The organism is Faecalicatena sp., from assembly GCF_058819085.1.
Window position 1 is genome coordinate 1 of record NZ_JBZUUL010000046.1, and the last position, 50,198, is coordinate 50,198.

Here is a 50,198-nt window from a genome sequence, read left to right on the forward strand (position 1 = left end):
CTGCGCGTGGGAGCTTGCTCACTAAGCGCAGCTTCTATAAATATTGCCATTCGGCGTTTAGCCAAAGCGAGATGGAGCGGCTCTGCCGCGCAATCGAACTTGCAGGGCGGAATAATTGTTATTCTGAAGTTTTTTTATAAATGATTGTGTTTTTTTATTTTCTTTGCTATGATAAATTTATTCGAGTTGATGGTTCATGCCATCTTGGTGCATTAGGGGTAATGTACCTTTATTCTGTTTCATTTTTAATTTATCTTGCAGTATCTGCAATGATTCAATACTTTGTTAATGTATACATTTTAGAAAGAAAGGTGATTTTATGACCTTATAATTATATGATAAATGATTGAATTTCTATTGACACAACTTTTATATCTCTATGTTCTTATGAAATCTAGTGAAAACCGCTATTTTTCTTAGACTGATTATGTTAAAATGAAAGGTAAGAAACGTATGACAAATAATATATTATATCGGTTCAAAAATTGGGGTCGAAAGTATCGGATCAACCGTAAGTATAAGGATCAACTCTTCCGGCTGATTTTCAATAACAAGCAGGATCTTCTGGCATTGTATAATGCAGTCCATTCAACAAACTATACGGATTCAGATGATCTGATCATCACTACGATCAATGATGCTGTTTATCTGGGTATGAAGAATGACCTTTCATTTCTCATTGCCAATGTCCTGAATCTCTATGAGCATCAAAGTACCCTGAATCCAAATATGCCGCTCCGGGGGCTCTTCTATTTCTCGGATGTGTTGAGATCTTATATTGAGTCGAACCGACTCAACATTTACAGTAAAACATTGGTCTCACTCCCGGCACCTGTTTATCTTATTTTTTATAATGGAATTGATGATGCTCCTGACGAGATGGAATACCGGCTTTCCGATGCTTTTCATGATCTTCCGGATGGATTTCTACCAGCTCTGGAATGCCGTGCAAGAATGCTGAATATTAATCTTGGACATAATAAGATTTTAATGGGACGATGTCAAAAGCTGAATGAATATGCATGTTTTATCGCACGGATCCGTGGTTTTCTGGATAGAAAGTATCCATTAGAAGACGCAGTAAACAGGGCTGTGGATGAATGCATCGAAGAAGGGATCCTGGCTGATATTCTTAGGAAGAACCGAAGTGAGGTGATTAATATGATCTTGACAGATTACGATGAAAAACTTCATATGCAGACAGTTCGAAAAGAAGGGTATGAGGATGGATTCAAATCTGGAGATGCCCATCGCCTTAAAATACAAATCCAGAAAAAACTTCAAAAAGGCTATACAGTTCCCCAGATTGCTGACCTCCTGGAAGAGGATCCGTCTACAATAGATCAGTTAATTGAGGAATTAAAACAATCTGATAAATAGTATCAAAAACACCTGCCGTGAGGTATATCTGCTTATGAAATGCATCTCGCTTCCGGCACCTGTTTATCTTATTTTTTATAACGGGATTGACGATGCTCCCGATGAAATGAAGTACCGGCTTTCCGATGCTTTTCACGATCTTCCTGATGGATTTCTGCCAGCTCTGGAATGCCGTGCAAGAATGCTGAATATTAATCTTGGACATAATAAAATTTTAATGAGACGATGTCAAAAGCTGAATGAATATGCATGTTTTATCGCACGGATCCGCGGTTTTCTGGATAGGAAGTATCCATTGGAAGATGCTGTAAACCGGGCTGTGGATGAATGCATTGAGGAAGGGATCCTGGCTGATATTCTTAGGAAGAACCGAAGTGAGGTGATTGATATGATCTTGACAGATTACGATGAAAAACTTCATATGCAGACAGTTCGAAAAGAAGGGTATGAGGATGGATTCAAAGATGGATTAGAGGATGGATTCCAGTCCGGAGATACTCATCGTCTCAAAATACTGATCCAGAAGAAACTTCAAAAAGGTTATACGATTCCCCAGATTGCCGAGCTCCTGGAAGAGGATCCATCTACAATAAAGCAGTTAATTGAGGAATTGAAATAATCTGATAAATAGCATTAAAACACCTGCCGGAAGGAAGACGCATCTCATAAGCGACCATACCTCCCGGCAGGTGTTTTCTATACTTCTTTTATTTCATTTTCTTTAAATTTGCTATCATATCCACGATAGAATATCCGTAATTATCAGCCGTTGCCCAGCCATATCCCTCCGGGTTTTCCTGCTGCCCCAGCCATTCTACATAGGGTGCGCAGCCTTTGGTCACATATTCATACCGCTCATCTACACAGGCCTGCTCCAGCGCATCCGCTGTTGCATATGCCTTCAGATGCTGGATCTGCGCACGAATCCCGGTGCGCACATCCGGGTAAGAATTCCCTGCCACACCGCCCCCGGTTGTTCCAAGCCCCGCAAAGTTAAACTGTTCTATGGAAGAATCTCCTCCATACTGCAGCCAACCGGTTTCCTTCATGGTCTGAACAAATGCCACCTCCGGCCGTACTCCTTCCGCCACAGCTTCGTCATAATACATCTGGCAGAATGTCTCAATACTGTCTGCTCCGCCTTTGCTAAGGGCGTCAGCCGGATATTTTTCTCCGCTGGACTTAAAATACTCCACCATCTGGTCCACCGTCACAGAACTTTTCCCCATGATCGGGTACTGGCCCTTGGCAATCACTTCCTCGGCACCATCTCCTTCTGGCTGATCCGCTTTCTCTGGCTTCTCCTTTTCCGAAGTGTCCTCTGACTGTGCCGCTTCGTTCTCTGCTGCAGCTTTTTTAAGTGCCTCTTTATCTGCTGCAGCTTTTGGAACCGCCTCTTTATCTGCTGCATTCACCGTATCGGCCTTCATGTTCTTCCTATCAAATGCACCTTTATTTCCTGCAATTCCTACCGCAGCTACCAGCACCACAGCCAGCACGATCTCCAGCCATATCTTTAATTTTTCCTTATTAAAAACATTGAAATCCATCTAACCACCCTTGTGTCACCATTCACAGCCACCGTCTCAGCATGCACAGAACCAGCCGGAAATCGGGTCCTCAATTTCTCTCCGGCTGTGAATCGTATTATCCTTGTCCAAAGTTTACGTTCCTACTACTTTACAATATATGCTGCAAAAATGCAAGTATGCAGGAAGCTATAGCTTTTTACAAATTTATTGAAAAAATGCAGCCATAGACGCTCTAACGGGCTGTGCTGACAGACTCGTTTCAATGCTTCTCTTTACATGATTTCCTCTTGATAATCAACGTGAAAACCTTCCAATTCCCAATAGACCACTTCCGCTTCTCCCTGTTTCACGCAAAAATCACTCATCCCGTCCTCTGTATAAAAACGTGTAGTAAACACTTCTTCTCCGCCATTTAGATAGATTTCCAGACAGGAAGTATCCGCCAGTATCCTGATGTGCCGGCAGGATTCCAGGTATACGCTTCGTTTTCGTCTTCCATATCCGAGGTCCATTTCCTCGTCAAACGCAAGGGTAAACAACCTGTCAGCTTTCTGATATGCAAGTGTGATCCCATCACTGATCACGATTTTGACATCCTCACTTAAGACCTCAATTTCCGCATCATACATCTGTCTTCTCACAGAAGACTTCCCCTTTTCCAGTGTATGTCTGACGCCGCGCAGATTTTCCAGTTCTGCGGCAGGATACTGCATCACCTTTCCGTCTTTCAAAAACACCTCCCGCATAACAGTCAAGGCGTTCTGCCAGCCCTGCTCCACTGTAGGATTACTCTGCCCCGGCTCATCCGGCATCCCGACCCATCCGATCAGGAGCCGTCTTCCCTTGTCATCCTGAAAAGTCTGCGGCGCATAAAAATCGAACCCGCGGTCCCATTCTTTAAAATGTACCAACCGATGCTCTCTCTCGAAAGATCCCTCCACTTCAAAGTAACCCGCCTGATAAATGTTTTGATAATCAATTCCTCTCTGCTCCACTCCCTGAGGAGAAATACTGAGAATTTTTTTATCCCCCAGCATAAAAGCATCCGGGCACTCCCACATATATCCGAAGTTCTCTTCCGATTTAAGGATATTCACCAGCTCCCATGCTTTTAGATCAGAGCTTCTATATAAAAGCACCTCCCCGATGTCATTCTTCGTCCTTGCACCCAGGAACATGTAACAGTTCCCATCTTCTATCCCTATGCTCTCTCCTGTCACCACCTTTGGGTCCCTGATATGGCAGGACAGATGAGACGGATAATCCGAATTGGTCATCAGGCATTCTTTTTCCCCGAATGTAATTCCATCCTCACTGCTGACTAAAATTGTGTTTCCCTGACGGCCCTCGTAAATATAATCATAATCTCCGGTCAATTTTACATTCCCCGTATAGTAAAGGTTCATCTTCCCGTCCTTGACAAGAGCCGATCCCGAGTACACACCATGACTTTCAAATGCCTCCTTGGGAGAAAGTGCAATCCCCTCAAATTTCCAGTTGATGAGGTCCGGGCTGGTATAGTGCCCCCAATATTTCGTTCCGCCATTCGGGTCATCCGGCGTATACTGGAAAAACACATGATACACGCCCCGAAACTGACACAGCCCGTTCGGATCATTCAGCCACCCCCGTGGCGGCATTAAATGTAGCCCCAGCCTCCATTTATCATTCCAATTCATCTCTGTCATCCATTCCATCCTCGTTTCCCAATTATAGATTCCCCTGTCTCAAATATGGCTCAGCTTATTTGCAGTGAAGTACGCATCATGCTCTGCATGATACAATACATCCGCCCGCTTCGCTTCGCACGCTCTCCAATTATCTCTGTTTGATCTGGACTTCCTGATACTGTCCTGGATTCGTGATAATAATCGGGCTGACCGTCTCAAGTCCTGCTGCCTTGATCTGCTCCATATCAAATTCAGCAAGCAGCTGTCCCTCTTCCACGGCATCTCCCGTCTCTACATGAACGTTGAAGGGTTCCCCATTGAGAGTGACTGTATCAATTCCCACATGGATCAGCACCTCCACTCCATCCTTCGTCTCAAGTCCGATCGCATGTTTTGTATCAAATACGGCTGCCACTGTACAGTCAAACGGTGCATATACTTTTCCCTCTGCCGGTCTGACGCCGACGCCTCCTCCCAGCACACCAGATGCAAAAGTTTCATCCGGTACCTCTTCAAGCGGGATCACTTTCCCGTTGATCGGGCAGGTAAAAATCAGCTCCTTAGCACTATTTGAAAGATTCTTTTCCTCTTTAACAGTATCGTCTTCCACTATCTCCTCAGCCTCTACCGATGCCACTTCCTGTGTATCTTCCTTAAATCCCAGTATTCCGGTCAGCACGAATGCCACACCGAATGCGATCGCCATGGCGATGACATAATGCAGAGGGCTGTGCAGGTGCAGAAGAATTCCAAAAATACCTGTCACCCCTGTTCCTGTTGCTCCCAGATTCACGATAGATGCATATAAAGCTCCGCATGCACCGCCGATAGATGCCGCAATAAATGGTTTTACAAGACGTAAATTCACGCCAAAGATCGCCGGCTCCGTAATTCCCATACATGCACTAAGCGCTGACGGAAGAGCTACTGACTTCATCTTCTGGTTCTTGCTCTTAAATGCAACTGCCAGTGCAGCGCCGCCCTGTGCCACATTTGCCGCTGATGCCAGAGGCAGCCAGAAGGTCAGTCCATACTTAGCAAGCTGTCCGATATCAATGACGGTATACATATGATGGATTCCTGATACAACTGTTGTTGCATACGCGCCGCCCATAATAAAGCTTCCGATTCCAAACGGAAGTGTCAGAAGCTTCTGAATTCCATTCAAAAGTCCATTCTCAACAAATACGAACACCGGGCCGATTGCCGCGAGTGTCAGATATCCGGTCACAAAAACGCTGACCAGCGGTGTCACAAACAGATCAAACATCGGCGGTACGATCTTATGCAGCTTTTTCTCGATGATACTTAAGACAAAGACCGCAATGATAACAGGAATCACATGCCCCTGATAACCAACCATGTCGATCTTCCAAAGTCCGAAGAATACCTCCTGTGTCTTCTGCACACCTTCTGTGGCAACGGTCCAGGCATTCTGCAGATTCGGATGGATCATGATCATACCGATAACCGCCCCAAGAAATGGATTCGCTCCGAATACCTTTGCCGCACTAAACGCGATCAGGATAGGCAGGAATACATATGCCACATTGCTGAACAACACTGCAAACTGATAAATGGAGCCGTCTGTATTAATGCTCAGGAAACCATTATTGACCATAAAGTTTAAGGCTTCCATGATCCCCATCAGAAAACCGCTGGCAACGATAGCCGGGATAATCGGAACGAAAATATCGCCAATGGTCTTAATGACCCTCTGGAACGGATTCGCTTTCTTAGCTGCCTCCCTTTTCACATCCTCTTTGCTGGCTTCTGATATCCCCCCGATCTTGATGAATTCGTCATATACCTTATTCACTGTCCCGGTTCCAAGAATGATCTGCATCTGCCCTGATGCAAAGAACACTCCCTTCACTGCATCGATATTCTCTACCCCTTTGCTGTTACACTTGTCATTGTCTGCAATGACAAGACGCAGCCTTGTTGCACAATGTGCTGCTGAAATAAGGTTTTCCTTCCCACCCACATTCTCCAGGATCTGTCTGGCAATTGAATTGTAGTCCATAGTGTCCTCCTTTATGATATCGTTATCACTTGTTTTGTTCATATATCTTTTGATCTGCTCTAAATACATGTGTTTTATATATGAAATCGTTTTCACTTTATGTTTCTATTTTATCACTTTTTCTCTGTCTGTAAATAGGAAGAAGCAACAAAAATACAGCACATTTTTTGTTACTAATCAACAAATCAATAACACAGCATCTCCATCATGCAAAAAACAGAAGGTCTTCCATAGATACTATTGTCTATGAAAACCTTCTGTTTCATTCAGTTTCTTTTGTTCCGGCATTAAACGCTTTCAGCCTCAACTACCTCATACCCCAGCTGAATCTGCCGGGCAACACAATTCTTATCCTCGATCATCTCCAGCAGCATATTTGCCGCCTCGATCCCACTTGTCTTATAGAAAAGATGAGCCGTCGTCAGTTTAGGTGTCACGACCCGGGACATTCGATTATGCCCGATGCCAACGATCGCAATATCCTCGGGAATCCGTTTTCCCTCCTCTTTTAAACAAGTCAGCGCCCCTACTGCCAGAGTATCTGTGGCACAAAATACAGCATCCAGCTCCGCATTTTGCTTTAACAGCATTTTCATACAGTCATAGCCGGCATCCATTGTAAACCCGGCTGTCACGACCATCTTTGGCTCCACCGCTTTTTTCTGTTCCCTCATGGCATCCCGATAGCCTTGTGTCCTGCTCTTCCCTGCTGCCTCATCACTCTGTGTCACCGCAATATGCCCGATGTGCTGTTTCCCGCTCTTTAAAAGCAGCTCCGTCATTGCCTTAGCAGCCCCATAATCATCATGATATACACACGCAAAGCTGTCAAACTTCTGGCTGATTACCACCACCGGGATCTCCATCTTCTTAAGCGCATCCTGATGTGCCTTATCATAAACAGACGCGGAAAATAAGATCCCATCCACCGGATTATTCTGCAGAAGATTCAGGTATTCTATCTCCTTCTTCGGATCATTCTCCGTACTCACCAGCAGCATCTGATACCCTTCCTTAGATAACACCGAGCTGATCCCATCCGCCACCCGGGCGATCGACTCCGAACTGATCTTAGGAAGGATCACCCCGATCACCTTGGACTTCTTTGTCCGCAGAATCTGAGCCTGTTTAGAAGGCTGGTACCCCGTTTTATCGATCACCGCCTTGATCCGTTTCCTCTTATCCTCACTAATATACCCGTCATTCAAATATCTCGAAACTGCAGAGACCGAAACCCCCGCCATCTTCGCAATCTCTGTAATTGTCATAACTAACCCTCTTCTCCATCCTTCGAAAGTAAACGAAAAGTCATCCCTATATTATCCAATTGTAGCATCAACCACCTTCTGATTCAAGCGGCATTTTGGGGAATGAACATACTTGGATTTATAAAGAAAAAGGGACGCCAGCCGGGAGACTTGAGGGTGCAGAGGACAGGGAGCTTTTTCGGATGCTGGCCGCTTGCTAAGAATCACACTGATAAATGCAGTATGTCATAAAGTATTCCAATGTGACCGCTGGCGGGTCTATTTGCAAAGAAGTAATATTCAGAATATTTCCATTTATCGGGATTATAGATCAACACTCTGCCAGTGCAATCACTAAATATGAAAGAAAAATCGAGAGATTTCATATGTGTTGCAGGTAATATTTCTTTCTCAATTTCAATAACATATTTAGATCGTATAAAATTACTTTCTAACGTATATATCAAAGGGATACCTGTCTTTATATTTTGCCATCCAAATGAATTTAGTATATTGTCGTAAAAACCATTAAAAATAAACTTATTCATACCAGCACTATCTTTCCACAAATATAAAGGTGAATACTGATTGTGGTTACCTTCCCCCTCACTCTTACTTTCAGTTATAAGATAAGCCTTAAATAATAAATCCTGAAAGCCATCTGTTTTGTGCCCATTAGCAGCAACTCTTTTTCTGATATTATTCATATCATAATTTTCTGGCAATAGAATTTTATATTGCATTGCAATCATTTGTCACTCCCTCTTTCCGAAACAGTTTAAGTTTTGTTTCCAATATAATTATACATTCTCTCTTTATGAGTGTATAATAGTTGTTGATGATAATTGCTATCATTTTAAATGATGGAGGTGTTGATTGTGGAAAGTTTGGAATTAAGGATATTTAAAGAAGTTGCCTACGCAAAATCTATTACCAAAGCTGCTGAGAATATGGGATATGTACAATCAAATATTACTGCTCATATCAAAAAACTTGAAGCCGAATTAAACACAACTCTTTTTATGCGTAACAATAAAGGAGTAGCACTGACTCATGACGGGGAGAGATTATTATTTCAGGCAGAAAAGATAATCTCTTTATTAGACGGAACTTCCCTTTCCTTTAAAAACAGCGCAGACTCTTTAAAAATCGGCGCTACACAAACAGTAGCAGGTTATCTCCTGCCTCAATGTTTAATGAAATATAAAAATAAATTTCCAAATGTATCTATATCAGTTCATACACTTAATCAAAATATTTTAAGCTCACAATTAGGGAATGGACAACTAGATTGTATTATAACTAATAGTTCAGAAGATTTTATACAGGGAAAACAAATTTTTCAATATCCAGAAAGTTTATTACTTATTGCCCCCGCCTCATGTCAATACCTGGATGAAGTAATAAGATCCCCTATTATAACTAACGATATTGAATCTTGCCCATACAGAAAAGTTCTTCTGAATTGGTGGTATTTACATCAATCCGTTTTGCCAGAAATAATAGAACTAGACACTGTAGAAGCAATCCTTAATTTGGTTTCTAACGGTGGAGGTATTTCTTTGTTGCCTAAAAATGTTCTATGCGGCAGACAGGATATTAGAACTTTTGTTATTGAAGAGTTGCAGTCTACATCAATTCATATGTGGATTGCAAAGGATAAACAGCCCTCTGAATACACTGTACTGAAAAATATTCTGGAAGAAGAATTAAAATACAGCATGTAAATCATATACAAATATGATGCAGGAATTTCGTTATGTCATCTTACAACTTTGCAGGCAGACAATCAAGGTGTGTGTTATCGATATCCTTAACTATGTGAAACTCCTGCCTTCCCCCCTGATGCGCCCAGCGACGCAGAATGTAGCCCGGCTCTGCTCTGGGGGGATCTGTGTATGGCTTTTCAGATGTCTTAGAACGCGTTTAGAGACAGTTAACGAAAAAGCGGAAAAAACAGAGGTCAGAATTCGCCGTACAACGGCGTAATTCTGCGGCCTGCTTGCTGAGAAATCATCAAGATTTCTCAGCATATAGGCCGGTGCCTCTGTTTTTCCCGCTTTTTCGTTTACTGTCTCTTAACAAGTGGCCCGACATCCGAAAAGCATACACAGATCCCCCCCGAGCAGAGCCGGGCTGCGTTATGCGGAAGCGCCCCCCTACTCTACAACGACTCCTTTTTGGAGCATGATGTTTGCGTAAAGTGCTTTTTCGCTTGTTGCAATGATCGCATAAGCTGTTTTTGCTTCCTCATAGAATGCGAAACGCTCGATATTTCCAACCACGTCTGCTCCTCTTTCATCATGCTTTGCAATGATCTCTTTGTATGTGTCCCAGATCGGAGTCTCTACATCGTCTCCGTCCATTACCTGCATCAGGTTCACTGGCTTCTCTACATATGTATCGAGAGGGAATACCTGAAGGATCGCATCCAGGATCTCCGGTACGCCATGTCCATCGCAGCGGATTACGATGGCGTCTTTTCCCATGGATTCTGCCGGGAAGTTTCCGTCAGAGATGACAAGACGGTCGCTGTGTCCCATTTCACATAATACTTTTAATAATTCTGGTGATAAGATCTGTGGAATTCCTTTTAACATTTGATTGTCCTCCTGTTTTCTCCCAGACTGTTTCCGCCTGGTCTCTATTTCATTATTATAGAGGCTGCTGTGAAGCCTGCACATGCATCCTCATGATGTCTTAACGCAAAGAGCGCCTATAGGAATAGGCACTCTCTGCATTTTGGTAGGTATTATAAATTTAGTGGATAGCGTAATTATCTCATGCCTTTGTACAGTGGGCCATAAGCCTGGCAGGCTCTGAAATCCTGTCCCTCTTTGTCCTGTCCAAATGCATTCCATGATGCCGGTCTGAAGATCTTCTCTTCCGGAACATTGTGCATAGCTACCGGGATTCTTAACATAGAGCACATTGTGATCAGGTCAGCTCCGATGTGTCCGTAGCTGATTGCTCCGTGGTTAGCTCCCCAGTTGTTCATAACATCATAAGCAGTCTTGAAAGCACCTTCTCCTGTTACTCTTGGTGCAAACCATGTACATGGCCATGTATAGTCTGTTCTCTTCCAAAGAACATCTGTTACTTCGTCCGGAAGATTTACGGTCCAGCCTTCTGCGATCTGAAGCATTGGTCCTAAGTTCTTCACAAGGTTCAGACGGATCATCGTTACAGGCATCTCTGCTTGTGTCACAAATCTGGATGAGAATCCACCGCCTCTAAAGTATCCAAGGTCAGCGTAGTTCCATGTTGTAGCATTCATCATTGCTTCCTGGTCTGCTTCTGTTACATCATACCAAGGCTTCATGCATCCGTTTCCATCTGCATCTTTTGACTGTCCGTTAGCATCCAGGCAGGCTGCTCCGGAGTTGATCAGGTGGATGAATCCGCCTGCTTCCTTTGCATGTCCTTCTAATTCGTAGCCGTTTGCAGCTCTCTTAACAGCCTCCGGGCTCCAGTATGTACGAACATCAGCGAAGATCTGTGCTGAGTTTGTAAGCAGTTTACAGAACATCATTCCCAGTCCGTTGAGAACATCATTCTCTGTTGCCAGAACGTATGGCTCTCTTGCTCCGTTCCAGTCGAAGGAAGAGTTCAGCATAGCCTCCGGGAAATCACAGTTCGGATAGAAATCTGTCCACTGTCTCTGTCCCTGGAATCCGGCTGCAAGAGCGTTGTGTCCAACTTTTTCTTCCTCTGCTCCGTCCGGGAGGTTTGGATTTCCGTTCATCAGGTCTTTGATGATGCACATCATCTTTACTACAAATTCCCAGTCAGAATCTTTGTGTTCACGTGATTTCTGCAGTTCCTCCGGGTTCTTATCAAATCCTTCTTTGCACTTCTCTTTTGTCCATGCAAGAGCTTTCTTGTATTCTTCTTCATCGTAGATGCCTTCTGTCATACGGCGGATGATCTCAACCTCATCAACAGACTCTACACGCATGCCAAGGTACTCCTCGATAAATGCAGGATCAATGATGGATCCGCCGATTCCCATACAGATAGAACCGATCTGTAAGTAGGATTTACCTCTCATGGTTGCTGCTGCAACTGCGGCACGTCCGAATCTTAATAACTTTTCTTTTACATCACATGGGATAGATGTATCGTCTGCTTCCTGAACATCATGTCCGTAGATGCCGAATGCCGGAAGACCCTTCTGTGCATGTGTAGCCAGAACGGATGCAAGGTAAACAGCTCCTGGTCTTTCAGTTCCGTTGAATCCCCAAACAGCCTTGATGGTCTGTGGATCCATATCCATTGTCTCTGCACCGTAGCACCAGCATGGTGTCACTGTCAGAGTGATGTCAACGCCTTCTTTTTTGAATTTATCTGCACAGGCAGCAGCCTCTGCAACACGTCCGATCGTTGTATCAGCGATCACAACCTTAACCGGCTCACCGTTTGTGTACTTTAAGTTCTCCTCAAACAGTTTTGCAGCGGATTTAGCCATGTTCATTGTCTGCTCTTCCAGAGACTCACGAACCTTCAAAACACCTCTGCGTCCATCAATTGTAGGTCTGATACCGATTACTGGATAATCCCCGATAAGTCTTGATTTTGCCATGATTTGTTTCCTCCTTAATTTTGAATAATGGTTTTAAATTTCTCATATGCGGCATTCCATTTTTCTTCATCCTGCGGAATGTACTCATATGTTTTTTCTGAATCTGCAATGATCTGTCTTGCTTCATTCATGTCTTTGATCTCACCGAGTGACATGAACTGTACGGCAATGTTGCCCAGTGCCGTCGCCTCTACAGGACCGGCGATTACTTTGCGTCCATTGGCCCCTGCCGTCATCTGGCAGAGAAGCTTGCTCTGGATACCGCCGCCGATCATATGGATCGTCGGATAATGCTTACCTGTACAGGATTCGATCTGTTCCAGTGCATACCGATACTTAAGCGCAAGGCTCTGATTGATACAGCACATGATCTCTCCTACCGTCTGTGGAACCTTCTGTCCGGTTCTGCGGCAGAACTCCCTGATCCGTTCCGGAATATTGCCTGCCGGCACGAATTCCGGCGCATCCGGATCAATGAAGCTCCGGAATGGCTCTGCTTTCATCGCCATCTGTTCCAGCTCACCAAAGGAATACTCTTCTCCTTCGCGGATCCACTGTCTTCTGCTCTCCTGTGCGAGCCACAGGCCGATGATATTCTTCAAAAGTGTGGTCGTGTCTCCATAACCACCCTCGTTACTTACATTGCACTCTAAGGACTTCTCTCCGATAATTGGCGCCTTGAGCTCGGTTCCAAACAGGCTCCACGTTCCGCAGCTGATAAACATGAAATCCTCTTCCTGTGTCGGAACTGCAACTACGGCACTCTGCGTGTCGTGGCTGGCAACTGCAATCACCTTAGCCGGCTTAATTCCAAGCTCTTCACAGATCTCATCACTTAAGGTCCCCACGACAGTACCGCTTGGTACGATCTCCGGGAAGATATCCTTCGGGATCTTGAGTGCGTCCATGATCTTATCAGACCAAACCTTGTTCCTTGCATCCATCAGCTGAGTTGTGGTGGACATTGTATACTCTGCTTTCTTCTCTCCGGTCAGAAAATAATTAAACAGATCCGGTGTCAGAAGAAGCTTGTCTGCACGTTCCAGAAGCCATGGTCTCTTCTGTACCAGTGAGTAAAGCTGGAAAACGGTATTGAAGTTCTCGAACTGATTCCCTGTCAGGTCATACACCTCATCCTTCGGGATCGCCTTGAACACCTCTTCCTGCATCCCCAGAGTTCTGTCATCTCTGTAATGTACAGCACTCTCAAGCAGCACCCCGTGCTCATCCAGAAGTCCGAAATCAACACCCCATGTATCAATTCCGATACTGTCAAAGCCGCCCTTTTGCTTTGCTTTGATAATACCCTGTTTAATCTCGAAAAATTGTCTCAGTGTGTCCCAGTACATGGTCTTGCCAATGATCACCGGGTCGTTGGAAAAGCGGTACACTTCTTCCATATGTATCTTCCCGTCTTCTAAAGTTCCCAGGATCGCACGTCCGCTGGAAGCTCCGAAGTCAAATGCAAGCACCTGTTTCTTTTCACTACTCACACATCTTCCTCCTTTCAAAGTCAGTCAGGAGACCTCGCATCCCCTTTACTGCCTGATGGTAAATACGAACCTATGCACTGGTTCTGTATTTCCCCTTTCACTGGTTTTATTTTATCATTGTACCGGAAAATATACTTGTGCTATAATAGTAAAAAATATAACAATATTCACATAAAGGAGAATTATGCAATATATCAATTACCGGGAGAGCTGGCAGAGGGGTACTGTCGACTTCCCCTTTGAATACCACCATGTAACCCCCATGCACCCACAATACGTCATGTCTCTGCACTGGCACGTAGAATTTGAGATCATCCGAATTCTGGAGGGAAGCTTCCAGCTGTCCATTGACGAGCAGGAATACACGGTTTCCGGGGGCTCTGCTATTCTCATCCCCGCAGGCGCCGTCCATTCCGGCATTCCCTGCGGCTGTACCTATGAGTGCATTGTCTTTGACATGAATATGCTGATGAATAAGAATGATGCCTGCTGTAAACTGATCCGTAAGATCATCGACCACGAGGTGGAGCCGGCCTATGTCTATCCGGAATCTTATAACGATATCCACCAAACCATCTGGTCTTTATTCGACGCGATCGCCTCCAAAAAGGAAGGATATCAGCTGGTCGTACTGGGGAACCTCTATCAGATGATTGGTCTGGTCTTCTCACAGCAGTACTATGATCCTGCCCCTGCCCAGCCTCCGCGCAATCACAAACGGATTCTCCAGCTCAAGACTGCTCTGGAATTTATGGAGTCTTCCTATAATAAACAGATTACCCTTGAGGAAATGTCAGGCAGTGTCAATATGTCTCCCAAATACTTCTGCCGCTTTTTCCAGGAGATGACCCACCGTACTCCCATTGATTATCTGAATTACTATCGGATCGAGCGCGCCTGCTATCAACTTATGACCACAGACCAGTCTATCACAGAAGTAGCATATAATTCTGGTTTTAATGATTTAAGTTACTTTATAAAAACATTTAAAAAGTACAAAGGTACTACGCCAAAGCAATACCTTAAATAACATCCCGGATCAAAGTCATGCGATACACGCAGACAGCAGAATCCAACAAAAGTATCTTTTAAACTTTTTTACTGCTGTCAGCCGTATCCTTATTGATAATGCTATACTTATTCTTTCCTTCCCGCTTAGCCTCATACATGGCGGCATCCGCTACTTTATATAATTCCTGGTAGCTGCTGCCGTCTGCCGGATAGGCAGAAATCCCGACACTGACGGAAAATGCTGTCTTTGACTTTGCCAGCCGTCTCAGGAGATATTCGGCTTTACTGCATGCAACCTTTCGATCCTTCACATCTCCCATGAAGACAATGAACTCATCTCCCCCGATCCTGCCGATAATATCTTCGCGCCGGAATACTTTTTTCATCTCTTTCACCAGCTGAGAGAGGAGTGCATCTCCTGCAGAATGTCCCATATTGTCATTGATTGATTTAAAATCATCCACATCCAGCATGTAGAAGAAACCGGACACTACATGATCCAGGCGCTCCCCGATCTGTTCTTCTGCCGTCTCTCTGTTCAGCGCTCCGGTCATAGCATCAATAGAAGACTTTTGGATCAGGCGCTGCTCCTGCGTCCGCTGGTCATGAATATCCGAGAATTTACCGACTACCATGACAGCCCTTCCCCTTCTGTCCTTCAAAAGCTGTGCCTGGCAGTGCATCCAGCGGTATTCCCCTTCTTTATTGAGGAATCTCATCTCCGCCTCCGTCTGATCCCTGGAATCCTCCTGCATACTTTTCAGCATCTCACGCATGATCCCGACATCATCAGGATGCAAAAGGCTGAATTCCTGTTCCTGGCTGAAGGGATATCTGATATCCTCCGGCCTCACATCAAAATGATCTATAATATTAGGCGTAAAAGCCAGGGCCTTAGTTTCACAGTCATATTCAAACAGGATCGTATCTGAAAACTGTGCAAGCAGTTCATACCGTACCTGATCACGCAGAAGCCGATCCCTCAACTGGACGTAAATCCATACAGCACCGCCAAGCAGTACCGCCAAAAACACCAAAAGTGAGGTGATCAGCAGTCTGGTATTCTTCATGATCGAAGTAGAATACCCTTTCACCTCATTAGAATGGGTCATAGATAAAAGAACCCATCCATTATACTGAAGATCCGTTGTCATGATGAAGAACTGGCCTTCAAGCGGACTCTCTATAGACACTAATGTTGTCTTCCCAGCACTCAGCCCGGCACGGACCTCTTCTGTCTTGTTCTTTGATACTCCCATCTCTTCCAGCTCATGAAAAAGATTTTCTTTGCCGTCATAATACATAGCTTCATCCAGGATCAGGCTTCCATCGTTCTTGATCAGAAAATTCGAGGTCCATTCATAGTCCTGGCGGGCTGTAACCTCCATCAAGACCTCAGCCTTAATAAAACCACAGACAACACCTTCCATCCTTCCATCTTTTCTGACCGGCTCCATCACACTGATCGCATACTCTCCATCCAAGTACTTTGAAGCAAACACCTCTGAAATAACACTCTCACCGTCTAGAAGCCTTTTAAGCACTTCCGCATCCGTCTTTCCGGTCTCATCCATTGACAGACTCTCTTCTAATATATCCGAAGGAAAATATTCCATATCAGACAAAATGTCCAGTTTCTCAACTGCATTCTGATATAACCTGTTCAGCTCATGTTCTGCCATATCTGACTTCTCATAGATCTGCGCGACCGACTTCACTAATATCTGAACCTCACGGATAGAATCATCGATCTGAACTACCTGGCCTTTATGGATCGAAGTCAGATTCTCCTCTACAAGGGAATTGAATATCTGTGCATTCCTGCTCTGATACATCCTGAGCATGACAGCCACCATGATCCCAGTCAAAATAAGACTCCCCAAAAGCAGGAGTATCCCATGCCGCTTCATAACCTTTCTCTGTCCGTCATTCTTATTATCCATACCGATTCCTCTTTTTCCTGAAGAATTTTGGCAATATAAATATATGTCCTATTATACTCGCTCTTACAGATATTCTCAAGGGATACCACAGGTAAAAAGTATACTGAAAGAGCATACACAAAAACCGGCGCTTTTTATCACACCGGTCCTGAATTCATCAAAATATCCCAAATATTTTTTCTCGGAATGCTCCATACAGCGTATCATAATCGGTGTATTGGATATCCCCCTCTTTAAAGCTCTTTTTCCAAACTTTACGGACTCCCTCCGCAATCATCTTAGAATCCTCTGACTCCATCCCGAGAATCGTCGGAAAAACATAGTAGATCATGAAAAAGTTCAGATCCACCTGGGTACGCGCCTCAACAACTCCCTTTTTATTAGAAAAACGGGTTTTCACAGCCTCTGCCAGACATTTCCCGATCTCTTCGGCTGCCGCTTCTTTATCCCCGGCCTGTCCTACATAATCTGCCATTTCCCGAAAAAAATGTCCGTTCTTTTCAATAAACATCTTTGTGTTGCTTTCGTAGCTTTTCTTTTTCAGATGTCCAATCATCTTTTCCTTATTATCAAAGACAGTTTCTATTCCCTGAAGCATATCATTCCTCCTCGAATCTTCCTTTCGTGATCCTTGTAGTTTCACATAAACCATCAATATTATAGCAGATTTTAAGTAAAAAAGGAACCGGGATACCCCCGGTTCCTCCATAAACAACTATTTTTATGATCTGTTATGATTAGTCATACAGGTTTGGCTTAATGTCAGCTTCTTCCATGTTTGTAGAATCATACCAGTAACCATCTGTCTCGATATCACTTACTTCTTCACCGTTGCAGATCTTTGTAAGTGTTTCGATAGATAATTTACCCTGCATCAGAGGAGACTGTGTAACAGCACCAAGTAATGTACCATCTTTAACAGCAGCCTTGATTGTTGAACCAGCATCGAATCCAGCAGCGATGATGTTCTTCTCTGGGTCTGATCCTAATACGTTCAGGTTCTGGTTAGCTGTCAGAACACCCTCTGCAGAAACCTGGTTAGAACCGAAGATTGCGATCGTATCTTTTTTGTTCATGATGTTAGCAGCTTCTGTAGAGCACAGCTCAACTGTTGTCTGAGCCGGTACTGCGATCTCGATGATGATGTCTGCTGACTTCTCGTCACCTTTGTCTTCTACTTTACCAACATAGTAGTCATTTCCTGTTACAGCAACTTTCTTTCCGTCAGCTGTAGCGAGCTCGATGAATTTGTTAACGAATCCAAGACCACGCTCTGTAATGTTAGCAGATGTAGCATCCTGGTTTACTTCACCAACTCTGACTGGACCATCAGCTTTTGCAATTTTATCTTTTACTGCTTCATAGATCTTTTCTGCTGCGATAGCACCTGCTGCACCGTTGTTTGTTACAACTGTTGCGTAAACAGATCCTTCTGGAGCGTCCGGCACACCTGAGTCGAAGCAAACTACCGGGATCTTCTGGTCAAGTGCTGTCTGCAGAGACTCAAGAACGGAGTTCTGGTCACATGCTGCAAGAGCGATACCGTCTGGTTTCTGGCTGATTGCGTTGTTCAGCATGTTTACCTGGTCAGCGATATCAGACTCAGCGTTAGGTCCTGTTGTGTTAGCTGTAACACCCAGTTCTTCTTCTGCCTGTTTGATTCCCTGAACAGCTGCCTGCCAGTATGATGACTGGAAGCTCTTTACAACAACTTCAAAGTGGTATCCGCCTTTGCCTGCGTCACCTTTGTCTTCTGTCTCAGTCTTTGCTGCACCGTCATCAGCTTTCTTGTCGTCGCCGCCTTTGCTTCCACAGCCAGCGATCATTCCTGCTACCATGCATCCGCTAAGTAACACTGCTAAAACTTTCTTTTTCATAATTTTTTGTCCTCCTGACATAAAATAGTTTTATAGTAACAGCCGGGAACAGATGTTCCATCCAGTCTCCCCTGGCTGCTGACTATCGTTAAAATAAGGTTACCAGATTACTCTTTGTCGTTCTTTCTCTTTAAGATATCTACCAGTACGGCTGCGATCAGGACAAAACCTGTGATGATCTGCTGCCAGTTCGCTGTCAGTCCGATGAACGGAAGTCCTGTCTTTAACAGACAGATAACGAATACACCGGCAAGAGTTCCTGTGATACTACCTGCGCCGCCTGACATGGACACGCCGCCGATGATTGCTCCACCGATGGCCTCAAGCTCGAATCCGGCTCCTGTACCCGGCTGAACCGTTGCAAAGATAGCAGAGTAAGAAATCGCTGCCAGTCCTGCAAAGAATCCTGAAATCACATATGCAAAAATGTGATAGAATTTTACATTAACACCAGATAATCTGGTTGCTTCTTTATTACTTCCGATCGCCAGTGTATACCGGCCGATCTTCGTATGATTCAGAACGAATGTCATCGCAATAACTATCAGTATGATCCATAAGAAACCAATCGGGATGTTCAAGCCATTCATTTGAATCTTAAAGATACTTCTGAACCATCCTCCCGGAGCAATTGCTGCCGGCCATGAAATACCGAATCCACCTACTATAATAGAGCCCAGCCCCCGCGTGATCATACACGTACAAAGTGTTGCCAAAAACGGCGGCAGATCCATCAATGCGACCAGACAGCCATTTACTACTCCGATTGCCACACCAAACAGAATACTTATCAGCATTCCTGCCCATGTTGGCCAGCCATGGAACGTGATCAGATAACCTCCTACCAGTGAGTAACAAATAAGTCCTGTACCAATGGAAAGGTCAACACCGGATGTCATCAGTGGGAAAGCAACACCGATCGCCATCAATGTAATGTAGTATGAATAATCCAAAATACTTACAAACGTTGTATATTTTCTAAAATTTGGACTGAATGCACAGAAGAAGATAAACAATGCGATTACAACCAAGAGAACGATAAACTTCTGTCCTCCCAATCTGTCAATCGTAGACTCCTTTCTGCCAGCCACTTTAGTCTTATTGTCTGCCATTTTATTTTCCTCCCTACTCAATCTCTCGTGTAGCCAGATTCATGATATTTTCCTGAGTTGCCTCTGCAATATCCAGCTCACCCGTCTTCTTACCTTCACACATTACGATAATTCTATCACTCATACGTAAGATTTCCGTCATCTCAGAGGATATCATAATAATGGCTTTTCCTTCTGCTGCCAGCTGATTCATCAATTTGTAGATCTCACTCTTTGCACCTACATCGATACCTCTTGTAGGCTCATCGAATATCAGGATATCACAGTCTCTGGTCAGCCATTTTGCAATAACGACCTTCTGCTGGTTACCACCTGACAGGTTCACAACAAGCTGATCAACATCCGGTGTCTTCGTTGCCAGGGAGTCTACATATTTCTGGGCAACTTCCTTTTCTTTCTTCTTATCAATGAAGATACCGTTCATATACTTTTCCATCGTTGCCATTGTTGTATTCTCAGCAACAGACTTCTGAACTACGATTCCGTATCTCTTTCTGTCCTCTGACAGATATCCGATACCATGATTAACCGCATCCTGCGGGCTGTTAATAGTTACCTTCTTTCCATTGATATAGATATCCCCGCTGTCGATCGGGTCTGCACCGAAGAGGGCACGCGCTGTCTCTGTACGTCCTGCTCCCATCAGTCCTGAGAAACCAAGGATCTCGCCTTTGTGTAATTCAAAGCTTACATCCTGTACCATTTTTCCTGCTTTCAGGTGATCCACCTTAAGTACGACCGGAGCATCCTTCGGTACCATGCTCTGTGTCTTAGGATCTTCGTAAATAACACGTCCGACCATCATATTGATAATATCGTCCTTTGTACTGTCTTTTGTGATCAGAGTTCCTACATATGTACCATCTCTCATGACTGTAACTCTGTCCGTAATCTTCTTGATCTCATCCATACGATGTGAGATGTAGACAATACCCATATTTTTTTCTCTCAAGTCACGAATGATCTTGAACAGCTCATCAATCTCCGTCTCTGTCAGTGCTGCAGAAGGCTCATCAAAGATGATGACTTTCGCATCATGAGAAATCGCCTTTGCGATCTCGCACATCTGCTGCTTTCCGACTGTCAGCCTGCTCATTGTTTCCTTCGGATCAATATCAATGTTCATTCTCTGGAAAAGCTTTTTTGCTTCCTCGTTCATCTTCTTATCATCAATGCGGATACCTTTTTTAAACTCTCTTCCGATAAAGATGTTCTGTGCAACCGTCAGATGACCAAGCATGTTCAGCTCCTGATGCACGATAACGATACCTGCATCCTGTGCTTCTCTTGTATTTGTGAATTCTACTTCTTTACCTTCATATGTAATCGTACCGGAATCTTTTTTATAGATACCTGTCAACACCTTCATAAGTGTGGACTTTCCGGCACCATTCTCTCCCATCAATGCAAGGACTTCACCTTTTCTCACTTCCAGATCAACGTGGTCCAGTGCATGAACACCAGGGAAAGATTTATCAATATCTTTCATCGTTAATATAACTTCGCCCATTCTCTTACCCTTGCCTTTCTTTCACTTTCAAATTTCCATGTATCATTATTTCCATATTAGTTCTTTCTACGTCTTGAAACAACATCACTGAATACGGCAACAATAACAATAATACCTGTAATAATTAGCTGATAGTTTTTATCAAGGCCAAGAGCCAGGATACCTTCCTGAAGCAGAGCAATAATAAATACACCGATCACAGTACCGCTGATGGATGCAAGACCTCCTGCCATGGAAGTTCCTCCCATTACACAGCCTGCAATTGCTTCATTGTTGTACTGGTCGCCATATCCCGGCTGAACAGTTGTGTATGCCGCTACATAGAACAATGCACTGATACCAACCAGCACTCCGCAGATAACATATGCTGACATCTCCCACTTTTTAACATTGACTCCAGAAAGTCTGACTGCCTCTTTGTTGCTTCCAAGAGATAATATGTAACGTCCCATCTTTGTCTTGTTCAGAAGGACTGCACAAACCACTGCAACTACAAGGAAGATGATCAGGCCTGTCGGGATACCTTCCATCTTAACTATGTTTCTGTACCAGCCGCTTTCTGTTGCTGCCTGCGGCCAGCTGACGGACTGTGTCTTTGTAAATACAGACGCAAGTCCTTTTGCAATATTCATACTTGCCATGGAAGTGATGAATGACGGTACTGACCAGTATGCAACCAGATAACCATTGAAAACACCAAATGCGATTCCTACGGCAAGACTGATCACCATCGCTGCTGCCATCGGCACACCATATGAGATCAGACTATATCCTGAAACAAGTGCACAGCAGAACATTACTGGTCCGATCGAGAAATCAATTCCGCCTGTTGCAATTACAAAAGTAACTCCTAATGATAAAAATCCAAGAAAATATGCATAGTTGAGGGCATTCATAATTCGGTTCATCCCTGCAAAGCTTCCCTGCGTCATTACACAGAAGAACGCATACAGAAGAATCAAAACAAAGCATAACACGATTCTGTTAAACCCCACCTTTTTTACAAAAGGATTTTGTTTAATCTTTCCCACTTTTCTTCCTCCTACTTCTTCAGCCATACTGATTTTGATAATAAAATTTTGTACCTGTCTGATCTGCTGTCTCCATAGCCTGGGAAATGGTTCCTTTCCGAAGTGCACGAATCAGCCGGTACCAGGCTATGCAGTGCTATCCTGCACCAGCCATCCCTTTCATTGACTTTTTCTCTCTGAGCATTACTGTCCCTCCTTCTCCCTCATATATATTCCCTGTTGCATTACGTTCTTCTTTCTGTAAGCTCTTCCGATACGTTTACACCCAAAAAATAATAACCTCTTACACCTATGTCCTGAAGTCATTATCTATCAATATTCAACCGCATCCGGCACACCGGATACGATAAAGGAGGCTGCCTAAATAAACCAAAAATGAATAATTTATTAAATTTCTGTAACTTTTATGTTGTTAGTATACTCTGTGAAACTTTTTTTTGAAATCGAATATCTTACTAAAAAAGGTTAAAAAATTACACCCTGTAATTTTTTAACCTTTTTGTGCTTACTATATAATTTATCTGCTGTATGCATGACTGATATGCCGGCCGTGCTGCTACTGCCCGGTCAGCGGATAAAGCAGCCTCTGATTCTCCTCTTCATACATATTATTGCGGTTGATCAGCTTACAGCCGGAATCCAGATCCTTCTCTGCTGTTTTCCCGCTCATGATATTTGCCGCCTGTTCCATTCCAAGATACCCCATGTTGAAAGGCTTCTGTATAATGATCCCCTGGAAGACCCCCTCCTCTAAAAGCTGGATCTCCTCTACAGAATTGTCAAAACCGACCACCTTTACCTTACCAGCCAGCCCCAGATCCTTAACGGCCCTTGCCGCACCTACAGCTCCGTACTCATTCGTCCCCATGATCATGCCGATATCAGGATAGCGTTTCAGCATCGCCAGCGTCTGATCATATGCTTTATCATAGGAGGAATCACAGAAGACCACATCCTTTACCTGGGATTCATATTTTCCCAGGCCGTCCCGCATCCCTTTTTCCCTTTCGATCGCCGTGGAAGAACCTTTTACGTGAGCTACGATCCCGATCGGGGTATCTGTGTCGATCAAAGACCTGGCATACTCTCCAAGCTCCTTTCCTCCCCGGTAGTTGTCCGTAGCCACAGTGCTGGCGGCGATATCCCGGTCGATCACAGAATCGATCAGAACCAGCCTGATCCCGTTATCAACTACCTCCTGAAGCGCTTCACTTGTCTCAGAATAACTGCACGGCGCTGCCAGTATCACATCCGGTCTCTTCTTGATGCTTTCCCTGATACATTCGATCTGCCCTTTTAGATCTTCTTCCGACTTTCCTCCCATTACCTCCAGATCCAGGCCGAACTCTTCTGCCCCCAACTCTGCCCCCGAGATCAGGGAGGTCCAAAAACCATTGGTGCTGTCGATCGTCTTGGGGATCAGGATTACTTTATAGACCTTCTTCTCCCTGTTTTTTGCATCAAACATTCCAAATACCACCAACAGGATCGAGGCGATGATGATGAAAATGAATATCCCTGTCATTCTTTTTTTACTGATCGTCCTACTCTTCATCTTTGCGGCTTACCAGCGGCACTGTAACAGTAGCCACTGTCCCTACCCCCTTTCTGCTGATATAGGTAATCCCGTATTCTGCCCCATAATAAAGCTGCAGCCTCTTCTGCACATTCGGCACACCTACACCATTTGATTTATGTGCTTTCTTCGTCTCATCAAAAATGTGCTCCAGCGTCTCATCGTCCATGCCCACGCCGTCATCTGCGATCGTAATGCAGACCTTGCTGCCGCGCTCGTAGCCTCTGATATTCAGATTTCCCTTCGTTTCTTTATATTTCAGGCCGTGATAGATCGCATTCTCCACCAGCGGCTGCAGGGCAAACTTAATGATCATCACATGCAGGATCTCCGGTGCCACCTCGATCGAGTATTCCAGCTTGTCCTTATACCGCATCTTCTGGATCGTAAGATAGCTGCGCACATATTCGATCTCCTCTGCCAGTGTCACCTGTTCTTTATCGTTACTGATACTCTGTCTGAGCAGCTTCGCAAGTGCAGAGGTCATCAGCACGACCTCTTCATTCTGTCCGGCCTCCGACATCCAGATGATGGAATCCAGGGTATTATAGAGAAAATGCGGGTTGATCTGAGCCTGAAGAGCCCTCATCTCATTCTTCCGCTTCTGCTTCTGCTCATACACATTCTGCTCCATCAGAGTATGGATACGTTCCGTCATCACATTAAATGACTTACTAAGGCTGCCGATCTCATTTTTAGCTGTCACCACTACATTGGCCTTGTCAAACTGCCCTTCCTCCACCATACTCATAGAGTCCCGAAGCTGCCGGATCGGCCTTGTGATCTCCCTGGAAATAATATTAGAAATGACAATAACACTCAGAAGCAGCACTCCTGCCACAAGCAGATACATCATCTGTGCCTGTTTATTATTCTTAAGCAGCTCCGAGGTATTGGCTGCCCCTACCACAGTCCAGCCGGTCTTTCTTGATTTTGAAAACGTATAGATCTTATCCCCTGTATTCAGGTAATCCTCATCCGAGGCCATGATCTCGTCAATATTTTCCGTGATCAAACCACCATACATCAGCTGCTGCTTGGGGTGATAGATGATGTTCCCATTCTCATCCACGATAAATATATATCCCTTATTGCCGATACTATTATTATTACACAGCTCACTGATCGCCGTATAATTCAGGTCTACAAAAAACACCCCGTCCTTTTTTGCTGTATTATAATCAATCAGCGCCTTGCTCAGAGTGATGACCCATTTATAACTGCTTTTGATGGAATTCTGCACATGGGAAGAAGAAATAGCAGTTCCCTCCCTTGTCGTCAGCGCTGCCTGATACCAATCCTGCTCCTTGATATTGATATACTCCGTAAACTCATCATGTCCGTCATTCAGAATACTGCGTCCGTTATTGGCTACAACCGCAATATTATAGATGTCGCTGCGGCTGTCCAGGATCGTCTTAAACTGTGACAGAATCCTCTGCTTTTCGTCTTCCCGTTCCTTCTCGGTCTGATTTTCATTATACAGATAATTCGAAACATCGCTGCTCGTGGAAACAATATATGAGATATTCTCTAAATATGTCACATAAGAATCGATATCATAGTTCACCTGTTTGATAATCTGCGATGTATAATTGATAGAGTTCTCATAAATGGAATTACTCGTATAATTCATGGCGATAAGCAGGAAAATAAGCACGGCAATCACCATCAGGACCGAAAATGAGACCATCATGGTGCTCTGAATGCTTTTAAACCTGCTGAATATTGTCCTGGTTTCTTCTTTTCTCTTCATGTCTTACTTCTCTCTGGCGTATTCTTTCGGCGTCTTCCCTGTCATCTTCTTAAATGCGATACTGAAATAATGCGGATCACTAAACCCTACCTTCTCAGCGATCTCATAATTCTTAAGGCTGGTCTGGCGAAGAAGCTGCTTTGCCCGGTCCATCCTGATGTTTGTCAGTGCCTCGGTAAAGGTCTTTCCGGTCGCCTCTTTAAAAATGCTGCTGAACCTGCTTGTGCTGATATTCAGATACTCACAGATATGATTCAGGCTCAGGTCAGGATTGCTATAATTTTCTTTCAGATAATCGACTGCCATCACAGCCTGACGCTCTCCGCTTGACTGTCCTGCTGCCAGAGCCGCAGCCAGTCCCCGGGATGCATACCCCCGGATCAGTTCCATCGCCTTATCCAGGCTTCTCGCATCCGTAATATCAGAAATGTCAGAATCAGCCAGCATGAAACTCTCCTCTGTCTCCTGCACGGTCTCATAGATGATGCGCAAGACCTGGTGCAGATAAGCCACACATTTATTCCGGCTCACATAACCGGTCCTCAGCCAGCTTTCAATATGGTCGATGGTATCCAGAAGCGTCTTCCTGTCATTTCCTCTCAGAGCAGAGGCAATATCCTTAAAATCCTGCTCCAGCTCCATCGGATTGCCCGACACTGCCTCCTGTTCACAGTCAAAAATAACTCCACAGCCCTTTGTATAACGGTACTTCAAAAACTCTGCGGCAGAATCGTAGGACTTGTAAAGCTCATCTAAAGAATCCACATATCTCCCGATCCCCATAGAAATACTCAGCTTCATCGTACGATATACCGTCTCCTTGATCTCACTGCATATCTTTCCGGCCTCGGCCGCAAATTCTTTAGGCCTGTTCGTGAAAAACAGGATGCAGACCCGGTTGTCTGAATCTCTGAAAGCCAGACCTGCCTTGTGATTTGCTACGATCTCACTGGAAATGTTCTCCACCACAAAGGACATCAGCGCACTTTCCTTTTTCAATTCATCATCCACCTCATAAAGGTCTGAGTATACATCGATATCCACTGCCGCCACACGATATGCCCCGCTCTCCACGGATATTCCAAATTCCTCCAGCTCCCTTAAGCTTGTCTCAACCTCCTGCGTCCCCTTTACCAGCCGCGATAAAGTCCTCGATATGATCAGAGCTTCATTCTTTGTATAGCTGTGATAAACCTTTGTCAGTTCATCCATCTTCTGTTCCTGCTGTCTCTCACCATCCAGCTTTTCCTTGACCCTGGTCAGTACTTCCGAAAGCTCCTTGGCAGTCACCGGCTTTAAGATATACTCTGCCACCTTATACTGGATCGCCTGCTTTGCATATTCAAAGTCACTGTATCCGCTGAAAATAATGATCGCAGTCTGAGGGAAATTCTCATATACATACTTGCTCAGCCCCATCCCGTCTATGTATGGCATACAGATATCTGTGAGGACTACATCGACCTGGTTCTCCTTCATGAACTCGATCGCGTCCTTCCCATTCTCACAGTCCTTTGCCAGTTCAAACCCAAGCTTATTCCATTCTATCTTGGCGCTGATGGCCTCACGCACCAAAATCTCGTCATCTACCAGTAAAACCTTGTACACCGCGCTTTCCTCCCGTGTAAACAAATTCATAGGCCCTATTTAACAGCTGTTGCTGCAGACCTGCCCGCAGGGCATGTGTCAGGATGTGCCCTATGGGGTAAGATATAACAACCGCAGGCAGGGGTATCACTGCCTGCGGTCATAAATTGTAGTATGTTTCCGAATATAATAATAGTATACAACAAGCAGGAAAATAGGGAAAGAAGTTTTTGCCATCATTTATTCTGTCATTCATGCTGTGCCTAGCTATACGTGATACTTAAGCGGGTATTCTCCGGGTATGACACATGTCTTCTCAAATGTCTTAGAACGCGTTTAGAGGCCGTTGAAGAAAAAGAGAAAAAAACTGAGGTCAGAATTCGCCGTTCGCCGGCGTAATTCTGCAGCCTACATGCAAAGAAATCATCAAGTTTTCTGCGCATATCGGCTAGTGCCTCAGTTTTTCTCTCTTTTTCTTTTACAGCCGCTTAACAAGTGGCCTGACATTTAAGAAGACATGTGCCATACCCGGGGAAGTCCCGTTCAGGATCGTGTACAGCGCCCCTTACAGTGTCACAATGACTCCGTCTTCATCCCAGAGATCATGCCAGTCATTTGCGCCTTCCCAAAGGAATACCTGTCCTTTGACAAGTCTGTTGTTTCTCTCCAGAGTTGCGATCTTAGCCATTTCCTCATCTGTCAGCGGATCTTCTGTCAGACATTTTAAGTTGCTTACATATTCCACTTCATGTACAGAGAACGGAATCGGGATCTGTCCTCTCTGGTGAGCCCATTTTAATGCAATCAGTGCCGGATGCACGCCGTGTGCTTTCGCGATCTCCTGCATTTCCGGTGTCTGTAAGTCAGCCACGTCCTCAGGACACATATCTCTTTCCGGTCTCTGAGGTGATCCTAAAGGCATGAAGCCGATCGGCTGGATGTCTTTGGATACAAGGTAATCGTATAATTCCTGCTGCTGGAAGCACACATGAAGCTCCATCTCGCATGCAACAGGTTTGATCTTCATCAGAGGAAGAACTGCTTCCAGTTTCGGGATCGTCATGTTAGAGATACCAATATGGCGGATCAGTCCTTTTTCTACCAGGGACTCGCACTGTCTGTAAGTGCTCATAAATTCCTCTACACTGAACGGTCTAGAATCAGGGTTGCGGGAATCCACGTCACATCCTGGTGCATGATAGTTCGGGAATGGCCAGTGGATGAAGAACAGGTCGATGTAATCGCACTTCAGGTCTGCGATACTCTTTCTGCAGGACTCTTCCACTCTCTCATGCATGTCGTTCCATACCTTTGTCATAATGTAAAGCTCTTTACGCTCTACCACGCCTTCGTCAAATGCAGCCTGGAAGACCTCACCGATCTGGTCCTCATTTCCATAGCATGCTGCACAGTCAAACATACGGTATCCGCAGCGGATCGCACCTGCTACTGCATTCGATACCTGCTCTGCTGTAAATCTGTCGGAACCAAATGTTCCCATACCGACACAAGGTACTTCCTCTCCTGTGTAAAGTTTTACTTTTGGCACAATTGCCGGGTTGATAAATTCGCCCATTTTCCTATCTCCTTTTCTTTGTTTTATTATTTTAATTTAAGGATCTCAACTTCTGGGAAGATTCTTTCCATATCTTCCTTCACAAAAAATCCGGTTTCTTCTCTTAATGCAGCTGCCGCTGAGATGGCGCTCGCCTCTCGCAGGATTCCTTCGATACTTAAGCCTTCGCTTAAGCCCAGTGCAAAGCCGGCGATCATGGAGTCTCCGCATCCCACCGTGTTCACTGCATCGATCTTCGGCACCTTTGCCTGGTAGATTCCCTGGTCACATACAACAAAGGAACCGTCCCCGCCAAGGGAAACTGCCACGATCTCCACGCCCCGCTTATGGATTTCTTTTGCGGCTTCTATCATATCATCCAGATTGTCACAGGTCTTTCCTGTCAGCATACGGATCTCATCGATATTCGGCTTGATCATGGTCGGGCAGGCCTCGATCCCCATCTCAAGCAGTTTTCCGCTCGTATCCAGGATCACCTTTTTGCCCGCATCCTTCACGATCTTCACAAGCCTCTGATAAGCCGTGCCATCGAGCCCCTTCGGGACGCTGCCGGACATGGCTACCACATCCGCTTTCTCCACCAGACCTTGAAACTTTTCGATAAATCCCCGGAAATCCTCTTCTGTTACCGTGAAGCCCGGTTCCAGGAATTCGGTCTGTACTTTATTTACCTCGTCCCAGATATTGATACAGGAACGGCTCTCTGCTTCCAGGTGGTAGAATGCGCTCTCCACATGAAATGGTTTCAGAGAAGCTTCTATATAATTGCCTGCGTGGCCTCCCACAAATCCGGTAGCCACAACTTCTGCCCCTGCGATCGCCGCAGGCTTGGAAACATTCAGTCCTTTTCCGCCCGGTGTGTAAGCACATTCCTTCACACGGTTTACCTCACCGATCTGGAATCCCTCAACCACATACCGCTTATCAATTGCCGCATTTAAGGTTACTGTTAAAATCATGGTGCAGCCTCCTAATCTTCATTCATCAGCAGAACTTTTCCTTTGACAAGTCCCGGTGTCTTGAACATTTGGAACGCTTCCTGTGCCTGGCTCATCGGCATTTTTTTGTAAATGAAGCCCGGGTCAAACTTTAACTGTCCTGTGGCAAAATAGTGTGCCGTCAATTCCCACTCTTTTCCCGGGAACGGTGAGCTGTAAGACATCCAGGAACCGGTCAGCTTGAATTCCTTACGGTTCATGTTTTCCCACATCTTTGGTGTGAATGTCAGATCCACATGAGGAGTTCCGATGAAACAGACATGGGACTTATTGGCAGCCAGCTCAAATGCCATGTACATGGTCGGCGCCTGACCTGCGGTCTCATATACATATGCATATCCTTTTCCGCCTGTGATCGCCATTGCCTCTTCCATATAATTCTCTTTTGTTGTGTTGATCACTTCGTCAGCTCCAAGGCGTTTTGCAAGCTCTAATCTCTCATCACTGATATCGAATACAACTACTTTTTTGGAACCGAAGATTTTTGCCCACTGCATTGTGAACATACCGATCGTTCCGCCGCCTAAGATCGCTACATACTGTCCGCCCTGATAGTCATTCTGGAGAAGACCGTGCAGTGCGACTGTGGATGGCTCGAACATTGCTCCCTGCTCATAAGAAATGCTTTTATCGAATACGACTGCATTTTGTTGTGGCAGAACAACATAATCCGCATTACTTCCCTGCTGTCTGGAGCCGATGAAGCTGTAGTTCTTGCAGAGTGAGAAATTACCGTTCTGGCAGTCATCACATTTCATGCATGGGAGAAGCGGCGCCCCTGACACTCTGTCGCCTACTTTCACCTTTGTTACGCCTTCCCCTACAGCTACCACGTCACCGGAAAACTCGTGTCCCAGAACGATCGGGTAGAAGTGCACTCCATTGTGGAGCACTCTCGGGATATCAGAACCACAGATTCCGGAAGCCTTTACTTTTACTTTGACTTCTCCCGGTCCTGCCTGTGGCTCCTCATAGTCGAGATACTGAACATCCTCGTTTGCACATACAACTGCTGCTTTCATCTTACCTGCCTCCTGTTTTTTTCATTGTTTCTTTTAAGTTATGATAAAGTTCCAGATAAACCTCATAGTTTCCTGCATAAACACTTTCGTTTTCCTTGTTTGGTTCATGGGAACGTTTCTCTTCCACCGTCAGCGCGACTGCCTCCTCAAAGCTCTCATACATCCCCACACCGACTCCTGCCAGGATCACCGCCCCCAGGGTCGTCGCCGTATCGGATGAAGGTACAATGATCGGCTTTCCTGTAATATCTGATTTGATCTGTGTCCAGAGAAGGGAGTTCGCGGAGCCTCCCATGGCCCGCAGCACGCTCACTTCTGCTCCTGCTTCCTTTGCCACATCCAGATTATGCTTTAAGGCGTATGCTACACCTTCCATAGCTGACCGGATAAAATGTGCCTTTGTCTTGCTGAAATCCAATCCGTAATAAACGCCCTTTGCATCCGGGTCCCATATTGGGGAACGTTCGCCAGACATATAAGGAAGGAACACAACACCGTCACTTCCCGGCGACACCTTTTCTGCCATTTCATTGAAAAGATCCAGTGAACTCCTGCCCTGTCTCTTTCCTTCTTCTCTCTCATAATCGCCGAACTGCTGCTCCAGCCATCGCATAACACCGCCGCCTCCGGTGGTGCCTCCCTGTAAGAGCCACTGTCCCGGTACAACATGGTATCCGAGGATCAGCCTTTCATCTGCAATGTACTGGTCTGTGCAGATACTCATGCCGCCTGCCTGACCGCCCTGCTCCTGGGTCTCTCCGGGATGGATCACGCCTGCCCCAAGAGTGCCGCAGGCCGCATCCAGACCGCCTGCTACAACAGGAGTTCCGACTGCAAGGCCGCACTCCTTAGCTGCCTTCTCATTCACCGTCCCGATCACTTCATGGCACGGGTGAATTTCCGGGAGCAGGCTCATGGGGATTCCCAAAGCCTCACACATATCCTCATCCCATGTTCCTGTATGCATGTTAAAACAATGCAGTCCGTACCCCTGAGACATATCCTGTGTCATCTCCCCGGTCAGCTTGTATGCAATATAGCTGTTGGACTGAAGAATCTTGTATGTATCTGCATAGACCTCCGGCAGATTTCTCTGATACCAGATGATCTTAGCCGTCGTGTAGGATGGCTGCAGGGAGTTTCCCGAAAGCTCAAATATCTTATCTGCCCCTATCTTTTCATTCACTTCTTCACAGATGTCTGCCGCCCTTGTATCCATCCAAATCGGCGTGTTTGTCAGGACTCTGCCGTCTTTGTCCACTGCGATCGCTGACCAGCTCTGACCGTCGATCCCTACACCTGCGATGTCTTCCGGGGCGATGCTCCCCTTTACAAGGACTTCTTTTACAGCCCCGCAGACTGCGCTCCACCATTCCTCCGGATTCTGCTCTGCCCATCCCGGATGCGGATAGTAAACAGGATAGTCCCCGTTTGCTGCAGAGATCACTTTTCCCTCTCTGTTGAAAACAGCGATCTTGCAGGCACTCGTTCCAATATCAATTCCTAATAAATACTGCTTCATTATGAACCTCCATGCCGCATCAAATGCGGTAATTGATCCCTTTATTGTCAAAACGGATCTTCTTAAATCCGCTTCGCTACTTCCCCGATGAGGTTAAAGCACAGATCTGCCTGCCACAAAGCTCGTTTTCAGCCTCACTGTCTCATATCTCTTCTCTCTCGTATCTTCCGCCTCTTGTGTCTCCTCTGCCTCTTTTATATCCTCTGCCCCTTCCAGACGGCCCAAGATCAGTTCCGATACATGGCGGGCAATTTCTTTTGTGGGCTGCGTCACAATACTCAGCTTCGGAATACTTGCCTTCGCAAACTCTACGTTGTCAAAGCCAATAAAGGAAAGCTCCTCTGGTATACGGATTCCCAGCTCGTTGATCTGAATGATTGCTCCCATGGTCATTTCATAGTTGGATACAAAGACAGCAGTCATATCCGGATTCTGCCTGACTAACTGCTTCATAGCCTCTGCTCCGCCCTCAATCGTGTAATTCCCCCAGGCAGCCAGCTTTGGATCCGGCCTGATCCCGGCCTCTTTAAGTGCCTGACAGTATCCCGTGTAGCGTTCCTGTGCCGTATAGATGTCTTTTGGACCTGCGATCATACCGATATGTCTGTGACCTGCATTTATGAGCCGGTTCACAGCATCTTTTGCCGCACCCTCGTTGTCTACCAGCACACAATCACAGTCAATATCTTCTAACTTTCTGTCGATGAGCACCACCGGCTTCCCGGCCTTTGTAAACTTTTTCAGATACCTGCCGCGCCGTCCTGACGGCATGATGATCAGTCCGTCGACTCTTCTGTGGAGTAAAAACTCCACTGCCTCCTCTTCCCGCTTTTCATCCGTACGGCAGTCGCAGATCATGGTTGCATATCCGTGGCTGCGAAGCAGATCCTCCACCTCTGTGATGATCTCCGCACAGAAGATATTGTTCAACTCCGGGATAATGATTCCTATAATCTTCGTCTTATTCGTCTTAAGGCCCCTGGCAACCTCGTTTACCTCGAAATGAAGCTCTTCGATGGCCGCCTCTATTTTGACTCTGTTCTTCTCCCTGACGTTTCCCCCATTTAAATAGGAAGAAATCGTTGCAAGCCCGAGTCCTGTCTGCTTCGCAATATCCTTGATCGTTGCTGCCATGATCTTCCCCGCCTTCTATTTATGTACCAATTATGTCCCCCAAAAACTGTCCAAACTAATCCGCTTTGTGGTCACATCCACATACTTTCATTCGGCCCATAACCAGTTCTTTTACTGCTTCCATTCCCACCACACCAAGCTTCTTCGGATCAAAGGTATCCGGCTTCTCCTTAAGAAGCTTCTTGCCGGCATCTGTATAGGCAACTCTCAACTCTGTTGCAAAATTCACCTTGCACATACCGCGCTGTACACATTCCTTAACATCATCATCGCTTAAGCCGGATGCTCCGTGCAGGACAAGCGGAACGGAAACCACTTTCCTGATCTCGGAAACTCTCTCCTTGTCCAGGACAGGTGTTCCTGCATAAAATCCGTGTGCCGTACCGATCGCGATCGCCAGGGAAGAAACACCAGTGCGCTCTACGAATTCCTTTGCTTCCATCGGATCTGTATTAGTATCTGCTTCTGCCTCCAGATCATCTTCTTTTCCGCCGACCTTTCCAAGCTCTGCCTCTACCGGGATGCCACATGCTTTTGCTACATCTACCACCTTCTTGCTCACTGCAATATTATCTTCAAAACTTTCATGGGAACCATCGATCATGACAGAAGTATATCCGGCCTTGATCGCCTGTACTGCCAGCTCGAAGCTGCTGCCGTGATCTAAGTGCAGACATACCGGAACAGTTGCTTTCTTCGCTTCTGCTGCTACGATTCCGAAATAAGTCTCCAGCGTACCGTACTTCACGGTAGACGGAGTCGTCTGGAGCATGACCGGGGCACGAAGCTCCTCGGCTGCCGCGATGACCGCTTTCACCATCTCCATATTCTCTACGTTAAAAGCACCGACTGCATAGCCGCCCTTCTGTGCGTCCAATAACATTTGTTCTGATGTAACTAATGGCATATGTATGATCCTCCTTATTCTGAAACCGAAACGTTTCGGTTTTTCTGGTTTTATAATAACTCTGCTGTCTGCAAATGTCAATCGTAAGTTGTTATGAAGATCAAATTTAGTAGAATGTGCTATATTTTTTATCTAAACTTTGTGCAATTACTACGAACGAAAAAGGAGAGGCTGTGCAGCCAACGATTCCTGCACAGTCTCTCCCTTTTTGATTTGCACCATTGTGGAGCTCCGTCTTATCCCTATTAATCTAAATGAAATACCGGTTTCAGGTCAATGGATACCGGGCTGTTGTCTGGATTTGTCTCCATAATATCAGCCATGTAATCCCACCATTTGCGGCAAATCTCCGTATCAGCGCTCTTGTCCCACTTCTTGGCATCTTCCAGTTCAATATACCCGTAGAGTATATTGGTCTCTGTATCCAGGAAAATAGAATAATTAGATCCGCCGTACTCATGGATCATGTCTTTCATCTCCGGCCAGAGTGCATTATGCCTCTTCTCATACTCTTCCGCCATTCCCTCATATAATTTCATCTTAAAACTTTTTCTTACCATCATTTATCTCCTTTGTTCTTATAATTTGTCCAGGATTCCCCTGAACATATCTGCTGCAAATACAAGGTCCTGTTTCCACTGCGGATTCCCTGTGTACCAGAATTCTGTCACAAACTTACGGACACCCAGCTCCCACGCCTTCGCCGCACCGCTTTCAAAATCCACATGCCCGGTCCCAAATGGGATCTCTCTGAATTTTCCCGGAACAGTCTCCTTTAAGTGCATAGCCACGAGATGTCCTCTTCCCAATTCCAGATCTTCCAGGACATCATTCTGATAAGTCTTTGCCGCATTCGTGATATTGCCAAGATCCGGATACACATTCAGGTACGGTGAGCCTGTCAGTGTCACATACTTCATTGCCTTCTCAACGGTATTCATGAATTCATTTTCCATAGTCTCAAATCCCATTACGATCCCCAGGCGTGCAGCCATCTCTGCTGCTTTTTTCAGGTTCTCAAGAAAACGCTTCTTCGTCTCAAAGGTGGATTCCTCATAATACACATCATACCCTGCCAGCTGGATGATACGGATTCCCAGGTCATCTGCAAGTACCAGCGCCTTCTCCATGATCTCCATCCCCCTGGCACACACAGCCGGATCACTGCTGCCCAGCGGATATTTGCGATGCCCGCTCAGGCACATCGTGCGGACAGGCACTCCGGCTGTCTGCATCAAACGCACCAGCTCAAGACGCTCCCCCGCAGGCATGTCCAGTCTGGATAGCTTTTCATCCGTCTCATCGATGCTGATCTCCACAAAATCAAAGCCGGCCTCTTTTGCCGCAAGCAGCTTCTCTTCCCATGACAATGCCGGCGGCATTGATTTCTCATATAATCCTAGTGTATATTCTTTTACCATAGTCTCTTCTCTCCCGGTCTCTGATGCTCTTAATTTTCAAAGCATTCCCACACACCGCTTAAGCCATCGATCACCCGGCGGTAAGTCTGGTACTTTCTTTCATAAATCCTGCGATACTCCGGACGTGGAAATACTGTTTTCGTGATCTTCACAGTCCTTTGGATCCCATCCTCGTAATCACAGTAGATGCCGACTGCAATGCCGGCTGCGATCGCAGCTCCCTGTGCACCCAATTCCTTATCCTCGATCACATCGATCGGGATCTGCAGGGCATCCGCAAAGATCTGCACCCACACATCTGAATTTGCGGCCCCGCCGGAAAGCCGGATACTCTTTGGCACTTCCCGGTTACGCAAAAGCTTCTTCACATGGGTGATATGCGAAAATACGATTCCCTCATAAACAGCCCTGAGCATATGCTTCTTATTATGATAAGCAGTCAGACCGATGAAAGTCCCTTTTGCGAGCGCATCTTCATTCGAACCATTCAAGAACGGAAGGAAGATGATACTGCTGTCCTGAGGTTCGATAGATTCCACCCACTCATTCGTGATATCATAAACGGACCCTCCGGCCTCTTTTGCCTCTGTCTTCTCATAGTTCATCAGGTTGCGGATGAACCATTCCATGTTACCGGCAGAAGTCGGACTGCTCTCCTCGATCAGGTAATATCCCGGGATACAGAACATGGAGTTTAAAGCCACCGTTCCATTTAATACAGGTTCTTTGGCAATAAACTCATTGATGCTCCATGTCCCTGCGATCATGCACATCTTCTCTTCATCAGACAATCCTGACGCGATCCCGCATGCATTCACATCAAACATCCCTGCTGCAACAGGAGTTCCCTCTTTCAGAAGTGTCAGCTCACTTGCTTCCTTTGTTATGTATCCGCAGATATCTGCAGCATGCTTGAGAGGAGGAAGTTTCTCATAAACCTCCTCCAGTCCCATATAGGAGAGAAGCTCTCTGTCATATTCCCCGGTTGTCATATTGACCAGATTGCCGCCGGAAAAATCCGTATACTCCGCATATGCTTCGCCTGTCATCCGAAACCGTACATAATCCTTTACTGCAAATATATACTTCGTATTCCCGATCACCTCAGGGCAGTGCTCCTTAAGCCATGCAAGCAGGCTGACCGGCTGGCAGGCCAGGATCTCCTGGAAGGTCTTCTGGTAAACCTTTTCGGCGGTTCCGTCCTCTTTCCACTTTTTCACATAGGACCATGCCCTTGCATCGGTGGATACGATCCCGTTATATGCAGGCTTATCGTCCTTCCCAACGAGATAGAGGCCCTTTCCATGGCCTGAATATGATACTCCGGCAATATCCGCCGGATCTACGCCGCTCTTTGCGATCGCCTGCCGTACTGCCTGTGCATTGACCTGCCATAATTCCTCCATGTCCCGCTCTGTATAACCGGGCTTGGGGGTGATCGTCACGGTCGGCACACTGGCAACAGAGACCTGACATCCGTTCTCATCGAACAGTGCCGCTTTTGAAAAGGTCCCGCCATTGTCAATTCCCATCAAATATTTCATGCTTCTCCTCCTGATTCTTACTGCATTCTGCCAGTTACAAAATAAGGAAGAAAATCCCAATCAGAATTTTCTTCCTTATTTATTACTCATAGGATCTCAATAAGATTATAATCTATATGAGATTGTTTTGCAATCCGGCATTCTCTTACAGAACGTCGATCCAATCCTGCATATTGTCTTTGTAGAAGATGTAAGGTGTTCCTGCAAGAACAGCTGTACCGTCTCCGCTCTGATATGTCTCGTATGAAGTTGCTTCATAGTCGCCAAATGCATCCATATCGAATTTAGATCCAACGCTTCCGTCATATCCGTCGTTAACTGCTGCATATGTAGCTGCACCTGATACTGCTCCTAAGTGGATAACATCCCACAGCATCATGTATGGGCATACAGATTTGAATGCATCATCATCTGCAGATGCCGGCATGAAGGACTGCATCTCTGATGGAAGTCCAAGACCTGTCAGCTTGATCTCGCTGTTAGCTGATTTCAGGGACTGTCCTGCTGCTGCGATACCTACTGTTGTAGGAGAAATGATACAGTCAACTTTGTTCTCTGCGATGAATGCCTGAGCCTGTGTTGTGGACTCTGTCAGGTCATCATTACCATATTTTTTGTCAAGCTCTTTGCTTACTTTTCCAGCATAGAAATCTTTTGAAAGTTCATCTTCCATAGCTGCGATCCAGGAGTTCTGTACCGGTGTATCAATAGATGCAGAAAGAACGCCTAATTTGATCTCATCCCCTGAATATTTTCCAAGCTCTGTCTTTACTGTTTCTTCCATCTTTCCGTCACCAGGATAGTCAACACCAAGTGTGATCAGGACTGCTGCCTGAACAAGGTAAGATCCGATATCAGCTGTTTCAGCCTGGTTTACGTGGCAGATACGGTATTCCGGATTAGCTTCTGAGTCTACGGATACGATCGGGATACCTGCTTCTTTTGCTTTCTTAAATACTTCATCATAACCAGCATCACCATTTGTTGAGATCGTGATTGAAGCAACCTTCTGTGTGATCAGCTCGTCCAGCATCTGAACCTGTGCTGCTACTGTTGTCTCAGCAGGGCTCTTATAAGCTGTCTTCTCGCCCTTAGCTTCCAGGTACTCAGAGAATCCTTTGTACATCAGATCTCCGAAGGAGTTACCTGTTGATTTGAACATAAATACATGTGTTCCTTCCAGTGATTTGTCATCACCGCCTGCGTTTGCTTCTGTTGCAGCCTTGTCTTTTGAATCTCCTGTGTCTGCTGAATCAGTCTTTGTTGTGCTGCATCCTACTAATGATCCCAGCATCATTGTGCTCAGCCCTACTGCTAACAGCCTTTTCCAATTTTTCATATTACTTCCTCCTTGTTTTTATTATATAAACAGCTCTTGCGCTGCCTATAATCCGTTTTAGTTGCCGCTTTGTATGAATTGCTGCTTTGTATTAGCTACTTTGTATTAAAACGTGCCTTTGCTTTTCTTTCGTCTTCCTTCTGCTCCTCAAGCCAGACAGCTGTCTGCTCCCTGCATTTTTTCTGAAGAGATGCGATCTTGTCTTCGCATTTCTTGATTTTTGCGGATTTGTCAGCTTCGCTTAAGGTACTGTCTTTTCTTGTCTCTGCGATCGTGTTCTTGAGTACCTTCACTTCCTCTGCTGTCTTATTGTTCAAAGCCTCTACGTTCTTGTTTCCTTTGTATACAACTTTGAGCTTGATATTTGCCATCAGCTGCCTGTTTACATTTGGAATCAGAACTGCAATGATAAGGATAAATCCTGTTACGATCTTTCTCGTATTGGCATCTACTTCCAGAAGTCCAAGTGTATATGTAAGGAAAGCCATGATCAAAGTAGCGATGATCGGACCATAAACCTTACCTTTTCCACCATTCGTAGACACACCGCCGAGTACACAGATCGCGATTGCAGTCATCTCATACCCTGTACCCATTGTGGAGGAAACACTGCCTCCCATACGTCCTACGAAGAAAATGGATGCGATCCCGCACATCAGTCCCATTAAAACGAATACAAATAATTTTGTCTTCCTTACATCAATACCGGAATACTGTGCACATGTGGCATTATTTCCAATGATGTAGAGCCTTCTTCCGAATCTTGTTTTCTGAAGGATGAAGACGAATCCGGCACCCATCACCAGGAAGATGATCAGTGAAAGCGGGATTCCCGCAATGTTTGTCCATGCAATGGCTGTATAGAAGCTTGGGAATACCTTTAATACATTGACATCCAGGATGATCTTAACGATTCCGCGAAACAGCATGGAAGTCGCAATGGTTACAATAACCGCAGGCATTCCGATATACGCAACAAAGAATCCGTTGAATGCACCGCACAGACCACCTGCAAGGATTCCGGCGATCACACCGGCAAATGCCGGCATACCTGCCTGGCAGCACAGACCTGTGATCATAGATGCAAAAATCATTGTAGAAGCTACGGATACATCGATGTCACCGAGCATCAGGATAAATATCATACCGAGCACAAGCGGGCAGACATCCATACCTGACTGGATAATAGCCTGAATCGTTCCCTGTGAGAAGTAAAGGTTCGCTTTTTCCACCATCAGTACGATGTTGATCAAGAGCAGTATGTATACCAATACCATCTCCCAGCTAACTAAAAACTTCGATAACTTAAAGCCCTGTTTTACAGTTAAATCTCTTACAGGTGCTGCTTTTTGTGTATTGTTTTCTCCACTCATTAGATTAAAGCACCCCTTTCTCTAAGTGCTCTCTTTTCAGCAGAGCGTTCCATATAGATATTCAGTGCAACCGCTGCTATGATGATCGCTCCCTGGATCGCATCGGACCATACACTCAGTCCCGGAAGAAGGCTGATAAAGTATGTGATGACTGACATCATCAGAAATCCGATGATGACTCCGTCTACTTTTCCCTTTCCTCCGTTGATGCTGACACCTCCGAGGATGCAGATCGCAATCGCTGTCATCTCGTAGGACTCGCCGATACTATAGCTGCATGTTGCATAGTTGGCTGTATAAAGCATTCCTGCAAGTCCTGCAAGCATACCGCAGAGTGTCATTGCCAGGAATACAACTCTTTCTTCCCTGATACCCGCTACCTGTGAGGACTCACGGTTTGTACCGATCGCATAGATGCGCCGTCCCCTCGAGGTATATCCCAGGAATAGGATGGCCAGTATAAATACCAGGATCAATATCCATAGTATCGCGGGAAGCCCCAGTATCCTAAGTGTTGCAAATTTCAAATATCCTTCTGTAAACTGATGCGGGAACCACCATTGTCCACCGCTGAATAAGAAGGAAAATCCACGGAATGCATACATCGTACCAAGTGTTGCGATCATTGGCACCATTTTGAAATATCCTACCAGGATGCCGTTAAAAGCACCGCACACAGCACCGATCAGCAGTGCGAGCAATACCCACGCTCCTGCCGGCACGCCCGGGTTCTCAGCCATCAGACGGCAGCATACAACACCTGTCAGTGACAATGTTGCTCCGATAGAAATATCGATACCTGCTGTCAGGATAACCATCATCTCACCAATTGCAAGAAGTCCGTAAACTGCATTATTCTGAAGCATGTTGATCAAAGAATTCAGAGAATACATTGACGGTGTAATAACTGCTGCGATGATAAGAAGCACAACGAGTCCGAGAATCAGGCCGAAGTTTCTGCTTTCTGTCATCCGGGAAAGTAGTGATCTATTTTTTCCTGTCGTTCCCATTCTTAACTCTCCTTCCCTTCTTCTTGTTTTAATGACGCTTCCAAAATCATTTCCTGGGTTGTTCCCTCTGACTCAAATTGTCCGGCAACCCTTCCGCTTCTCATAACTACGATCCTATCTGCCATACCGAGCACCTCAGGCATCTCAGAGGAAACCATGATGATCGCATATCCGCTGGCTGTCAGTTCGTTCATGATCTCATAGATCGAATACTTCGCTCCAACGTCAATACCCTTTGTAGGCTCATCAAGGATCAGAACCTTCAAGTCACAGTTCAAAAGCTTCGCAAAGACAACCTTCTGCTGGTTACCACCTGATAATGAGGACGGCGGTGCACTGATATCTTTTGCTTTCAGCTGGATCTTCTGGCAGAGCTCAATTGCTTTCTTCTCCTCTGCGGCAACGTCTATCTTAGCGCCTTTTACGAACTTGCTCATATCAGCAGATGATACATTCTGGTAAATCGGAAGCTCATTGATCAGGCCCTGGGTCTGTCTGTCCTCAGGAAGCAGCCCGATCCCATATTTCAGGGCATCGATGGGGCTGTTGATCTTAACCGTCTTTCCTTCCAGCTCGATCGTCCCCTTATCCGGTGTCATGATACCGAAAATATTCTGGCAGACTTCGGTACGCCCGGCTCCGACAAGACCTGTCAGTGCGAGGATCTCTCCTTTGCGTACATCGAAAGATACATCTTTAAAGTACCCTTCCTTGGAAATATTGTTGACTTTCAGTACAACATCTCCGATTTTTGAATTTTTCGGAGGATACATCTGTGTCAGTTCGCGTCCAACCATTGCTGCGATCAGTTTCTGGTTAGAAATCTTATCCACATCCCAGCAGCCTATGTACTTAGAATCACGGAATACCGTAACTCTGGTCGCCAGCCGGTACATGTCTTCAAATTTATGTGTGATGAAGATAATGGAAACACCCTCATCTCTCAAATGTTCTGTGATCTGATATAACTCTTCACACTCTCTTCGTGAAAGTGATGCTGTCGGCTCATCCATGATCAGAATCCTTGCATCTCTGGACAAAGCCTTCGCGATCTCGACTAACTGCTGCTGTGCAACAGATAAAGTGCTCATTGGTTTGGATACGTCAATATTTTTACTTAATGGCTCGATCAGCTCTTTCGCCCGCTTTGTCATTAATTTCCAATTGTATATCCCGAACTTATTCTTTATTTCCTGTCCCATAAAGATGTTCTCTGTTACTGACAGGTCCGGAAATGCTGTAACATGCTGATAGATAGCAGCAATTCCTAATTTTGCGGAATCTTCTGTGGAACGAAGGGTGATTTTTTCTCCCTCCAATAACATTAATCCGCTGTCTGGCTGATGTACTCCTGTAATGACCTTAATGAAGGTTGATTTACCTGCACCGTTTTCACCCATAAGAGCATGTATCTCACCTTTTTTTAACTGAAAATGTACACCATCCAATGCAGTAACACCACCGAAAGTTTTTACAACATCTTTCAGTTCCAAGATATAATCGCTCATCTTGTTTTCCCCTTTCCTTTTTTTGTCCTGCTTACCTCCTGTCCATGTACCTAGTATCCATACCTTTACCCCATTATTCAATATCATAATTTGTTATTTCGCTATCTAAAATTGCTATTTTAAAGCATTTGTCATTTTTTATGGTTGATGTTATAATTTTTTAGTGGATTTTAATATAAAAAGTCGAATTTTGTCTATAGACAACCTTTGTAAATTTGAACAGTAACTTTTTTAGATTTTCAAATCATTTATCACATTCTACTAATAGAGGAGGAACCATTTATGGCATCACCCAAAAGAGAGTTTCCAAAGAAATATAATGAGTATACTTTTTCTTCCAATTCCATGGCAGATTCCTTTCCCTTCACGGTAAAGGAATGCGGATATTGTAATGAACGGAAATTTGTTCTCGGAGAAAAAAATAATTACAACGAATACCTTCTTCTATATTCTTTAGAAGGTACTGTACGTTATACCAAGGATAAGAGAACCTTTTATGTGCAGCCGAATTCTGTCATTACGACTGCCTGTAATACCACTCTGACATTCACTCGGGTGTCAAAGGAATGGAAATATTTTTATTTCATCATTGGTGGCAGCCATGCCAAGCGCTTCTATAACCTGGTCCGTACGCATGATAATATCATTTTGTGTAATCCGTTCTCCAATGTGCTGGATCATTTTTTGGATCTCTACTATATATTAACGGAATCGTCGGAAGCATATAATGACGTCTGGAAGTATATCCATGCCTCCATGATGATCCATAATATTTTTACTTCCCTTTATGACCTTGCATTCAACATCAGTACCATCAAGGATATGACCCCGGCCCAGGAGAATAATATCAATGCTGCACTGAAATATATCTCTCAGAACTACAAAGATGAATTGAGTATTGAAACGATCTCCAGTCAGATCGGATTCTCAAAATATTACTTCTGCAAAATCTTCAAAAAGCAGATGGGGATGACGATCCATCAGTATGTAAATGAATTCAGGATCAATAAAGCAAAGGAGCTGCTCGCCTATTCCAAGCTTTCCATCAACTCCATTGCCAGCCAGGTCGGTTTCAAGACGACCCTGACTTTTTTAAGGGCATTTGAACGTTCTGTACATATGACGCCCAGTGAATATCGGGATTATTATTAAAATAGAAAAAAGTACGGATCCGTTATCTTTTTTGATACCGAATCCGTACTTTTTGTATATGGGAAACCTTTCCCAGTATTATCCGTTGGCAAAGCAGATATTTAAAATCCGCTCCGCCGCTTTCTTGATGAAGTTTTACAATCTGTGTTTTCGTGCTGCTCCTACCACAGATCTTTGTAAATCTGAACAATATCTGCTTTCCTAGGTACACGCGGGTTCGTTGGCGTACATGCATCTGCCATCGCTGCATCTGCCATACGGTCGATCGCGTTGAAATAATCTTCCTTGGAAATCTTCCCCATCTGTGAGATAGAAAGCGGAATATCCATTTCTTTAAGCATGAACTGCACCCAGTTTACAAGGGAGCGTACTGTCATGATCTTGTTGTAGCTGCTCAATCCGAGGATCTGCGCAACTGTGGAATATCTCTTTACAGCCGGAAGATATTCTGTACGGCTCTTGCTGTGCTTGTTGATATCACTGTTGAATTCAATGATATGCGGAAGCAGCATTGCATTGGCACGTCCATGCGGTACATGGAATGTAGCACCCAGCTGGTGTGCCATGCTGTGATTGATCCCCAATGATGCGGAATTAAAAGCTAATCCGGCAAGGCAGGATGCGGAATGCATTTTCTGTCTCGCGTGTGTGTCATTCCCGTCCAGATATGCGCGGAGCAGGAACACACCACAGATCTCGATCGCTTTTTCTGCCAGAGCGGTAGAAAAATCGTTCCTGTTTGTACTTACACAGGCTTCCAATGCATGTGTGAAAACGTCCATTCCGGTATCTGCCGTGATAGCCGGAGGCACGCTCTTTACAAGCTCTGCATCCAGGATTGCCTCATCAGGTGTCAGGCTTCTGGAAACCAGAGGATACTTCATCTGTTCCTTTGGATCAGATACCACCGCAAAGGAGGTCACCTCTGAACCGGTTCCGCTCGTGGTAGGTATTGCGATCAGTCCGACCTCTGCGTAGTTATCTACGCGGAGCGCAAATTCACGGATGGATTTGGAGGAATCAATAGCGGATCCGCCGCCAACTGCGATGATCGCTTCCGGACGATATTCCAGCATCTTCTTGACTCCCTCACTGATCTTCTCGATCGGAGGATCCGGCACGACATCCTTGAAGATATCAAACTCGATATTCCCTTTCTTGAGAGGATCTGTGATCAGATTGATCATATTGCTCTGCGCCATGAACGGGTCTGTAATGACCAGTACTTTATGGTATGGTATCTCTATCAGACGATCCAGTGCCTGGTCGCCAAAATATATTTTAGTCTTAATATCAAAGCTTTTCATAGTGCCCTTCCTCTACTTCGGATAGATGCACTCTATCCCTAACTCTTTTAGTGCCTGCAGCCATTTGGCCGGAGGCTTCTCGTCAGTAACAACGGTCGTAACATCTTTCAGCATTCCTACTGCTGTAAAGGCCGTTTTATCAAACTTGCTGCTGTCCACAGCCAGGATTCTTTCCTTCGCTGCTTCCAGCATTGTCTTCTTATTATTCGCAAGAAGTTCATCAGAATCTGTAAGCCCGGCCTTAAGATCAAATCCCTTGCAGGATATGATCGCCTTGTCCACATGATATGAGCGGAGCATCCTGTCTGTCTGCGGTCCCACTAGGGCAAACGATCCTTCCCTGGAAACACCGCCGGTTGAAAGCACACTCCAGTCCGGTACATCAAATAATTCAATGATGATCTCAACTGAATTCGTGATCAATGTCAGATTTCTTTTTCCCTTCAATGCCTTGGCAACATATACTGCCGTGGAGCTTGCATCCAGCATGACGCTCTCTCCGTCCTTGATCCTGGTGCTGATCAGCTCTGCTATGCGCTGTTTGCCTATCACATTGTGATTCTTCCTGATGTTAAACGGTAAATCAATATTTACACTCTCATTGATGACAGCTCCTCCATAGCTCTTAATGGCAAAGCCGTCATTCACCAGCTTTTCAAGGTCTCTTCGGATCGTCTCCTCAGAAACATCATATATCTGGCTTAATTCACTAACTACTACACGCCGTTCAGCCTGCAGTTTTTCTAATATTTCATTCCGTCGTTCTATTGCCAGCATCGCACTGCCTCCCGGTCACTTACATCATACAGATTCCTGAAAACATTACAGCCTGGGACAGGCCATATCCATGGACCTCCCCGGTGATGAATCATTCTCTGTCCTTTTATAAAATTGCTTCGCGAATCTTAGCATCCGGATGAGCAATCACAGAAGAATCCAGGTACATTCCTTCTTCTGCCACTGCTGCCTTCGCTTTTTCGATCGCAGCCTCGACAGCCGCCACATCTCCTGTCAGCATCAGGTAAGACTTCCCGCACATACCTCTTGCGATACGCAGCTCGATCAGATCAACGATCGCTGTCTTGGCTGCTTCATCAGCCGCTACGATGATCGAGGTTGCATCATATGTCTCCATGATACCAAGAGCAGACACCTCTTCGATCTTAGTAGCTCCGTAAATTGCCGGGAAGATCGATCTATGTGGGTTGCCGAGTACGAAACTATTGATCAGGTGTTTGCCGTGCAGTTCCTTAGATGTCTCAATGGCTGCATTCACGGCGCTTAAATCTCCTGAAATAATCACGATATATTTTCCCGGACATACTGTCTGAGCCTCAATGATGCTTACTTCAGAAGTCTTTACCATAGCATCTGCTGCTACTACACCTGATGAAACAGTCTTATACTCTACCATTCCAATTGCCTTACTCATTGCCTGCACGTCCTTCCTGAGTTTCTATTACAATATATTTCTCACTTACTTCTATAACTATACCATCTATACTTGCATGGATTCCCACACTTAAGCCTTTCGCTGGTTCAGCGATCATCTGTCCTCTTGCCACCTGGTCCCCGCGCTTCACGACTGCTGATGCAGGTGCACCGATATGCTGGCTTAACAGGATCTTTACCTTTTTAACAGGAACGCCTGACTCATCAAGAGGGGCTTCCTTATCATACTTTGTCAGATCCAGTCTTGCCATCAGCCGTTCCATCGGAACCTTCCGATATTCTCTTTCCTCACCTACCGGCTTGGGCTCAACACCCTGCGGCGGCTTGATTCCATTTGAACGCAGACCTGCTTTGTATTCTGCCATTAATGACCTTGGTGATAATCCCTGCATACAGGAGTACATCTCGCACAGTCCACAGGAAGAACAAAACATGGTGTTGATAAATATGTTTGGCTCCTGTATATCCTTACAGGTAGCTGCACGCATAAACAAATGCGGCTCGATCGGGTGTCCCAGACGGTTTCTCGGACACAGATCTGTGCACATCGTGCATTGACAGCAGCATGCCGCAGCACGTTTTAAATCTATGGATGACCTGCGCCTCTTCTTCTGAATGATCAGATGTTCCTCCGGCAGTACCAGTACCGCATTGGTTGTCTTGGTCACAGGCTGTGAGCCTGTTCCGATAAATCCCATCATCGGACCACCGATAAAGTATACAGCATTTTTTGTCGTTGTCCCTCCGGCAAGCCTTACCACTTCCTCGATCGTTGTTCCGATCGGAACGCGGACTGTCACCGGATGCTCCACCTCTGCAACTACGGAGACCAGTTTATCTACAACCGGAGTCTCCTGGTTCAACGCTCTGTATACATTATATACTGTCTCTACGTTGAAAACTGCGACACCGCTTTCGATCGGAAGTCCGCCCGGTCTTACGACCTTGCCAGTCACTTCGTAGATCAGTACAACTTCATCTCCCGCCGGATAAACCTCGTCGAGCAGCCCAAGCCTTACCTCTGGGTACTCTCCGATCACCTCATTGAGCGCATCAATTGTTTTCTTATAAGCCTTTTTAATCCCAATAACTACTTCTTTTGCACCTACAACCTGTCCCATCATGTGGAAGGTCTCAACGATTTCCTGTGCATACTTTTCGAGTAATTGTCTATGTAATCTTAAGAGTGGTTCACATTCTGCACAGTTCAGGATGATTGTCTCTGCACGTTCATCTAACTTTGCATAAGTAGGAAAGCCCGCACCACCTGCACCAACAATACCGTTCTGCTGCAATATGCTGCTTAATTCTTTCATTTCCATCATTTCACTACTCCAGTCCTGTTCCATCGTCAATAATTCCAACTATCGCTGCATCAACAGGTGCATCCGGCATTCCTGAACCGATCCTCGCGGCACTGCCCTGGGACACCAGCACATAATCACCTATACCTGCACCGATCTTATCAATCGCAATGAGTTGTTTTGCGCCGGTCTGCATATGCTCCAGAACGTCTACGATCATAAACTTATTGCCGACCAGATTTTCACATTTGCGTGTTGAGACAACACTTCCCTTTACTTTTCCTATCAGCATAACATCCTCCTAATGCGACTTTTATTCCTAATGTACACACTGACACATCAGCACTTTTCCTGTCAGACAGGTAAATACTAATGTGCCAGTGCACTTCTTTTATATCATTCTTATTTGATAATTCTAACGGTATCACCTGTTGCGATCTTAGCCGCATTGGCCTCATCCGTGTCGATATGCATCTCAAGGGTGAAGCTGTCATCCACACGGATCTGTACGTGATTGAAAACAGTTCCTCTCTCGTTGTCTGCCTTTACAGAAACGACATCCCCGTCATGCACTCCGGCTGCCATGGCATCCTTTGGTGACATATGGATGTGTCTCTTTGCAATGATACATCCTTCGTCCAGGTAGATCGCACCCTTTGGCCCTACAACTGCGATCGCTGCAGATCCTGCAACATTACCGGATTCTCTGATCGGAGCCTTTACACCAAGACGGATCGCATCTGTGGCAGAAATCTCTACCTGTGATCTGCTTCTGACAGGTCCTAAGATGCGGACATTTTCTATCGCTCTCAGCTTTAAACCTACGATGGTAACAAGTTCGTTTGAAGCAAACTGTCCGCCCATCAGTTCTTTTTTCTTAGTCAGCTGATATCCCGGACCAAACAGAGCCTCCACGTGCTCCTGTGTCAGATGGATATGTCTTGCAGACACACCGATCGGCACCATGTATCCGGTATCGTCAGAAGCCTTCTGCTTCTCTACAGCTTCCAATACCATTTTGGTAATCAATGCTACATTACTATTGTCCATATCAATTCTCCTCATTTAGTTTATAGTGTGCCGAAAAAACAGGTCCATCCTGAATCATCCGACACACTAACCGTAACTAATTATTTCATTGTAGGAAGAATCTTTTCTACATCGTTGTGTGGTCTTGGGATTACGTGTGTAGCCACTAATTCTCCAAGTCTTCCAGCTGCTTCTGCACCAGATTCAACTGCTGACTTTACTGCTCCAACGTCTCCGCGAACCATAACTGTTACAAGTCCGGAACCGATCTTCTCTGTTCCTACTAATACAACATTAGCTGCTTTGAGCATTGTATCTGCTGCTTCGATTGATGCTACTAAACCTCTTGTTTCAACCATTCCTAATGCTTCCTGTGACATTCTTTTTTCCTCCTTTAATTGAATACTTTCTTCTACCTGCTCCGTCTGCTGCGCCGTCTGGTTTACCCTCTTAAGGGTCTTAGCCGGTGCCTTAGCTGTAGTCGTCTTCCTGGTGGATGCAGCTTTTGCAGTGCCGGTTGTCTTCTTTGCTGTACTCTTCGCAGCCTTTGATGACCTGGCAGTGCTTTTTTTTGCTGCTTCTGCTGTATCCTTTGAACCAGCAGATTTTTCGCCGTCTGTTGGTTTTTTCTCTTCTGCCATCTGACTGCCTCCTAACTTACCCTGTTCGCGCTGTTATTGATCAGCCTTATGATCTCCTCATGAGGGCTTGCGATCACCACATGCGCTACTGGCTTCTTAATCCCGTTTGCTGCAGCAGTTTCGATGGCCCCGGTTACAGCAGATACGTCTCCGCGGATAATGATTGTTACAAGCCTTCCACCTAACTTCTTCTCCCAGGTAACGAGTTCCACATCTGCCGTCTTGCACATGATATCAATCGCAACAACTGCTCCCGTCACACTTGGAACTTCAAAAAATCCATATGCCTGTCCCATGAGACTGCTCCTTTACTTCTCCAACCCGTTTCTTATTAAATAGGGTATCTTAAAGTCCTATACAGTAGGAAGAATCTTCTCTACATCGTTGTGTGGTCTTGGAATTACGTGTGTTGCAACTAATTCTCCAAGTCTTCCTGCTGCGTCAGCTCCTGTCTCAACAGCTGCCTTAACAGCTCCAACATCTCCGCGAACCATAACTGTTACAAGTCCGGAACCGATCTTCTCTGTTCCTACTAATGTTACCTCAGCTGCTTTTGTCATTGCATCTGCTGCTTCGATTGCTGCTGTAAGTCCTCTTGTTTCTACCATTCCTAATGCCTGCTGTGC

44 protein-coding genes are annotated in these 50,198 nt (G+C 45.4%); 5 read left to right on the top strand and 39 right to left on the bottom strand.

The window, feature by feature from the left end; all coding sequences use genetic code 11:
* The first annotated feature begins 435 nt into the window (after window positions 1-435).
* Window positions 436-1,380 carry a hypothetical protein gene (locus AC4OGX_RS20060; protein ID WP_493332570.1) on the top strand — a complete coding sequence of 315 codons (945 nt, stop codon included), beginning with the start codon at window positions 436-438 and terminating at the stop codon, window positions 1,378-1,380.
* 34 nt (window positions 1,381-1,414) lie between these two features.
* The gene (locus AC4OGX_RS20065) at window positions 1,415-1,999 is read left to right on the top strand and encodes a hypothetical protein (RefSeq protein ID WP_493332571.1); all 585 of its coding nucleotides are present in this window, start codon (window positions 1,415-1,417) and stop codon (window positions 1,997-1,999) included.
* Window positions 2,000-2,087: 88 nt separating this feature from the next.
* Here the strand turns inward: AC4OGX_RS20065 and AC4OGX_RS20070 are convergent, their stop codons facing one another.
* The 5 genes from AC4OGX_RS20070 to AC4OGX_RS20090 form a co-directional block, all read right to left on the bottom strand.
* Window positions 2,088-2,930: a glucosaminidase domain-containing protein gene (locus tag AC4OGX_RS20070; protein ID WP_493332573.1), complete on the bottom strand. Its 843-nt coding sequence runs from the start codon at window positions 2,928-2,930 to the stop codon at window positions 2,088-2,090.
* A gap of 254 nt (window positions 2,931-3,184) precedes the next feature.
* Window positions 3,185-4,600 carry a glycoside hydrolase family 32 protein gene (locus AC4OGX_RS20075; RefSeq protein WP_493332574.1) on the bottom strand — a complete coding sequence of 472 codons (1,416 nt, stop codon included), beginning with the start codon at window positions 4,598-4,600 and terminating at the stop codon, window positions 3,185-3,187.
* A gap of 130 nt (window positions 4,601-4,730) precedes the next feature.
* On the bottom strand, window positions 4,731-6,608 hold the full coding sequence (locus tag AC4OGX_RS20080) for a PTS sucrose transporter subunit IIABC (protein WP_493332576.1): 1,878 nt from the start codon (window positions 6,606-6,608) through the stop codon (window positions 4,731-4,733).
* Between the two features lie 287 nt (window positions 6,609-6,895).
* Window positions 6,896-7,876 (bottom strand): LacI family DNA-binding transcriptional regulator, encoded by a 981-nt coding sequence (locus AC4OGX_RS20085; RefSeq protein WP_493332578.1) that lies wholly within the window; start codon window positions 7,874-7,876, stop codon window positions 6,896-6,898.
* 203 nt (window positions 7,877-8,079) lie between these two features.
* On the bottom strand, window positions 8,080-8,607 hold the full coding sequence (locus tag AC4OGX_RS20090; RefSeq protein WP_493332580.1) for a DUF4865 family protein: 528 nt from the start codon (window positions 8,605-8,607) through the stop codon (window positions 8,080-8,082).
* Between the two features lie 126 nt (window positions 8,608-8,733).
* Between AC4OGX_RS20090 and AC4OGX_RS20095 the strand changes: the two genes are divergently transcribed.
* On the top strand, window positions 8,734-9,582 hold the full coding sequence (locus tag AC4OGX_RS20095; RefSeq protein WP_493332581.1) for a LysR family transcriptional regulator: 849 nt from the start codon (window positions 8,734-8,736) through the stop codon (window positions 9,580-9,582).
* Window positions 9,583-10,014: 432 nt separating this feature from the next.
* Here the strand turns inward: AC4OGX_RS20095 and AC4OGX_RS20100 are convergent, their stop codons facing one another.
* The 3 genes from AC4OGX_RS20100 to AC4OGX_RS20110 all read right to left on the bottom strand — a co-directional run bounded on the left by AC4OGX_RS20100 (window position 10,015) and on the right by AC4OGX_RS20110 (window position 13,930).
* Complete coding sequence (locus AC4OGX_RS20100) at window positions 10,015-10,455, bottom strand: RbsD/FucU family protein (protein ID WP_493332583.1); 441 nt, start codon at window positions 10,453-10,455, stop codon at window positions 10,015-10,017.
* Between the two features lie 176 nt (window positions 10,456-10,631).
* Entirely contained in the window at window positions 10,632-12,437 is a 1,806-nt protein-coding gene (locus AC4OGX_RS20105) for an L-fucose isomerase (protein ID WP_493332584.1), read from the bottom strand.
* Window positions 12,438-12,451: 14 nt separating this feature from the next.
* Complete coding sequence (locus AC4OGX_RS20110; protein ID WP_493332585.1) at window positions 12,452-13,930, bottom strand: rhamnulokinase; 1,479 nt, start codon at window positions 13,928-13,930, stop codon at window positions 12,452-12,454.
* Between the two features lie 184 nt (window positions 13,931-14,114).
* On the opposite strand from AC4OGX_RS20110, the gene AC4OGX_RS20115 reads away from it, so the two are divergent.
* Window positions 14,115-14,960, top strand: a complete 846-nt coding sequence (locus AC4OGX_RS20115; RefSeq protein ID WP_493332586.1) for an AraC family transcriptional regulator — start codon at window positions 14,115-14,117, stop codon at window positions 14,958-14,960.
* 58 nt (window positions 14,961-15,018) lie between these two features.
* Here the strand turns inward: AC4OGX_RS20115 and AC4OGX_RS20120 are convergent, their stop codons facing one another.
* The 22 genes from AC4OGX_RS20120 to AC4OGX_RS20225 all read right to left on the bottom strand — a co-directional run bounded on the left by AC4OGX_RS20120 (window position 15,019) and on the right by AC4OGX_RS20225 (window position 42,687).
* A complete protein-coding gene (locus AC4OGX_RS20120) occupies window positions 15,019-16,884 on the bottom strand; it encodes a sensor domain-containing diguanylate cyclase (protein WP_493332587.1) in 1,866 nt (621 codons plus the stop codon).
* 157 nt (window positions 16,885-17,041) lie between these two features.
* Window positions 17,042-17,482, bottom strand: a complete 441-nt coding sequence (locus AC4OGX_RS20125; RefSeq protein WP_493332588.1) for a hypothetical protein — start codon at window positions 17,480-17,482, stop codon at window positions 17,042-17,044.
* A 139-nt stretch (window positions 17,483-17,621) separates the two neighbouring features.
* The gene (locus AC4OGX_RS20130) at window positions 17,622-18,761 is read right to left on the bottom strand and encodes a substrate-binding domain-containing protein (protein ID WP_493332590.1); all 1,140 of its coding nucleotides are present in this window, start codon (window positions 18,759-18,761) and stop codon (window positions 17,622-17,624) included.
* A gap of 107 nt (window positions 18,762-18,868) precedes the next feature.
* Window positions 18,869-19,873 (bottom strand): ABC transporter permease, encoded by a 1,005-nt coding sequence (locus AC4OGX_RS20135; RefSeq protein WP_493332591.1) that lies wholly within the window; start codon window positions 19,871-19,873, stop codon window positions 18,869-18,871.
* Window positions 19,874-19,886: 13 nt separating this feature from the next.
* A complete protein-coding gene (locus AC4OGX_RS20140; protein ID WP_493332593.1) occupies window positions 19,887-21,383 on the bottom strand; it encodes a sugar ABC transporter ATP-binding protein in 1,497 nt (498 codons plus the stop codon).
* Window positions 21,384-21,439: 56 nt separating this feature from the next.
* A complete protein-coding gene (locus AC4OGX_RS20145) occupies window positions 21,440-22,414 on the bottom strand; it encodes an ABC transporter permease (protein ID WP_493332594.1) in 975 nt (324 codons plus the stop codon).
* Window positions 22,415-22,970: 556 nt separating this feature from the next.
* Window positions 22,971-23,969 carry a substrate-binding domain-containing protein gene (locus tag AC4OGX_RS20150; protein WP_493332595.1) on the bottom strand — a complete coding sequence of 333 codons (999 nt, stop codon included), beginning with the start codon at window positions 23,967-23,969 and terminating at the stop codon, window positions 22,971-22,973.
* Complete coding sequence (locus tag AC4OGX_RS20155; protein ID WP_493332597.1) at window positions 23,959-25,746, bottom strand: cache domain-containing sensor histidine kinase; 1,788 nt, start codon at window positions 25,744-25,746, stop codon at window positions 23,959-23,961. The genes AC4OGX_RS20150 and AC4OGX_RS20155 overlap by 11 nt, the downstream gene beginning before the upstream one ends.
* A gap of 3 nt (window positions 25,747-25,749) precedes the next feature.
* The gene (locus tag AC4OGX_RS20160; RefSeq protein WP_493332598.1) at window positions 25,750-27,354 is read right to left on the bottom strand and encodes a response regulator; all 1,605 of its coding nucleotides are present in this window, start codon (window positions 27,352-27,354) and stop codon (window positions 25,750-25,752) included.
* A gap of 544 nt (window positions 27,355-27,898) precedes the next feature.
* A complete protein-coding gene (locus AC4OGX_RS20165; RefSeq protein ID WP_493332600.1) occupies window positions 27,899-28,909 on the bottom strand; it encodes an aldo/keto reductase family protein in 1,011 nt (336 codons plus the stop codon).
* A 26-nt stretch (window positions 28,910-28,935) separates the two neighbouring features.
* The gene (gene pfkB, locus AC4OGX_RS20170) at window positions 28,936-29,868 is read right to left on the bottom strand and encodes a 1-phosphofructokinase (protein WP_493332602.1); all 933 of its coding nucleotides are present in this window, start codon (window positions 29,866-29,868) and stop codon (window positions 28,936-28,938) included.
* 11 nt (window positions 29,869-29,879) lie between these two features.
* Complete coding sequence (locus tag AC4OGX_RS20175) at window positions 29,880-30,929, bottom strand: galactitol-1-phosphate 5-dehydrogenase (RefSeq protein ID WP_493332603.1); 1,050 nt, start codon at window positions 30,927-30,929, stop codon at window positions 29,880-29,882.
* A gap of 1 nt (window position 30,930) precedes the next feature.
* Window positions 30,931-32,451 carry a xylulokinase gene (gene xylB / locus AC4OGX_RS20180; protein WP_493332604.1) on the bottom strand — a complete coding sequence of 507 codons (1,521 nt, stop codon included), beginning with the start codon at window positions 32,449-32,451 and terminating at the stop codon, window positions 30,931-30,933.
* A 93-nt stretch (window positions 32,452-32,544) separates the two neighbouring features.
* Complete coding sequence (locus AC4OGX_RS20185; protein WP_493332606.1) at window positions 32,545-33,585, bottom strand: LacI family DNA-binding transcriptional regulator; 1,041 nt, start codon at window positions 33,583-33,585, stop codon at window positions 32,545-32,547.
* A 55-nt stretch (window positions 33,586-33,640) separates the two neighbouring features.
* Window positions 33,641-34,492, bottom strand: coding sequence for a class II fructose-bisphosphate aldolase (locus AC4OGX_RS20190; protein WP_493332607.1), 852 nt, complete (start codon window positions 34,490-34,492; stop codon window positions 33,641-33,643).
* 245 nt (window positions 34,493-34,737) lie between these two features.
* Complete coding sequence (gene rhaM / locus AC4OGX_RS20195) at window positions 34,738-35,052, bottom strand: L-rhamnose mutarotase (protein ID WP_493332624.1); 315 nt, start codon at window positions 35,050-35,052, stop codon at window positions 34,738-34,740.
* A gap of 18 nt (window positions 35,053-35,070) precedes the next feature.
* Window positions 35,071-35,913 (bottom strand): L-ribulose-5-phosphate 3-epimerase, encoded by an 843-nt coding sequence (locus AC4OGX_RS20200; protein ID WP_493332608.1) that lies wholly within the window; start codon window positions 35,911-35,913, stop codon window positions 35,071-35,073.
* 29 nt (window positions 35,914-35,942) lie between these two features.
* On the bottom strand, window positions 35,943-37,457 hold the full coding sequence (locus AC4OGX_RS20205) for an FGGY-family carbohydrate kinase (protein ID WP_493332609.1): 1,515 nt from the start codon (window positions 37,455-37,457) through the stop codon (window positions 35,943-35,945).
* 145 nt (window positions 37,458-37,602) lie between these two features.
* The gene (locus tag AC4OGX_RS20210; RefSeq protein ID WP_493332610.1) at window positions 37,603-38,796 is read right to left on the bottom strand and encodes a substrate-binding domain-containing protein; all 1,194 of its coding nucleotides are present in this window, start codon (window positions 38,794-38,796) and stop codon (window positions 37,603-37,605) included.
* Between the two features lie 95 nt (window positions 38,797-38,891).
* Window positions 38,892-40,169 carry an ABC transporter permease gene (locus tag AC4OGX_RS20215; RefSeq protein WP_493332611.1) on the bottom strand — a complete coding sequence of 426 codons (1,278 nt, stop codon included), beginning with the start codon at window positions 40,167-40,169 and terminating at the stop codon, window positions 38,892-38,894.
* Window positions 40,169-41,179, bottom strand: coding sequence for an ABC transporter permease (locus tag AC4OGX_RS20220; protein ID WP_493332612.1), 1,011 nt, complete (start codon window positions 41,177-41,179; stop codon window positions 40,169-40,171). The genes AC4OGX_RS20215 and AC4OGX_RS20220 overlap by 1 nt, the downstream gene beginning before the upstream one ends.
* A gap of 2 nt (window positions 41,180-41,181) precedes the next feature.
* Entirely contained in the window at window positions 41,182-42,687 is a 1,506-nt protein-coding gene (locus AC4OGX_RS20225; protein WP_493332613.1) for a sugar ABC transporter ATP-binding protein, read from the bottom strand.
* 282 nt (window positions 42,688-42,969) lie between these two features.
* Between AC4OGX_RS20225 and AC4OGX_RS20230 the strand changes: the two genes are divergently transcribed.
* Window positions 42,970-43,839: a helix-turn-helix domain-containing protein gene (locus tag AC4OGX_RS20230; protein ID WP_493332614.1), complete on the top strand. Its 870-nt coding sequence runs from the start codon at window positions 42,970-42,972 to the stop codon at window positions 43,837-43,839.
* 161 nt (window positions 43,840-44,000) lie between these two features.
* Here AC4OGX_RS20230 and AC4OGX_RS20235 read toward each other — a convergent pair whose 3' ends face one another.
* From AC4OGX_RS20235 to AC4OGX_RS20275, 9 genes are all read right to left on the bottom strand, one after another.
* Entirely contained in the window at window positions 44,001-45,146 is a 1,146-nt protein-coding gene (locus AC4OGX_RS20235) for a 1-propanol dehydrogenase PduQ (RefSeq protein WP_493332616.1), read from the bottom strand.
* 12 nt (window positions 45,147-45,158) lie between these two features.
* Window positions 45,159-45,923 (bottom strand): DeoR/GlpR family DNA-binding transcription regulator, encoded by a 765-nt coding sequence (locus AC4OGX_RS20240; RefSeq protein WP_493332617.1) that lies wholly within the window; start codon window positions 45,921-45,923, stop codon window positions 45,159-45,161.
* Between the two features lie 106 nt (window positions 45,924-46,029).
* A complete protein-coding gene (locus AC4OGX_RS20245; protein WP_493332619.1) occupies window positions 46,030-46,578 on the bottom strand; it encodes a BMC domain-containing protein in 549 nt (182 codons plus the stop codon).
* Complete coding sequence (locus AC4OGX_RS20250) at window positions 46,571-47,920, bottom strand: SLBB domain-containing protein (RefSeq protein ID WP_493332626.1); 1,350 nt, start codon at window positions 47,918-47,920, stop codon at window positions 46,571-46,573. The genes AC4OGX_RS20245 and AC4OGX_RS20250 overlap by 8 nt, the downstream gene beginning before the upstream one ends.
* A 7-nt stretch (window positions 47,921-47,927) precedes the next feature.
* Window positions 47,928-48,194, bottom strand: coding sequence for a EutN/CcmL family microcompartment protein (locus AC4OGX_RS20255; RefSeq protein ID WP_168866828.1), 267 nt, complete (start codon window positions 48,192-48,194; stop codon window positions 47,928-47,930).
* Window positions 48,195-48,304: 110 nt separating this feature from the next.
* Complete coding sequence (pduL, locus tag AC4OGX_RS20260) at window positions 48,305-48,952, bottom strand: phosphate propanoyltransferase (protein ID WP_493332621.1); 648 nt, start codon at window positions 48,950-48,952, stop codon at window positions 48,305-48,307.
* Between the two features lie 80 nt (window positions 48,953-49,032).
* Window positions 49,033-49,311, bottom strand: coding sequence for a BMC domain-containing protein (locus tag AC4OGX_RS20265; protein WP_493332627.1), 279 nt, complete (start codon window positions 49,309-49,311; stop codon window positions 49,033-49,035).
* A 272-nt stretch (window positions 49,312-49,583) separates the two neighbouring features.
* Window positions 49,584-49,868: a BMC domain-containing protein gene (locus AC4OGX_RS20270; RefSeq protein ID WP_493332622.1), complete on the bottom strand. Its 285-nt coding sequence runs from the start codon at window positions 49,866-49,868 to the stop codon at window positions 49,584-49,586.
* A gap of 57 nt (window positions 49,869-49,925) precedes the next feature.
* On the bottom strand, window positions 49,926-50,198 hold a 273-nt coding region (locus AC4OGX_RS20275), incomplete at its 5' end, for a BMC domain-containing protein (RefSeq protein WP_493332623.1).

Excerpts from the sequence above, each read along its gene's own strand:
- AC4OGX_RS20060 (WP_493332570.1), top strand. The coding sequence starts at position 436 with ATGAAAGGTAAGAAACGTATGACAAATAATATATTATATCGGTTCAAA.
- AC4OGX_RS20065 (WP_493332571.1), top strand. The coding sequence starts at position 1,415 with ATGAAATGCATCTCGCTTCCGGCACCTGTTTATCTTATTTTTTATAAC.
- AC4OGX_RS20070 (WP_493332573.1), bottom strand. The coding sequence starts at position 2,930 with ATGGATTTCAATGTTTTTAATAAGGAAAAATTAAAGATATGGCTGGAG.
- AC4OGX_RS20075 (WP_493332574.1), bottom strand. The coding sequence starts at position 4,600 with ATGACAGAGATGAATTGGAATGATAAATGGAGGCTGGGGCTACATTTA.
- AC4OGX_RS20080 (WP_493332576.1), bottom strand. The coding sequence starts at position 6,608 with ATGGACTACAATTCAATTGCCAGACAGATCCTGGAGAATGTGGGTGGG.
- AC4OGX_RS20085 (WP_493332578.1), bottom strand. The coding sequence starts at position 7,876 with ATGACAATTACAGAGATTGCGAAGATGGCGGGGGTTTCGGTCTCTGCA.
- AC4OGX_RS20090 (WP_493332580.1), bottom strand. The coding sequence starts at position 8,607 with ATGATTGCAATGCAATATAAAATTCTATTGCCAGAAAATTATGATATG.
- AC4OGX_RS20100 (WP_493332583.1), bottom strand. The coding sequence starts at position 10,455 with ATGTTAAAAGGAATTCCACAGATCTTATCACCAGAATTATTAAAAGTA.
- AC4OGX_RS20105 (WP_493332584.1), bottom strand. The coding sequence starts at position 12,437 with ATGGCAAAATCAAGACTTATCGGGGATTATCCAGTAATCGGTATCAGA.
- AC4OGX_RS20115 (WP_493332586.1), top strand. The coding sequence starts at position 14,115 with ATGCAATATATCAATTACCGGGAGAGCTGGCAGAGGGGTACTGTCGAC.
- AC4OGX_RS20120 (WP_493332587.1), bottom strand. The coding sequence starts at position 16,884 with ATGGATAATAAGAATGACGGACAGAGAAAGGTTATGAAGCGGCATGGG.
- AC4OGX_RS20125 (WP_493332588.1), bottom strand. The coding sequence starts at position 17,482 with ATGCTTCAGGGAATAGAAACTGTCTTTGATAATAAGGAAAAGATGATT.
- AC4OGX_RS20130 (WP_493332590.1), bottom strand. The coding sequence starts at position 18,761 with ATGAAAAAGAAAGTTTTAGCAGTGTTACTTAGCGGATGCATGGTAGCA.
- AC4OGX_RS20135 (WP_493332591.1), bottom strand. The coding sequence starts at position 19,873 with ATGGCAGACAATAAGACTAAAGTGGCTGGCAGAAAGGAGTCTACGATT.
- AC4OGX_RS20140 (WP_493332593.1), bottom strand. The coding sequence starts at position 21,383 with ATGGGCGAAGTTATATTAACGATGAAAGATATTGATAAATCTTTCCCT.
- AC4OGX_RS20150 (WP_493332595.1), bottom strand. The coding sequence starts at position 23,969 with ATGAAGAGTAGGACGATCAGTAAAAAAAGAATGACAGGGATATTCATT.
- AC4OGX_RS20155 (WP_493332597.1), bottom strand. The coding sequence starts at position 25,746 with ATGAAGAGAAAAGAAGAAACCAGGACAATATTCAGCAGGTTTAAAAGC.
- AC4OGX_RS20165 (WP_493332600.1), bottom strand. The coding sequence starts at position 28,909 with ATGGGCGAATTTATCAACCCGGCAATTGTGCCAAAAGTAAAACTTTAC.
- pfkB (WP_493332602.1), bottom strand. The coding sequence starts at position 29,868 with ATGATTTTAACAGTAACCTTAAATGCGGCAATTGATAAGCGGTATGTG.
- AC4OGX_RS20175 (WP_493332603.1), bottom strand. The coding sequence starts at position 30,929 with ATGAAAGCAGCAGTTGTATGTGCAAACGAGGATGTTCAGTATCTCGAC.
- xylB (WP_493332604.1), bottom strand. The coding sequence starts at position 32,451 with ATGAAGCAGTATTTATTAGGAATTGATATTGGAACGAGTGCCTGCAAG.
- AC4OGX_RS20185 (WP_493332606.1), bottom strand. The coding sequence starts at position 33,585 with ATGGCAGCAACGATCAAGGATATTGCGAAGCAGACAGGACTCGGGCTT.
- AC4OGX_RS20190 (WP_493332607.1), bottom strand. The coding sequence starts at position 34,492 with ATGCCATTAGTTACATCAGAACAAATGTTATTGGACGCACAGAAGGGC.
- rhaM (WP_493332624.1), bottom strand. The coding sequence starts at position 35,052 with ATGGTAAGAAAAAGTTTTAAGATGAAATTATATGAGGGAATGGCGGAA.
- AC4OGX_RS20200 (WP_493332608.1), bottom strand. The coding sequence starts at position 35,913 with ATGGTAAAAGAATATACACTAGGATTATATGAGAAATCAATGCCGCCG.
- AC4OGX_RS20205 (WP_493332609.1), bottom strand. The coding sequence starts at position 37,457 with ATGAAATATTTGATGGGAATTGACAATGGCGGGACCTTTTCAAAAGCG.
- AC4OGX_RS20210 (WP_493332610.1), bottom strand. The coding sequence starts at position 38,796 with ATGAAAAATTGGAAAAGGCTGTTAGCAGTAGGGCTGAGCACAATGATG.
- AC4OGX_RS20215 (WP_493332611.1), bottom strand. The coding sequence starts at position 40,169 with ATGAGTGGAGAAAACAATACACAAAAAGCAGCACCTGTAAGAGATTTA.
- AC4OGX_RS20220 (WP_493332612.1), bottom strand. The coding sequence starts at position 41,179 with ATGGGAACGACAGGAAAAAATAGATCACTACTTTCCCGGATGACAGAA.
- AC4OGX_RS20225 (WP_493332613.1), bottom strand. The coding sequence starts at position 42,687 with ATGAGCGATTATATCTTGGAACTGAAAGATGTTGTAAAAACTTTCGGT.
- AC4OGX_RS20230 (WP_493332614.1), top strand. The coding sequence starts at position 42,970 with ATGGCATCACCCAAAAGAGAGTTTCCAAAGAAATATAATGAGTATACT.
- AC4OGX_RS20235 (WP_493332616.1), bottom strand. The coding sequence starts at position 45,146 with ATGAAAAGCTTTGATATTAAGACTAAAATATATTTTGGCGACCAGGCA.
- AC4OGX_RS20240 (WP_493332617.1), bottom strand. The coding sequence starts at position 45,923 with ATGCTGGCAATAGAACGACGGAATGAAATATTAGAAAAACTGCAGGCT.
- AC4OGX_RS20245 (WP_493332619.1), bottom strand. The coding sequence starts at position 46,578 with ATGAGTAAGGCAATTGGAATGGTAGAGTATAAGACTGTTTCATCAGGT.
- AC4OGX_RS20250 (WP_493332626.1), bottom strand. The coding sequence starts at position 47,920 with ATGGAAATGAAAGAATTAAGCAGCATATTGCAGCAGAACGGTATTGTT.
- AC4OGX_RS20255 (WP_168866828.1), bottom strand. The coding sequence starts at position 48,194 with ATGCTGATAGGAAAAGTAAAGGGAAGTGTTGTCTCAACACGCAAATGT.
- pduL (WP_493332621.1), bottom strand. The coding sequence starts at position 48,952 with ATGGACAATAGTAATGTAGCATTGATTACCAAAATGGTATTGGAAGCT.
- AC4OGX_RS20265 (WP_493332627.1), bottom strand. The coding sequence starts at position 49,311 with ATGTCACAGGAAGCATTAGGAATGGTTGAAACAAGAGGTTTAGTAGCA.
- AC4OGX_RS20270 (WP_493332622.1), bottom strand. The coding sequence starts at position 49,868 with ATGGGACAGGCATATGGATTTTTTGAAGTTCCAAGTGTGACGGGAGCA.